55 protein-coding genes, 2 pseudogenes and 1 riboswitch (2 of these 58 only partly in view) are annotated in these 57,671 nt (G+C 43.6%); of the genes and pseudogenes, 49 read left to right on the forward strand and 8 right to left on the reverse strand.

Going from position 1 to position 57,671, the window contains the following annotated elements; all coding sequences use genetic code 11:
- From ACSYSN_RS03445 to yihA, 6 genes are all read left to right on the forward strand, one after another.
- On the forward strand, positions 1 to 44 hold the 3' portion of the coding sequence (locus tag ACSYSN_RS03445; protein WP_491712767.1) for a ribonuclease J. It extends 1,738 nt beyond the left edge of the window; 44 of the gene's 1,782 nt are visible here — the last part of the coding sequence; the start codon falls outside the window, past its left edge; the stop codon is at positions 42 to 44.
- Between the two features lie 4 nt (positions 45 to 48).
- Positions 49 to 882 (forward strand): tetratricopeptide repeat protein, encoded by an 834-nt coding sequence (locus ACSYSN_RS03450; RefSeq protein WP_491712768.1) that lies wholly within the window; start codon positions 49 to 51, stop codon positions 880 to 882.
- 184 nt (positions 883 to 1,066) lie between these two features.
- Positions 1,067 to 2,257: an elongation factor Tu gene (gene tuf / locus ACSYSN_RS03455; protein ID WP_491712769.1), complete on the forward strand. Its 1,191-nt coding sequence runs from the start codon at positions 1,067 to 1,069 to the stop codon at positions 2,255 to 2,257.
- Between the two features lie 144 nt (positions 2,258 to 2,401).
- Positions 2,402 to 3,739 carry a trigger factor gene (gene tig / locus ACSYSN_RS03460; RefSeq protein WP_491712770.1) on the forward strand — a complete coding sequence of 446 codons (1,338 nt, stop codon included), beginning with the start codon at positions 2,402 to 2,404 and terminating at the stop codon, positions 3,737 to 3,739.
- A 127-nt stretch (positions 3,740 to 3,866) separates the two neighbouring features.
- Positions 3,867 to 5,138: an ATP-dependent Clp protease ATP-binding subunit ClpX gene (gene clpX, locus ACSYSN_RS03465; protein ID WP_491712771.1), complete on the forward strand. Its 1,272-nt coding sequence runs from the start codon at positions 3,867 to 3,869 to the stop codon at positions 5,136 to 5,138.
- Positions 5,128 to 5,712, forward strand: coding sequence for a ribosome biogenesis GTP-binding protein YihA/YsxC (yihA, locus tag ACSYSN_RS03470; protein WP_491712772.1), 585 nt, complete (start codon positions 5,128 to 5,130; stop codon positions 5,710 to 5,712). Before clpX ends, yihA begins: the two co-directional genes overlap by 11 nt.
- A gap of 30 nt (positions 5,713 to 5,742) precedes the next feature.
- Here yihA and ACSYSN_RS03475 read toward each other — a convergent pair whose 3' ends face one another.
- Complete coding sequence (locus ACSYSN_RS03475; RefSeq protein WP_491712773.1) at positions 5,743 to 5,877, reverse strand: SPJ_0845 family protein; 135 nt, start codon at positions 5,875 to 5,877, stop codon at positions 5,743 to 5,745.
- A gap of 163 nt (positions 5,878 to 6,040) precedes the next feature.
- On the opposite strand from ACSYSN_RS03475, the gene uvrC reads away from it, so the two are divergent.
- The 8 genes from uvrC to ACSYSN_RS03515 all read left to right on the forward strand — a co-directional run bounded on the left by uvrC (position 6,041) and on the right by ACSYSN_RS03515 (position 15,048).
- A complete protein-coding gene (uvrC, locus tag ACSYSN_RS03480; RefSeq protein ID WP_491712774.1) occupies positions 6,041 to 7,843 on the forward strand; it encodes an excinuclease ABC subunit UvrC in 1,803 nt (600 codons plus the stop codon).
- 76 nt (positions 7,844 to 7,919) lie between these two features.
- Entirely contained in the window at positions 7,920 to 9,224 is a 1,305-nt protein-coding gene (obgE, locus tag ACSYSN_RS03485; RefSeq protein ID WP_491712775.1) for a GTPase ObgE, read from the forward strand.
- Between the two features lie 17 nt (positions 9,225 to 9,241).
- Complete coding sequence (locus tag ACSYSN_RS03490) at positions 9,242 to 11,161, forward strand: acyltransferase family protein (protein WP_491712776.1); 1,920 nt, start codon at positions 9,242 to 9,244, stop codon at positions 11,159 to 11,161.
- Between the two features lie 12 nt (positions 11,162 to 11,173).
- Positions 11,174 to 12,115, forward strand: coding sequence for a ribonuclease Z (gene rnz, locus ACSYSN_RS03495; protein ID WP_491712777.1), 942 nt, complete (start codon positions 11,174 to 11,176; stop codon positions 12,113 to 12,115).
- Positions 12,108 to 12,902 carry an SDR family NAD(P)-dependent oxidoreductase gene (locus tag ACSYSN_RS03500; protein WP_317638147.1) on the forward strand — a complete coding sequence of 265 codons (795 nt, stop codon included), beginning with the start codon at positions 12,108 to 12,110 and terminating at the stop codon, positions 12,900 to 12,902. The genes rnz and ACSYSN_RS03500 overlap by 8 nt, the downstream gene beginning before the upstream one ends.
- Before the next feature lie 6 nt (positions 12,903 to 12,908).
- Positions 12,909 to 13,130, forward strand: coding sequence for a lipopolysaccharide assembly protein LapA domain-containing protein (locus ACSYSN_RS03505; protein ID WP_491712893.1), 222 nt, complete (start codon positions 12,909 to 12,911; stop codon positions 13,128 to 13,130).
- 112 nt (positions 13,131 to 13,242) lie between these two features.
- Entirely contained in the window at positions 13,243 to 13,434 is a 192-nt protein-coding gene (gene rpmF, locus ACSYSN_RS03510; protein WP_317638149.1) for a 50S ribosomal protein L32, read from the forward strand.
- Between the two features lie 63 nt (positions 13,435 to 13,497).
- The gene (locus ACSYSN_RS03515; protein WP_491712778.1) at positions 13,498 to 15,048 is read left to right on the forward strand and encodes a bifunctional metallophosphatase/5'-nucleotidase; all 1,551 of its coding nucleotides are present in this window, start codon (positions 13,498 to 13,500) and stop codon (positions 15,046 to 15,048) included.
- 49 nt (positions 15,049 to 15,097) lie between these two features.
- Here ACSYSN_RS03515 and ACSYSN_RS03520 read toward each other — a convergent pair whose 3' ends face one another.
- Complete coding sequence (locus ACSYSN_RS03520; protein ID WP_317638151.1) at positions 15,098 to 15,304, reverse strand: YjzD family protein; 207 nt, start codon at positions 15,302 to 15,304, stop codon at positions 15,098 to 15,100.
- Positions 15,305 to 15,409: 105 nt separating this feature from the next.
- Here ACSYSN_RS03520 and ACSYSN_RS03525 point away from each other — a divergent pair, with 105 nt between their 5' ends.
- The 16 genes from ACSYSN_RS03525 to ACSYSN_RS03600 all read left to right on the forward strand — a co-directional run bounded on the left by ACSYSN_RS03525 (position 15,410) and on the right by ACSYSN_RS03600 (position 32,491).
- A complete protein-coding gene (locus ACSYSN_RS03525; protein WP_491712779.1) occupies positions 15,410 to 18,538 on the forward strand; it encodes a DNA polymerase III subunit alpha in 3,129 nt (1,042 codons plus the stop codon).
- A gap of 164 nt (positions 18,539 to 18,702) precedes the next feature.
- Positions 18,703 to 19,662, forward strand: coding sequence for a 6-phosphofructokinase (pfkA, locus tag ACSYSN_RS03530; protein WP_491712780.1), 960 nt, complete (start codon positions 18,703 to 18,705; stop codon positions 19,660 to 19,662).
- A 28-nt stretch (positions 19,663 to 19,690) separates the two neighbouring features.
- The gene (pyk, locus tag ACSYSN_RS03535) at positions 19,691 to 21,460 is read left to right on the forward strand and encodes a pyruvate kinase (RefSeq protein ID WP_491712781.1); all 1,770 of its coding nucleotides are present in this window, start codon (positions 19,691 to 19,693) and stop codon (positions 21,458 to 21,460) included.
- A 161-nt stretch (positions 21,461 to 21,621) separates the two neighbouring features.
- On the forward strand, positions 21,622 to 22,509 hold the full coding sequence (locus ACSYSN_RS03540) for a CvfB family protein (RefSeq protein ID WP_491712782.1): 888 nt from the start codon (positions 21,622 to 21,624) through the stop codon (positions 22,507 to 22,509).
- The gene (xerD, locus tag ACSYSN_RS03545; RefSeq protein WP_491712783.1) at positions 22,502 to 23,401 is read left to right on the forward strand and encodes a site-specific tyrosine recombinase XerD; all 900 of its coding nucleotides are present in this window, start codon (positions 22,502 to 22,504) and stop codon (positions 23,399 to 23,401) included. Before ACSYSN_RS03540 ends, xerD begins: the two co-directional genes overlap by 8 nt.
- 8 nt (positions 23,402 to 23,409) lie before the next feature.
- Complete coding sequence (locus ACSYSN_RS03550; RefSeq protein ID WP_491712784.1) at positions 23,410 to 23,772, forward strand: reductase; 363 nt, start codon at positions 23,410 to 23,412, stop codon at positions 23,770 to 23,772.
- Positions 23,765 to 24,502 (forward strand): segregation and condensation protein A, encoded by a 738-nt coding sequence (locus ACSYSN_RS03555; RefSeq protein ID WP_491712785.1) that lies wholly within the window; start codon positions 23,765 to 23,767, stop codon positions 24,500 to 24,502. The genes ACSYSN_RS03550 and ACSYSN_RS03555 overlap by 8 nt, the downstream gene beginning before the upstream one ends.
- Positions 24,492 to 25,100 carry an SMC-Scp complex subunit ScpB gene (gene scpB / locus ACSYSN_RS03560; RefSeq protein ID WP_491712894.1) on the forward strand — a complete coding sequence of 203 codons (609 nt, stop codon included), beginning with the start codon at positions 24,492 to 24,494 and terminating at the stop codon, positions 25,098 to 25,100. The genes ACSYSN_RS03555 and scpB overlap by 11 nt, the downstream gene beginning before the upstream one ends.
- On the forward strand, positions 25,100 to 25,819 hold the full coding sequence (locus ACSYSN_RS03565) for a pseudouridine synthase (protein ID WP_491712786.1): 720 nt from the start codon (positions 25,100 to 25,102) through the stop codon (positions 25,817 to 25,819). The genes scpB and ACSYSN_RS03565 overlap by 1 nt, the downstream gene beginning before the upstream one ends.
- Before the next feature lie 28 nt (positions 25,820 to 25,847).
- A riboswitch (FMN riboswitch) is annotated at positions 25,848 to 25,964 on the forward strand.
- Between the two features lie 85 nt (positions 25,965 to 26,049).
- Complete coding sequence (locus ACSYSN_RS03570) at positions 26,050 to 26,733, forward strand: ECF transporter S component (protein ID WP_491712787.1); 684 nt, start codon at positions 26,050 to 26,052, stop codon at positions 26,731 to 26,733.
- A 95-nt stretch (positions 26,734 to 26,828) separates the two neighbouring features.
- Positions 26,829 to 27,299 (forward strand): LysM peptidoglycan-binding domain-containing protein, encoded by a 471-nt coding sequence (locus ACSYSN_RS03575; RefSeq protein WP_491712788.1) that lies wholly within the window; start codon positions 26,829 to 26,831, stop codon positions 27,297 to 27,299.
- Between the two features lie 44 nt (positions 27,300 to 27,343).
- Entirely contained in the window at positions 27,344 to 28,030 is a 687-nt protein-coding gene (cmk, locus tag ACSYSN_RS03580) for a (d)CMP kinase (RefSeq protein WP_491712895.1), read from the forward strand.
- A gap of 60 nt (positions 28,031 to 28,090) precedes the next feature.
- Positions 28,091 to 29,296, forward strand: coding sequence for a 30S ribosomal protein S1 (rpsA, locus tag ACSYSN_RS03585; RefSeq protein WP_491712789.1), 1,206 nt, complete (start codon positions 28,091 to 28,093; stop codon positions 29,294 to 29,296).
- 60 nt (positions 29,297 to 29,356) lie between these two features.
- Positions 29,357 to 30,667: a ribosome biogenesis GTPase Der gene (der, locus tag ACSYSN_RS03590; RefSeq protein ID WP_491712790.1), complete on the forward strand. Its 1,311-nt coding sequence runs from the start codon at positions 29,357 to 29,359 to the stop codon at positions 30,665 to 30,667.
- A gap of 186 nt (positions 30,668 to 30,853) precedes the next feature.
- Complete coding sequence (locus tag ACSYSN_RS03595) at positions 30,854 to 31,129, forward strand: HU family DNA-binding protein (protein WP_317638163.1); 276 nt, start codon at positions 30,854 to 30,856, stop codon at positions 31,127 to 31,129.
- A gap of 111 nt (positions 31,130 to 31,240) precedes the next feature.
- Positions 31,241 to 32,491: a tetratricopeptide repeat protein gene (locus ACSYSN_RS03600; protein WP_491712791.1), complete on the forward strand. Its 1,251-nt coding sequence runs from the start codon at positions 31,241 to 31,243 to the stop codon at positions 32,489 to 32,491.
- On the opposite strand, the pseudogene ACSYSN_RS03605 reads toward ACSYSN_RS03600, so the two are convergent.
- A pseudogene (locus ACSYSN_RS03605) lies at positions 32,474 to 33,400 on the reverse strand (YitT family protein). The gene ACSYSN_RS03600 and the pseudogene ACSYSN_RS03605 overlap by 18 nt on opposite strands.
- Positions 33,401 to 33,471: 71 nt before the next feature.
- Here ACSYSN_RS03605 and ACSYSN_RS03610 point away from each other — a divergent pair.
- Positions 33,472 to 34,668, forward strand: coding sequence for a CCA tRNA nucleotidyltransferase (locus tag ACSYSN_RS03610; RefSeq protein ID WP_491712792.1), 1,197 nt, complete (start codon positions 33,472 to 33,474; stop codon positions 34,666 to 34,668).
- Here the strand turns inward: ACSYSN_RS03610 and trhA are convergent.
- Positions 34,665 to 35,330 (reverse strand): PAQR family membrane homeostasis protein TrhA, encoded by a 666-nt coding sequence (gene trhA, locus ACSYSN_RS03615; RefSeq protein ID WP_317638168.1) that lies wholly within the window; start codon positions 35,328 to 35,330, stop codon positions 34,665 to 34,667. The genes ACSYSN_RS03610 and trhA overlap by 4 nt on opposite strands.
- A gap of 123 nt (positions 35,331 to 35,453) precedes the next feature.
- Between trhA and ACSYSN_RS03620 the strand changes: the two genes are divergently transcribed.
- The 11 genes from ACSYSN_RS03620 (at position 35,454) to ACSYSN_RS03670 (ending at position 46,449) form a co-directional block, all read left to right on the forward strand.
- Positions 35,454 to 36,314, forward strand: a complete 861-nt coding sequence (locus tag ACSYSN_RS03620; RefSeq protein WP_491712793.1) for a DegV family protein — start codon at positions 35,454 to 35,456, stop codon at positions 36,312 to 36,314.
- 4 nt (positions 36,315 to 36,318) lie between these two features.
- On the forward strand, positions 36,319 to 36,549 hold the full coding sequence (locus tag ACSYSN_RS03625; protein WP_317638170.1) for a YozE family protein: 231 nt from the start codon (positions 36,319 to 36,321) through the stop codon (positions 36,547 to 36,549).
- A gap of 44 nt (positions 36,550 to 36,593) precedes the next feature.
- Positions 36,594 to 37,433: a ribosome biogenesis GTPase YlqF gene (ylqF, locus tag ACSYSN_RS03630; RefSeq protein ID WP_491712794.1), complete on the forward strand. Its 840-nt coding sequence runs from the start codon at positions 36,594 to 36,596 to the stop codon at positions 37,431 to 37,433.
- Entirely contained in the window at positions 37,430 to 38,188 is a 759-nt protein-coding gene (rnhB, locus tag ACSYSN_RS03635) for a ribonuclease HII (protein ID WP_491712795.1), read from the forward strand. Before ylqF ends, rnhB begins: the two co-directional genes overlap by 4 nt.
- Positions 38,189 to 38,238: 50 nt before the next feature.
- Positions 38,239 to 39,090, forward strand: a complete 852-nt coding sequence (gene dprA / locus ACSYSN_RS03640) for a DNA-processing protein DprA (RefSeq protein WP_317638174.1) — start codon at positions 38,239 to 38,241, stop codon at positions 39,088 to 39,090.
- A 64-nt stretch (positions 39,091 to 39,154) separates the two neighbouring features.
- Positions 39,155 to 41,260 (forward strand): type I DNA topoisomerase, encoded by a 2,106-nt coding sequence (topA, locus tag ACSYSN_RS03645; RefSeq protein WP_491712796.1) that lies wholly within the window; start codon positions 39,155 to 39,157, stop codon positions 41,258 to 41,260.
- A gap of 89 nt (positions 41,261 to 41,349) precedes the next feature.
- Positions 41,350 to 42,666 carry a methylenetetrahydrofolate--tRNA-(uracil(54)-C(5))-methyltransferase (FADH(2)-oxidizing) TrmFO gene (gene trmFO, locus ACSYSN_RS03650; RefSeq protein WP_491712797.1) on the forward strand — a complete coding sequence of 439 codons (1,317 nt, stop codon included), beginning with the start codon at positions 41,350 to 41,352 and terminating at the stop codon, positions 42,664 to 42,666.
- A 1-nt stretch (position 42,667) separates the two neighbouring features.
- Positions 42,668 to 43,594: a tyrosine recombinase gene (locus ACSYSN_RS03655; RefSeq protein WP_491712798.1), complete on the forward strand. Its 927-nt coding sequence runs from the start codon at positions 42,668 to 42,670 to the stop codon at positions 43,592 to 43,594.
- Positions 43,594 to 44,118, forward strand: a complete 525-nt coding sequence (gene hslV, locus ACSYSN_RS03660) for an HslVU peptidase proteolytic subunit (RefSeq protein ID WP_317638178.1) — start codon at positions 43,594 to 43,596, stop codon at positions 44,116 to 44,118. The genes ACSYSN_RS03655 and hslV overlap by 1 nt, the downstream gene beginning before the upstream one ends.
- A gap of 15 nt (positions 44,119 to 44,133) precedes the next feature.
- A complete protein-coding gene (hslU, locus tag ACSYSN_RS03665; protein ID WP_491712799.1) occupies positions 44,134 to 45,543 on the forward strand; it encodes an ATP-dependent protease ATPase subunit HslU in 1,410 nt (469 codons plus the stop codon).
- A gap of 18 nt (positions 45,544 to 45,561) precedes the next feature.
- Entirely contained in the window at positions 45,562 to 46,449 is an 888-nt protein-coding gene (locus tag ACSYSN_RS03670; protein WP_491712800.1) for an aldose 1-epimerase family protein, read from the forward strand.
- A gap of 94 nt (positions 46,450 to 46,543) precedes the next feature.
- On the opposite strand, the gene plsY is transcribed toward ACSYSN_RS03670, so the two are convergent.
- A complete protein-coding gene (plsY, locus tag ACSYSN_RS03675) occupies positions 46,544 to 47,179 on the reverse strand; it encodes a glycerol-3-phosphate 1-O-acyltransferase PlsY (RefSeq protein ID WP_491712801.1) in 636 nt (211 codons plus the stop codon).
- A gap of 97 nt (positions 47,180 to 47,276) precedes the next feature.
- Between plsY and parE the strand changes: the two genes are divergently transcribed.
- The 4 genes from parE to ACSYSN_RS03695 all read left to right on the forward strand — a co-directional run bounded on the left by parE (position 47,277) and on the right by ACSYSN_RS03695 (position 53,746).
- Complete coding sequence (parE, locus tag ACSYSN_RS03680; protein WP_491712802.1) at positions 47,277 to 49,235, forward strand: DNA topoisomerase IV subunit B; 1,959 nt, start codon at positions 47,277 to 47,279, stop codon at positions 49,233 to 49,235.
- 15 nt (positions 49,236 to 49,250) lie between these two features.
- Positions 49,251 to 51,704: a DNA topoisomerase IV subunit A gene (gene parC, locus ACSYSN_RS03685; RefSeq protein WP_491712803.1), complete on the forward strand. Its 2,454-nt coding sequence runs from the start codon at positions 49,251 to 49,253 to the stop codon at positions 51,702 to 51,704.
- Positions 51,705 to 51,846: 142 nt separating this feature from the next.
- The gene (locus ACSYSN_RS03690) at positions 51,847 to 52,794 is read left to right on the forward strand and encodes a LysR family transcriptional regulator (RefSeq protein WP_491712804.1); all 948 of its coding nucleotides are present in this window, start codon (positions 51,847 to 51,849) and stop codon (positions 52,792 to 52,794) included.
- 22 nt (positions 52,795 to 52,816) lie between these two features.
- Positions 52,817 to 53,746, forward strand: coding sequence for a manganese-dependent inorganic pyrophosphatase (locus ACSYSN_RS03695; RefSeq protein ID WP_491712805.1), 930 nt, complete (start codon positions 52,817 to 52,819; stop codon positions 53,744 to 53,746).
- A 56-nt stretch (positions 53,747 to 53,802) separates the two neighbouring features.
- Here the strand turns inward: ACSYSN_RS03695 and ACSYSN_RS03700 are convergent, their stop codons facing one another.
- The gene (locus ACSYSN_RS03700; RefSeq protein ID WP_317638187.1) at positions 53,803 to 54,162 is read right to left on the reverse strand and encodes a helix-turn-helix domain-containing protein; all 360 of its coding nucleotides are present in this window, start codon (positions 54,160 to 54,162) and stop codon (positions 53,803 to 53,805) included.
- Positions 54,163 to 54,882: 720 nt separating this feature from the next.
- On the opposite strand from ACSYSN_RS03700, the gene ACSYSN_RS03705 reads away from it, so the two are divergent.
- From ACSYSN_RS03705 to ACSYSN_RS03715, 3 genes are read left to right on the forward strand one after another with little or no spacing between them, the layout of a single operon-like run.
- Positions 54,883 to 55,416 carry a helix-turn-helix domain-containing protein gene (locus tag ACSYSN_RS03705; RefSeq protein WP_491711752.1) on the forward strand — a complete coding sequence of 178 codons (534 nt, stop codon included), beginning with the start codon at positions 54,883 to 54,885 and terminating at the stop codon, positions 55,414 to 55,416.
- A gap of 32 nt (positions 55,417 to 55,448) precedes the next feature.
- Positions 55,449 to 56,051 carry a DDE-type integrase/transposase/recombinase gene (locus ACSYSN_RS03710; protein ID WP_491711753.1) on the forward strand — a complete coding sequence of 201 codons (603 nt, stop codon included), beginning with the start codon at positions 55,449 to 55,451 and terminating at the stop codon, positions 56,049 to 56,051.
- Positions 56,052 to 56,054: 3 nt separating this feature from the next.
- Positions 56,055 to 56,279 carry an IS3 family transposase gene (locus ACSYSN_RS03715; protein ID WP_491711754.1) on the forward strand — a complete coding sequence of 75 codons (225 nt, stop codon included), beginning with the start codon at positions 56,055 to 56,057 and terminating at the stop codon, positions 56,277 to 56,279.
- A 73-nt stretch (positions 56,280 to 56,352) separates the two neighbouring features.
- Here the strand turns inward: ACSYSN_RS03715 and ACSYSN_RS03720 are convergent.
- Positions 56,353 to 56,978, reverse strand: a pseudogene (locus ACSYSN_RS03720) (NUDIX hydrolase).
- A 23-nt stretch (positions 56,979 to 57,001) separates the two neighbouring features.
- Positions 57,002 to 57,671: the 3' portion of a DegV family protein gene (locus ACSYSN_RS03725; RefSeq protein ID WP_491712806.1), read on the reverse strand. It continues 206 nt past the right edge of the window; the window shows 670 of its 876 coding nt (coding positions 207-876); the start codon falls outside the window, past its right edge; its stop codon occupies positions 57,002 to 57,004.

The raw sequence follows: 57,671 nt of genomic DNA on the forward strand, positions 1-57,671 counted from the left end.
TAGACGTCAACAAGGCCGGTCAACGGATTGTTAAGAAAGACTAGCTAAATGACCTCATTAAGTCAGCAAAACCTGCTTAACTTAGCGCAAAAAAACGAACGCCAAGGTGATCTTTTGACCGCGATTCAAAACGTCGAGGAAGCGCAGCAGGGAGAATATAGTCAGGAAGTCACTTTGCGGCTCTGCGACTTGTATCTCAAAAACAAGCAGGCAGATGCCGCCTACAGTCTGATTAAAGAAGAAAAGGATTTGTTTTCGGACCAGGCGATTCTGGCTACTTATAGCAAAATATTGCAAGCCAACCATTTTTTAATTGAAGCACGTCAACTGGAGAACCTAAGTCAAGGTGCAGTTGTAATTGCGGTGTCTGCTGCTACTCCTAGCGTCCAGCAGGAAATCATGCGGACTTTCAAACAAAAAACGCAGCCCACCCAGTATGACTACCAGCAATTATTAAAATTAGACGAAGCTAATTTTAAAAGTTTTGCACAAAGCTTGTTAATTGATCCAAGTTTGAGTTTTGCGGTGCGGCTTGCTCTTTGTGAAGATTTAATCCGCTTGGGAGTTGCGGACCAAGTCAAAGTACTGGTGCTAGGGGATGTAGCGACCTTTATTCCTAAGCAGACCAGTCTCCTAGAAAAGAATCCAATCTATCGGGAAGTGATTTACGGTATTGGGTCACGCTACTATCACCGGCCCAGCCAGATCCCGGCCGTCTTAGGTGAAGTTAACCTGATTTTAGGTAGTCTCTATCCTAAGCTTGACCAGTATGTGGATGAGCCTGATAGTTTCGCTAGAGATATTGCTTCATATCTTGAAAAACACGATGGGCAAGGCAATCAAGAGCTGTTTAAAAAAATTGACCAATATTTACCGAAATAATTTGGTCAAAGGGGCTTTACTTTTTGAGGCTATTTAGTATAATATCAAAGGACGTTTTCATTAGGCATGGCGCTACGCATGAAAATACTAGGCATTTGCCAATGAAAGTAGTACAATATTCAACAGAGAACTATCCGTTACTTACTCAACGGACTTCTTGCAAATTTACAGGAGGGTCATTTTAATGGCAGAAAAAGAACATTACGTTAGAACAAAGCCACACGTAAACATTGGTACTATCGGTCACGTTGACCATGGTAAGACCACTTTAACCGCGGCGATTACTAAAGTTTTATCAGAAAAAGGTTTGGCTAAGGCTGAAGATTACTCAGAAATCGATGCTGCGCCAGAAGAGAAGGAACGTGGTATTACTATCAATACCGCCCACGTGGAATATGAGACTGAAAAGCGTCACTACGCCCACATGGACGCTCCAGGTCACGCCGACTACATCAAGAACATGATTACCGGTGCTGCCCAAATGGATGGTGCGATCTTAGTTGTTGCTGCAACTGATGGTCCAATGCCACAAACCCGTGAACACATCTTACTTGCTCGTCAAGTTGGTGTTGACTACATCGTTGTCTTTTTAAACAAGACTGACTTAGTTGATGACCCAGAGTTGATTGACTTAGTTGAAATGGAAGTTCGTGACTTGTTAAGTGAATACGATTATCCAGGTGATGATGTTCCAGTTATCCGCGGTTCAGCTTTGAAAGCATTGCAAGGTGATAAGGAACAGCAAGATGTCATCATGAAGTTGATGGATACAGTTGATGAATACATCCCAACTCCAGAACGTCAAACTGACAAGCCATTCTTAATGCCAGTTGAAGATGTCTTCACTATTACTGGTCGTGGTACTGTTGCTTCTGGTCGTATCGACCGTGGTACAGTGAAGGTTGGCGACGAAGTTGAAGTTGTTGGTTTAATGGAAAAGGTGCTCAAGTCAGTTGTTACTGGTTTGGAAATGTTCCACAAGACCTTAGACTCAGGTGAGGCCGGCGATAACGTTGGTGTCTTGCTTCGTGGTATCGACCGTGACCAAGTTTTCCGTGGACAAGTTTTGGCTGAACCTGGCTCAATTCAAACTCACAACAAGTTTAAGGGTCAAGTTTATGTCTTGAAGAAGGAAGAAGGCGGACGTCACACTCCATTCTTCTCCGATTACCGTCCACAATTCTATTTCCACACTACTGATATTACTGGTGAAATTGAATTACCAGAAGGTACTGAAATGGTTATGCCTGGCGATAATACAGAATTTACTGTTGACTTGATTAAACCAGCTGCCATTGAAAAGGGTACTAAGTTCACTATCCGTGAAGGTGGTCGTACTGTTGGTGCTGGTCAGGTTACTGAAATCCTTGACTAGTTCGTAAAGAAACAGTTTAAAAAGATGTACTTCTTCATAGAAGTACATCTTTTTTTGCCTAAATTTGTTTTTTGCGAGCGTTTAATGTAAGATTATTTAGTATGCAATGATGCAGTTAAACTTGACATTGGAGGTATTTAATTAATGTCTGTAAAATGGAATAAAACCGCTGAGACTACCGGTGAACTTACTTTTGATATTTCACAAGCCGAAGTTAAGCGGGGCTTGGACCAAGCGTTTAAAAGAGTAAAGAGTAATTTGCGTGTCCCGGGATTTAGAAAGGGTCATGTTTCCCGAGTAATCTTTGACCAATATTACGGAGAAGAATCACTGTACGAAGATGCCTTGAACATCGTCTTACCTAGTGCTTATTCCGCTGCTATTAAAGAAGCAGGAATTGCAGCAGTGGGTCAACCCCAAGTCTTGCCAGTAACGATGGAAAAAGGTAAGGATTGGACCATGAAGGCTACCGTCAGCATTGAGCCAGAAGTTAAACTGGGCGACTATAAGGGCATTGAAGTGCCAAAGCAAAACACCCGCGTTTACGCCAAAGATGTTGACGCAGAACTTGAGCAGGACCGTGAAAAGAACGCTGAGCTAGTATTGAAAAAAGCGGCAGCAGTAAAGGGCGACACCGTAACGATTGACTACAAGGGAACAGTTGATGGTAAAGCTTTTGATGGTGGTTCGGCTGAGGACTATGCTTTAGAACTGGGCTCTAATACCTTCATTCCAGGTTTTGAAGATCAGTTAATTGGTCACAAGGCAGGCGATGACATTGATGTACTTGTAACTTTCCCGGCTGATTATGGTGCAAAAGACTTAGCGGGCAAGGAAGCTCACTTTGCAACCAAGCTGCACGAGGTTAAGTCCAAGCAGCTACCAAAGCTTGATGATGAATTTGCTAAAGACATCGACGATTCAGTTGAAACGCTTGATGAATTGAAGGAAAAGATCAAGAAGGACTTAAAGGCTAAAAAGGAAGAAGCTGCTAAGGATGCACTAGAACAAGCTGCAATTGAAGGCGCAGTAGCTAATGCTGAAATTAACGAAATTCCTGATGTAATGATTCAAGAAGATGTTAACACCCAAATGAATCAATACCTGGGTAACATGCAACGCCAAGGAATCAGTCCAGAGACTTACTATAAGTTAACGAATACGACTGAAGACCAATTGCGGGCTCAATTCAGCCAAGATGCGGCAGAGCGAGTTAAGACTAATTTAGTTCTTGAAGCAATTGTCAAGCAGGAAAAGATCAAGGCTTCGAAGGAAGAAATCGACAGTGAGATCAAGAATCTGGCAAGTGAATACAACATGGATGAAAAGACTGTTCGTAGTACTTTGTCTGATGACATGCTTGAGCATGATATCAACGTGCGTAAGGCCGTTGAACTAGTTGCGGACAATGCTAAGCAAGTTGCTAAGTCAAAGCCTAAGACTAAGTCCAAGGAAGAGGCTGAAAAGGCTGACCAAAAATAGGGCTTAAAGAATAAAAATCAAACTTAAAAAGGTGGTTTTGCCCACCTTTTTATTTTTATAAGCAAATAATTCAAAGACTGGCGCTAATTATGATAACCTTAAATCTGAAGATATGAGGAGGAATAGAATGGCATCACAGTTTACTGATCAAGAAGAAATAAAATGCTCCTTTTGTGATAAAACACAAGATCAAGTTAAGAAGATGATCGCAGGCAATGGGGTTTATATTTGCAATGAATGTGTTGCTTTATCCAAAAAAATAATTGATGATGAGTTGAAGTCTGACTCACTCAAAAAGGCCAAGGACTTGCCTAAACCAATGGAAATCAAGCAAGAGCTCGACCAATATGTGATTGGTCAGGAACGGGCTAAAAAGGTCCTGTCAGTTGCGGTATACAATCATTACAAACGAATCAGCCAGATGGATATTGATTCAACAACGGAGTTGCAGAAGTCAAACATCGCCTTGATTGGGCCGACTGGTTCTGGTAAGACTTACCTAGCTCAGACGCTAGCCCGTATCCTCGACGTGCCCTTTGCAATTGCCGACGCCACAACTTTAACTGAGGCTGGCTATGTCGGTGAAGATGTTGAAAATATCTTGCTTAAACTGCTGCAAAATGCCGATTATGACATTGAGCGGGCTGAGCGGGGAATTGTCTATATCGATGAAATTGATAAGATTTCCAAAAAAGCAGAAAATGTTTCAATCACTCGTGATGTTTCGGGTGAAGGTGTCCAGCAGTCACTGTTGAAAATCCTGGAGGGAACTACTGCTTCAGTTCCACCACAGGGCGGACGTAAGCACCCCCAACAGGAGCTAATTCAGCTTGATACGACCAATATTTTATTTATTGTTGGTGGTGCGTTTGACGGGATTGAGCAGATTGTTAAAACGCGCTTAGGTAAAAAAGTAATCGGCTTCGGTGCCACTAATAAAAACCAAGTGCAAGATGATGACTGGATTGAGCACCTAACGACCGGTGATCTGGTTAAGTTTGGGCTGATTCCGGAATTTATTGGCCGGATTCCAATTATTGCTACGCTTAATAAACTTGAAAGCGCGGATTTAGTCAGAATTTTGACAGAACCCAAGAACGCTCTAGTTAAGCAATATCAAAAGTTGCTGGCGCTTGATCAAGTTGAACTAGACTTTGCGCCCGCAGCGCTAACGGCCATTGCGGATCTAGCAATTGAGCGCAATATGGGAGCTAGAGGACTGCGGTCTATTATTGAGAACGCCATGATGGGAATTATGTATAAGACCCCAAGTGAACCCAATATTGAAAAGGTTGAGGTTACTAAAGCGGTAATTGACGAGCAGGCTGATCCAGAGCTAACATATCAGGCATCTGCGGAAGAAGCTGATGAAGAGGTTAGGGCTGCAAATGATCATTAAGAGTAGCGATTATGCCATTAGTGCCGTCACTGCCAAGCAATATCCGGAGGATAATCTCCCTGAAATTGCCCTTGCTGGTCGCTCCAACGTTGGCAAGTCTAGCTTGATTAACTCACTGCTTAAGCGAAAGAACTTGGCGCGCACCTCGTCACAACCAGGGAAGACGCAAACGTTAAACTTTTATATCGTTAATGAGGACTTTTACTTAGTTGATGTGCCTGGATATGGCTATGCAAAAGTTTCACGGACGCAACGACAAAAATTTGGTGAGATGATTCAAGACTACCTTGAAACTAGGGCAAACTTGCGGGGTCTGATCTTATTAGTTGATGCCCGTCACGAACCGACCAAGGATGATGTCACGATGTACAATTATGCCATGACCTTGGACTTACCAATTTTGGTTGTCTGCACTAAAATTGATAAGGTCAAGAAGAGCCAAGAGAATAAGGTTTTGGCGACTTTGAAGCAGAAACTTAACTTGTCATACGATAACGTTGAAGTTCTGACCTACAGCTCGGTTAAAAAGACCCATGTGGATGAAGCTTGGTCGTGGATTGAGCAAAGATTGTAAATAAAAATGACTCTTACATCAGAGTCATTTTTATTTATCTTTATTTTCTGCCTTGTTCTGATCGGGATTTTTGCTAGTCCGCTTTTTCTTTTTATCATCTGGAACTGTGGCAAATTTGTCAAATAATTTTTCTAAGTCATCTTGTTTTTTGAAAGTTAAACCCATTTTTCTGCTTCCTTTCGTTTTTATTCATTATAAGCAAAAATGTTCCGCTAGGCCAGGGAAACTTTACTCGCCCCCGATGATAGAGTGTTTAGTAAGCTCAGAGTGAATTATTTGCCGGTATTTTATGTTAGAATTGATAAAGCAAATTTGGGGAGGTGATTTTTTGGCAAGTGCGTTAATTGAAAATAAGTTGAAGTTGCTACCGGCTAAACCTGGTTGTTACTTAATGAAGGATATTAACGGTAAGGTAATTTACGTTGGCAAGTCAAAAAATCTACGGAGTCGGGTTCGTTCCTACTTTAAAAGTAAGCAAGTTGGACGCCGGGCCGAATTGGTACGGGAAATTCATGATTATGACATCATTACTGTTTCTACTGATAAGGAATCTTTTTTATTAGAAGTTACTTTAATCAAAAAGTACCAGCCTTACTATAATGTCCAGCTTAAGCAGGGCACTGGCTATCCCTATATTGAGATAACGAATGAGCGTGATCCACAGTCTAAGTTAACTAGTATTGTGCGCAAAGACGGAGGTTATTACTTTGGTCCTTACCCTAATGTTTATGCCGCCCAAGCGACACTGAAGTTTATCCAAAAAGTTTTTCCCTTGCGGCGGTGTAATGGCAAACAGGGCCGCCCATGTCTATACTATCATATGGGTCAGTGCCTGGGGGCCTGTTTTAAGAGCGTGCCCAAGGCGGAATATGAGGCTCAAATCAAAAAAATCAAGAGTTTTTTGAATGGTGATATTGCTTGGGTTAAGCAGGACTTGAAGCAAAAAATGGTGCTTGCGGCCCAAAAACTGGAATTTGAGCGGGCAGCAGAGCTGCGTGACCAGCTCAACTACATTGAGGAAACGGTCGAAAAGCAAAAAATTATCTCTAATGACAGTACCCAGCGTGACATTTTCAACTTTTATGTCGATAAATCCTGGATTTCTGTGCAAATCTTCTTTTTGCGGCAGGCTAAGCTGCTTAGACGTGAAACCAAGATATACCCGCTGACTGACACTAATGATCTCGAAAATAGTTTTGCCGCTTTTATTGCGCAATTTTACGGGCAGAAAAATCGGGTCCTGCCTAAGGAAGTCTTAGTACCGACTGGACTTGATAATGAGGCCTTAAGTGAAGTATTAAAGGTACCGGTGAGGACACCCAAGCGGGGCCAGAAGCGGTCCCTACTAGAGATGGCCAAGGAAAATGCCAAGCTCAAGCTCGATGACAAGTTCCGGCTCCTTGAATTGGGGAACCGCAAGACTAAAGGTGCGCAGCAAGAAATTTTTGCAGCCTTGGGCTTGCCCTATGGTCAGGTAATTGAAAGTTTTGACCATTCACATATTCAGGGGACTGATCCGGTTTCTGCCCTGGTTGTTTTTAGGGATGGCGAACCGGATAAGAATTCTTATCGTAAGTATAAACTGAAAGGTGAGGTCGAGCACCAAAACGGGGGCGATGAAGTAAAAAACACCCGTGAAGTTGTACGGCGGCGTTACAGTCGGCTCTTACGTGAGCACCAAGAATTGCCTGACCTGATTTTGATGGATGGGGGTCAGATACAAATGGATGCCTGCGAGGATGTTTTGCGTAATGAGTTAAATCTTAATATTCCCGTAGCTGGCATGGTTAAAGATGATAAGCACCGGACCAACCATTTGCTCTTTGGTGATCCGCTTAACGGCCTGCCCATGAAATTGATCCCGCTTGATCCCAAGTCCCAGGGTTTTTATCTGATGACCCGGATTCAGGACGAGGTTCACCGCTTTGCAATCACTTTTCACCGGCGTACGCATGCCAAAAATGCCTTGTCGAGCAAATTAGATCTGGTTAAGGGAATTGGTCCCAAGAGTCGGAATAAGTTGTTGCGCCAGTTTGGTTCACTAAAAAAAATTAAGGAAGCCTCAATTGCTGAGTTACGTGCAGCAGGGCTGACGCTCACGCAGGCGCAGACGGTTAAATTAACACTGTAAGGAACTAATTTTACCGGTGATTAACTGCCTTTTATGGTATAGTATTAAGGTTAGAGAAGACGGAAGGAGAATCTACATGCCGACATTTGTCGATCAAACTAAGATTGAAGTCCAAGCCGGTAAGGGTGGGGACGGCATTGTTGCTTTCCGCCATGAAAAATATGTTCCTAATGGTGGTCCGGCTGGTGGTGACGGTGGTCGCGGTGGTAGCATTATTTTTGTTGCTGACAGCGGTTTAAGAACCTTAATGGACTTTCGTTACCGACGCAAGTTTAAAGCTGATAGCGGAGAGAATGGCCGCATTAAGTCCCAGTACGGGCGCGGTGCCAAGGATCTATACCTGCGCGTGCCGGTAGGAACAACCGTCTATGATTTTGATACCAATGAAGAAATTGGCGATTTAACTAAAAATAAGCAGGAATTGCTAGTCGCACGTGGCGGTCGCGGCGGTCGTGGAAATATTCATTTTACGACTAGCGTCAATACGGCCCCTGAAATTGCTGAAAATGGCGAACCCGGTGAAGATCGGGTTTTGCGTCTGGAGCTGAAAGTCTTGGCTGATGTCGGTTTAGTTGGCTTTCCTTCTGTGGGTAAGTCAACCTTGCTGTCGGTAGTTACCAAGGCCAAACCCAAGATAGCAGCCTATTCCTTCACTACCCTGACCCCCAACTTGGGAATGGTTATTTTGCCTGACGGGCGGGATTTTTCGCTAGCGGATTTACCTGGTCTGATTGAAGGTGCAAGTCAGGGAGTTGGTCTGGGCATTCAGTTTCTGCGGCACATTGAAAGAACCAAGGTGATTCTGCACCTGGTGTCAATGGATCCCAATAATGGGCGCCAGGCATTGACTGACTATCAAGCTATTCGCAAGGAGTTGCTGACTTATGATGCAGATCTGGAAAAGCGCCGCGAGTTGATTGTTGCCACCCAGCTTGACTTGCCGGGTTCGGCGGAAAAACTAGCTGAGTTTAAGCAGGAACTTGAACAAGCCGGGATAAACAAGCCGGTATATGCAATTTCTAGTGTTACGCACCAAGGTGTTGATCACTTGATGCAGGATACGGCTACTCTAGTTGATCAGGTTGAACAAGAACAGGTACCGGCTGCGCCAAGTCCAAAGCAAACGGTCAAGGAATACAAGTACCAGGCACCAAAGAAGCATGAGTTTACCATTAACCAGCTTGCTGACCACGTCTTTGAGGTTAAGAGTGCCAGTCTGGAGAGACTGGTTGAGCGGACAAACTTGGATTACCAAGATGGGGTTATCCGGCTTGCTCGCAAGTTGAAAAACTTAGGTGTCGATAACGAGTTGCGAAAAAAAGGAGCCGTTGATGGCGACGATGTAATCATCGGCACTTTCAATTTTGAATTTGTGCAATAAAGAGAAAAGTTAGAAAAATGAAAAAAAATCGGTTTATTACGGGATATTCTGGACTTAGAGCATTGGCAGTTGTTGGGGTGATTTTGTATCATCTTGAGCCCGATACTTTTGTTGGTGGGTATCTTGGTGTACCGATTTTTTTCGTTTTGTCGGGTTATTTGGTTACGTGTCAGATGTTAAAGGCCTTTGACAAAACTGATTTTTTTGATTATCAAAAATTTTATTGGGCTAGACTAAAAAAGCTCTATCCGGCAATGATTTCGGTCTTATGGTTGTCTGCGGCATATATTTTGCTGTTTCAGCGTAATCTGCTGGCAAAATTAGGTCAAATTGTCGGGGCCAATCTGCTCAATGTATATAACTTTTGGCAAATTTTAAATGAGCAGAGTTACTTTGCCCGGTTTGCCGCTAACGAGTCCCCGTTCACACATTTGTGGACAATGTCAATTAACGGACAATTTTATCTTCTATGGCCGCTGGTTATCTTTCTCTTGTTCAAGTATGGTCAAAAGAAAAGAAATATTTTTGGGGCCCTGCTAATTTTGTCGCTGGCTTCTGCGCTTGAAATGGCCGTTTTGTACCGGAGCGGAACAGACATTAACCGGATATATTACGGCACGGATACCCGCTTTTTTGCTCTAGGTTTAGGTGCTAGTATGGCTGCGGTTTGGCCTCTAGATAAACTGAAAACTAAAATCCAACCAAGAGATGTCTATCTCTTGGATATTGTGGGTCTGATTGCCTTAAGCGGAATGATTATTTTATTCTTTAGTCCAAGCATGAATGCTGAAACAGCTTTTCCATATACCGGTGGGATGTTGCTGTTTACGGTTTTGACTACGTGTTTGGTAGGAGTTACTGCGCACCCTGGTAGCCACTGGAATAAGTGGTTGACCAATCCGGTTTTTACTTGGTTGGGTTCGAGAAGCTATGAAATTTACCTCTATCAGTTTCCGGTGATGATCTTTTTTGAAAACAAGGTAACTGATATGGCGGATCATGTGTTCTTATACCATCTTATTGAAGTTGTCATCATTCTAATTCTAAGTGAACTAGCTTATCGCTTCATTGAGCGGCCACTTGGTAAAGTAACGTGGTCAAAAACCAAGCAGTACTTTGCTAGGGTGGTCAACTACCGGAGTAAAAACTACTTGCTTAAGCTCCAGACTTTGCTGGCCGTAGTTGTTTTGCTAGTGGGTAGTGTTGCAATTGTAGTTTCACCAACGGTCAAGGCCGAAGATTACGAAAAGACGCCATTGGCGCAACGAATTCGGGTCAACCGGCGTCAACAGGCCAAGACCAACCGGGCATTGATTTTAAAGTTGAAAAAAGCCAAGAAAAAAGCCCAAAAAAAGCATAAACTAGTTAATGAGGCACAACGAGCCGCCAAAAAACATCCAGTAAACAAACAGTTTGTGAAATATGGCATCGCGCAAGTCGATCTGCAATTAAGTCAGAGAATTTCTTTGACCGCGGTAGGGGATTCGGTTATGGCCGGATCAAGCAACGATTTGTCAATGATGATGCCTAAAGCAGTAATCGATGCGGCTGTCTCACGGCAGCTAAATATGGCCTCTCAATTGTTCAGCAGTTACCAGGCACAGCATATCCTAGCTGATAATATCCTCATTGGACTTGGTACCAACGGTAGCTTTTCCATGGCGGATATTGATCATTTAATGAAGTTGTTGGGACCCCAGCGGCAGGTTTTTTGGGTCAATCTGCATGTGCCCAATCGGTCGTGGCAAAATCAAGTTAACAACCTGTTAGAGCGAGCAGCCCGGCGGTATCAAAACTTGACGATCATTGACTGGCACCAGTACTCAGCCCAACATCCGCAGTGGTTCTATGAGGACAATACTCATCCCACGCCGACTGGATCAAAGTATTACAGCGCCTTGATCGTGAAAACGATTGTTGAACATGCAAAATTTTAGAATAGGAAACATATGGAGTTACAATTTTTAGGTACAGGAGCAGGCCAACCATCAAAAAAGCGAAATGTCTCGAGCATTGCTTTAAAAATGCTGGATGAAATTAATGAAGTCTGGCTCTTTGATGTGGGTGAGGCAACGCAGCACCAGATTCTGCGGACCAACATTAGATTACGTAAAGTAAGTAAAATTTTTATTTCACATAATCATGGCGACCATATTTTTGGGTTGCCAGGCTTGTTGGCAACCCGGTCATTTCAAGGTGATGTGGGACCTCTGACGATTTATGGTCCGGCGGGGTTAGAACAATTTGTTAGAACTGCTTTAAAGGTTTCGCGGACTAAGATTTCTTATCCCATCAAGTTCGTGAATCTGGAAGAGGGAGGTCTCATCTTCCAGGGCCAAGGCTTTAAGGTTTGGACGGAAAAACTCGTCCACCGCGTTCCTAGCTTCGGCTACCGGGTAGTTGAGGAAGCTCGTCCAGGTGAGCTTTTAATGGACCAGTTGGCGCAGTATAATGTACCTAACGGGCCATTACTAGGTAAACTGAAGAATGGCGAGCAGGTCACACTAGGCGACGGCACAGTATTGGATGGTAAGGACTTTTTAGGACCCAGCAAGGCGGGACGGATTGTCACAATTATCTACGATACTAGGTCGACGCCGGCAATTGCCGAGTTGGCCCGTGATGCGGATGTGTTGGTTCATGAATCGACCTTTGCCGGTGATGAGGCTGATCTAGCTCGTTCGTATTATCATTCGACTGCCGTCCAAGCAGCTAAGGTGGCACGTGATAATGGGGTTAAGCGTTTGTATTTGGACCATATTTCGGCTAGATACTTGGGCGTTAAGGCCAGAAAGTTAGAAAGTCAAGCAGAGAAAGTTTTTCCCAATACGAAATTAGCCAATGATTTTGATCGGGTAGTGATTCCAATGAAAGGTGAACAAAATGAGTGATTCTTTAAGAAACAAGGTTGTAATTGTGACAGGGGCTTCCAGCGGAATTGGTCGGTCAGTTGCCCTAGAGAGTGCAGGCCGCGGAGCCACAGTTATTTTGCTGGCTCGGCGTAAGGACAAGTTAGAGCGGATTGCTGCTGAAGCGCACGAGTTATCAGGCGCGCCAGCTTATGCCTTTGTGACCGATATGAGCGAGAGCGAAGAGATTGATGCGACTTTTACCGAGATTGTCAAAGTAACCAAGCACGTTGACTACCTCGTTAATTGCGCTGGCTTTGGTCAATTTGGTAACTTTATTGAAATGAACCGGAGGGTCATTACGTCAATGTTTCAGGTCAATGTTTTGGGGTTAATGTATTTCACACGGCTGATTGGTCGGCTCATGATGGACCAAAAGAGCGGTCAAATCGTTAACTTTGGTTCGATTGCGGGTAAGGTGCCAACGGTTAAGTCGGCGGCATACAGTGCTTCCAAGGCAGCAGTAATCCAATTTTCTAATGTGTTACGGCTAGAGTTAAAACCATTTGGCGTGAAGGTAATGACGGTCAACCCGGGCCCAGTTTATACCAACTTCTTTAATATTGCTGATAAGAGCGGACACTATGTCGAAAACGTGCAAAAGTTTATGCTCGATCCAGATGATGTTGCCTGGCAAGTTGTTCATTACTTTGGTAGTAGTAAGCGTGAACTTAATTTGCCACTTAGTCTGGCTCTGGCTGCGAAGTTATATAACCTCTTTCCCACGATTGGTGATGAGTTGTCAATTAAGTTTGCATCAAGGAAGTAGTAAGTGATGAAGAAAGAAACGCAACAAATAAAATTAGTGTTGGCCTTAGTCCTCAGTTTATTGGCAGTTATCTTTGTTGTTCTTAATACGGATACTGTTGCCATCAACTTTGGTCTCTTCAAGTTTAAGTTACCCTTGATTATTATTCTCGTGCTGATGGTAATTATTGGTGTTTTGATTGGTTGGTTTTGGGGGTCAAATGGACACCATCAGGACAAGAATAACTAATATAGCTTGATTTATTCGCAGACGAATAGTATCATTAACAAACGTGAAGTGTTTGAGGCACTTTTTAATAGTGACCTGAAAACGTAATTCTACAATAAAGGAGATCAAGTAAATGGCAGTTCCTAAGAGACATACTTCCAAGCAAAAGAAACGTTCACGTCGTGGTCATATCAAATTGACTGTGCCAGCAATGCACTATGATGCAACTACTGGTGAATATCGTTTGAGCCACCGTGTTTCACCTAAAGGTTATTACAAGGGTCGTCAAGTTGTTAGCGAAGCTAGTAACAATGACAACAACTAATTAAAAGACACCAAAGTTGGTGTCTTTTTTTGTTTCAGAGGATCGACATAGTGAGAATAAGAAATGACAAAAATAGTATTTTTAAGTAGCAGTGATATTCATGGCTATATTATGCCAACGGATTATCAAAAAAAGGCTGAGTATCATGCAGCCGTGGGCTTAAGTAGGGTTAGCAGCGTGATTAAGGCGGAACGGGCTAAATTTGGCGCTGAGAATGTTGTAGTAACTGATGCTGGGGATTGTTTGCAGGGATCACCGCTGGCTGCCTACGTCTATTCAACTGGAGATCTGGCGGTTTTAGACAAGTATACCGATCTTTATAATCTGGTTGGCTATGATGCACGCTGCCTTGGTAACCATGATTTTGATTATGGTCTCAACTTTTTAAAGCATTACCTTAACCGCAACCAAGTCCCTTTTTTAAATGATAATATCTTAGATGCTCAATCCATGCTCCCGGCCCTGGGGCAGAGTTATCATATACTGGTCAAAAACGGTATTCGGATTGGCTTGCTAGGGGTAACCACTGAGAAAGTCCCTGATTGGGAACCAGCGGCCAATGTTGCGGGGCTAAAATTCACCAGCGCTTATGCACAAGTGAAGCACTATGCGAAAATTTTGCGTAAGCAAGTGGATGTCTTGGCGGTTATTTACCATGGCGGCTTTGAGGCAGATCCGTTAAGCGGAACTAAAACTGAGCCGGCTAACGGTGAGAATGAGGGTTACCGGATTTTGACCGAGTTGCCTGAGGTTGATGTGCTTTTGACTGGTCACCAGCACCGCAAGCTGGCCTTAGTGACAAAGAACACGGCAATTGTCCAGCCGGGGTACCGCGGTGAAGCAGTTGGTGAAGTGATTTTGGAAATTGATGATAAGAGTAAAGAAATCCGCTCAAAGACAGCTCGTCTGCTTGATGTGCACGCTTATCTACCAGACCAAGCCTTGCTTGACCATTGTTCTGAACTTGAGCAAGCTACCCAGTCCTGGCTTGACCAGCCCTTGGCCCACTTACCTGAGCCGGCTCCCTTGGGGGATGCCAATCATGCTCGACTGGTAGGAGCCCCATTTATCAACCTCTTACAAGAAATGCAGCTATTTTTTACCCAAGCAGATGTCTCAGCAACTGCGGTCATGAGCGATACTGCTCCGGGTTTTGATCGGGAAGTGACGATGCGGGACATCTTACTTAATTACCCTTATGCTAACCAACTCTGTCTAGTCCGGCTGACTGGTCGTCAACTGCGGGAAATCATTGAATATAGCCTGGCTTTTTTAGAAAAAAATGACCAGGGTGAAGTCACTTTTGCCCCTCCGTGGCGCAACTTGCTTTTTAACTTTGATGTGTTTTATCCGGTGAACTACCAGGCTGATATTAGTCAGCCGCCTGGTCACCGCCTTACTCAGTTGGACTTAAAGGGGAAGCCACTTGCAGATGAAAAAAACTATCATTTGGCGGTTAATAGCTACCGTGCCCATGGCGGTGGCTTTTATCCTGGATATAGTGCGGACAAGATTGAAAAAACGATGGACAAGGATTATGTTCAGATGTTTCAGGAGTTTTTGACGCAGACCAAGGTGGAGGTTGATAGACGTCAGAATTATCGGTTTAACTAAAAAACCATTAGCCAGAAGGCTAATGGTTTTTAATTTGACGTACTTTAAGCTATTTGAGTTTAGAATACTTACTGTTGTCCTTAACAGAACGCGCAGTAATGGTTGGAACAATTGCTGCAAACAATACCCCAAAGATCACACCGACAATGGCGGCTTCGCCTAGGTTAAAAACATGCTGGGTTAATGGTGCAGCGATAAAGCCCACGATTAACATGTAAACAACACTCCAAAAGACAGTCACAATATAACGACTCATAGCACTTCCCTCTTTCATAGATGAATTTTAGCAAAGTTTATGCACGTTTTCAAACTAAAAGAGTTGTTTTTGTTATACTAAATTTAGTGGAAAGGTGGCCTAAAAATGAAAATTGCTGCGCTACAAAATATTAGTTCGTTTACCTTACTAGAAAGCCCAATTAGAATTAAAGACTTGTTATTGACTGCCAAAAAGCAGGGTTATGAAGCTGTGGGGCTGACTGATGTAAATGTCACTTATGGCTTAGTTAACTTTTATGAATTAGCCCAAGAGGTTGGTATAAAGCCACTCTTAGGGATGCAGGTTCGGTTAAATGGACTGATTGACAGTGCGCATCGATATGATCTGATTATGCTGGCCAAAACGGATGAGGGTTATCGTAACCTGCTCCGCTTATCCAGTCGCATTAACTTGTTGACCGAAAATGGCACCAACCAGAAGTTACTGACCATTGAGCAGTTAAGCAAGTACCTAGAATATTTGACAGTAATCACGCCGGCAAACACACACAGTGAATTAGTCAGTTTGCAGGAGCAAAATGGTAGTCAAGGAAATGACTTCGTCCGCCAGCTGGTTAAGTTAATTCCGCAGTCATCTGCACTCTATCTTGGTGTCTACGGGTCCAGCCAGCCAGCCAGTTACCTTACTTATGTTCAGGAATTGGCCAAACAGTTCAACCTCCCGCTAGTAAGTGTGGAAGATACCTGCTATTTAAAGCCGCAGGAGCAATTTTTGCAGAAGACGCTGCGCGCTGTTAAAAGTGGTACAGTCATGGAAAATGTTGCTGAATTAGCCAAGCAGAAGGGGTCGCACTATTTGCCTGGGGCGCTAGAAGTGAGCAGTCGATACCATGATTTAGGCTTAGCTGAAGCAGTTGAAAATACCTGGAAAATTGCCCAGGAATGTAATGCGCAGGTCAATTTTCAAAACCCGGTTTTACCTAAGTACAAGCAAACTAAATATGCAACTTCTAAGGAGTATCTCACTTTTTTGGCCCAGCGCGGTCTAGCAGAACGGTTCAGTCCGGGCAATGTTCCAGCGCAGTACCAGCGGCGGCTCGACTACGAGTTAGACGTTATTGATCAAATGGGCTTTAATGATTACTTCTTAATTGTTTGGGATGTCATTAATTATTGCCACCGTGTTCAGATTGCAACTGGACCAGGAAGGGGATCAGCATGTGGATCATTGGTTTCTTATGCTTTGCAGATTACAGAGGTTGATCCACTGGAATATAACCTTTTGTTTGAACGGTTTTTGAATCCAGCGAGACACGAAATGCCTGATATTGATCTGGATATACCTGACAACCAACGTGATGAAGTGATTAAGTATATGTTTACCAAGTATGGCTTGGACCATGCGGCCCAAATTCTCACTTTTGGAACGCTTGCCGCCAAGCAGGTTTTGCGTGACACCGGGCGGGTTTTTGGTTTGACCGAGGTGGGGCTGAGTAAGTGGTCCAAGAGTGTGCCTTTTGCCAAAGGCAAGATTACGCTTGACGAAGCTTATGAGCGTTCCCGCACCATGAAGCTGTTGGTTGGTTCAGATGACAAGAGTGAGTTGCTGTTTCAGACCGCCAAGAGCTTAGAGGGCCTGCCGCGACATTACTCGATTCATGCGGCAGGTCTGGTGCTTAGTGACAACTCGATTGCTGCTATTTCGGGTCTCCAAACAGGACAATTGGGCATTCCTGTCACCCAGCAAACTAAAAAATATGTTGAAGCGTTGGGGCTACTTAAGATTGACTTCTTGGGTCTGCGTAACTTGACCATCTTGGGCGACACGGAAGAATTGATCCGCAGTCAGGATAAAAAAATTGCGGTTAATCAAATTCCGCTTAATGATCCTGAAACGATGAAATTGTTTCAAAAAGGTGAGACTGATTTAGTCTTTCAGTTTGAATCAGGTGGAATCAGGGGGGTTTTGCGTGATTTGCACCCAGATAATTTTGAAGACCTGGTTGCGGTCAATGCTTTATATCGTCCTGGTCCGATGCAAAATATTCAATCGTTCATTGCCCGCAAACATGGCAAAGAAAAAGTCACATATCCCGATCCGAGCCTAAAAGAGATTTTGGTGCCAACCTATGGAATATTGGTATATCAGGAGCAGGTCATGAAGACCGCCCAAATTTTAGCTGGATTTTCTCTTGGGGAAGCCGATATTTTACGGCGGGCCATGTCGAAGAAAGACCAGCAGGTCATTGCCCAAGAGCGGGCTAAGTTCATTTCTGGGGCAGTTGAAAAGGGTCGGCCACGTGAAGTAGCCGAGCGGGTTTATAACTATATTGAACAGTTTGCCAATTATGGGTTTAACCGGTCTCATGCTGTGGCCTATACCAAAATCGCCTTTTGGTTAGCTTATTTACAGGTACATTATCCAGCTGAATTTTATGCGGCAATGCTAAATTCCAATACTGGTAACCGCCTTAAGATTAATGATTATATCATTCGGGCCCAGGGAACGGGGGTCAAGATTTTACCACCGGACATTAACCGCAGTAGTCTCGACTATCAGGTGGGTAATGGACATATTCTGGTTAGCTTGCGAGCAATTAAGGGGGTAAGGCTCGACTTTCTAGATCAGATTGTCAAGGTTCGTAAGCAAAAGGCCTTTAGTTCCTTTAGTGACTTTTTGCGGCGGGTTGATCCCAAGTTCATTCAACCCAAGGTGATCCAAGCGATGATTAAGGCAGGCTGTTTTGACCGAATTGCCAATAACCGCAACGAGTTGCTGGAAAATAGTCAGGAAATTATTGAGAATGTTGAACTAACTGGACAAAATCGTACTCTTTCAAAAAGTCTGGGCGGTGTGCCGATCAAGCCGGCAAAGCAGCCTAGCAAGCAAGCGAAAGCGACAATGGAAGAGGAGGCGCTAGGCTTTTCAACAATGACCTCCCCGCTGGTAGCGGTCCAAAAGTATGCCGAGCAGTTTAATGCTCGGCCGCTTAAGCAGTTTGAAGTTACCGATAGCGGTGTGGCAGTTGGTAAGCTCATGACCCTTAAATTAGTCAAAACCAAAAAGGGTACAACTATGGCTTTTGGCAGCTTTGTGGACGCGACTGGCAGGGAAGACATCACGATTTTTCCTAGTGTTTACGAAAAAAATCAAGAAAATTTACAGGCGGGCAACATCTATTTACTGGGAATTAAGGTGCAGAGTGATCGTTTTAATTCCAGTAAGAAACAATTTATTTTGACCAATTTAAAGCTGGTTAAGTTTAAGGATTAGGCAGTTTTTGCGCAAAGGTGAACAAATCACAGCTGTTAGCGCTAACATCGAAAAAGACCGGTAAATCGGCAAAATATCTAGTTTTTCAAGAGATTTTTTGCAGAAAAAATGGTAGAATTTAAGGGATGTGAGAAATTACACAATAAATCTTGATGAGGTGAATCATGAAACGAATTGGTATTTTAACGAGCGGCGGTGATGCCCCGGGTATGAATGCAGCCGTTCGGGCGGTCACTAAGACCGCTATTCATAACGGACTCGGCGTCGTTGGTATTCGTTATGGTTATGCGGGCTTAGTTGCAGGCGACTTTGTCACCTTAACTGCAGAGAACGTTGACCATCTGATAAGTTCGGGCGGTACTTTTCTTTACAGTGCGCGTTACCCTGAATTTGCACAAAAAGAGGTGCAAGAAAAAGGGGTTGAGCAGTTAAAAAAGCATGACATTGATACCGTAATTGTGATTGGTGGCGATGGTTCCTACCACGGTGCCTTGGCTTTAACCCGTTTGGGTATCAACTCAATTGGCTTGCCAGGTACCATTGATAACGACATTCCTTGCACAGATTATACGATTGGCCTTGATACTGCATGTACTACTGCGATGCAGGCAATTGACAAGATTCGGGATACGGCAAGTAGCCACCACCGGGTCTTCATCGTTAACGTCATGGGACGCAACTGCGGCGATATTGCTATGCGGGTTGGTCTTGCCAGCGGTGCAGATGCTATTGTGGTGCCGGAACGGTCTTACGATGTTAAAGAAATTGCCAAGACGCTGCAAAGCGGCTTTGCAGATGGTAAAGACCATGGTATTATCGTATTGGCAGAGGGTGTCATGGACGCTGCCGATTTCAAGACAGAACTGCTACAGTACGGTGACTTTGATGCGCGCGCAAGTGTTATCGGCCATATGCAACGCGGCGGTTCGCCAACTGTGACTGACCGGATTAATGCCACCAAAATGGGCAATTATGCGGTTAAGCTACTCCTTGATGGCAAGGGTGGTCTAGCTGTCGGTATGAAAGGTGGTCAGCTTGAAACCCATGATATTCTTGACTTGTTTGAGGAAACTCATGATAGCGAAGAAGCGTTAATCGATATAAATGAGGAAATGACTAAGTAATAGTCGAATTTGAGGAGATTTTTACATAATGAAAAAAACTAAAATTGTTAGTACGTTAGGGCCAGCTTCAAATGATGTTAAAACCATTACTGCTTTAGCTAAGGCTGGTGCGAACGTTTTCCGCTTTAACTTTTCACATGGTGACCATGCAGAACACTTGTCAAGAATGAAGATGGTTCGTCAAGTTGAACAGGAAACTGGTTTAGTGCTGGGTATCTGCTTGGACACCAAGGGCGCAGAAATTAGAACGACTGACCAAGAAGGCGGCAAGTTTACTATCAATACTGGTGATGAAATTCGTGTTTCAATGGACGATACTAAGCCGGGTAACAAAGAGATGATCCATGTTACTTACGCTGGTCTGTTTGATGATACTCGTGTTGGCGGCCACGTTTTAATTGATGATGGCTTAGTTGATTTACTGATTAAGTCAAAAGATGAAGCAAAGCGCGAGTTGGTTTGTGAAGCTCAAAATACTGGTGTTGTTGGTTCCAAGAAGGGAATTAATGCTCCGGGAGTTGAAATTCGCTTACCTGGAATTACCGACAAGGATGCTGCTGACATTAAATTTGGTCTTGAGCAAGGAATTAACTTCATCGCTGCTTCATTTGCGCGTAAGGCCCAAGATATTCTCGACATCCGTAAGCTTTGTGAAGACGCTAATTGTGATTACGTAAAGATTTACCCTAAAATTGAATCCCAAGAAGGAATTGACAACGCCGACGAAATTTTGCAAGTTTCTGACGGTTTAATGGTTGCCCGCGGTGACATGGGCGTGGAGATTCCATTTATTGATGTTCCGTTTGTTCAGAAGGACTTAATCAAGAAGGCCAATGCACTTGGCAAGCCAGTTATCACTGCAACTCAGATGCTGGACTCCATGCAGGAAAACCCACGTCCAACGCGTGCGGAAGTTTCTGACGTGGCTAACGCCGTTCTGGATGGTACAGATGCCACCATGCTTTCTGGTGAGTCTGCCAATGGTCTTTACCCAGTTAAAGCTGTTAAAGCTATGGCAGAAATTGACCAAAGAACTGAGCAAGATTTGCTTAAACGCAACACGCTGGCCCTGCAACGCTTCGAAGAGTACAAGGGTTCAAACGTAACTGAAGCAATTGGTGAATCAGTTGTGCGGACTGCACAAGAATTAGGTGTGAAGACGATTATCACCGCTACTAATTCAGGCTATACCGCCAGAATGATTTCGAAATACCGTCCTAATGCTGATATCTTAGCCTTGACCTTTGATGAAAAGATTCAACATTCACTTGGTATCACTTGGGGTGTTCAACCTCTGCTAACGGAAAAGCCAGCTTCAACTGACGATATGTTTGAAATGGCTGCTAAAGTTGCCAAGGAACAAGGCTATGTGAAAGATGGCGACTTGGTTATTATTGTTGCTGGTGTACCAGTAGGTGACTCAGGTACAACTAACCTGATGAAGCTGCAAATTATTGGTAGCAAGTTAGCTCAAGGCTTGGGCGTTGGTAATGGCTCAGTTGTCGGTAAGACAGTTGTAGTCAACAGCGCTGAAGAAGCAATTAGTAAGGCTAAGGAAGGCGATGTGTTAGTTGCTAAGACGACTGATCCTGATTACATGTCAGCTATCAAGAAGGCTTCTGGTTTAGTTGTTGAAGCATCAGGTTTGACCTCCCATGCCGCTGTTGTTGGCCTATCTTTAGGTATTCCAGTTGTAGTCGGCGTAACCGATGCTACTGAAAAGATTGCTGGTGGGTCGACAGTCACAGTTGATGCCCGTCGCGGTGCTATTTATCAAGGTGAGGTTACCAACCTCTAATCATTACTGGTAAAACCAAAATAGTCAGTAGCTACTGGCTATTTTTTTAGTTTTAGCGTTGCAGTCTGTTATATACCAATGTAATCAATTGACCTGTATCAATTTATTCGGGTAAAATGTTATACTTGATGATGAAACGATTTGTAATAGGAGAATGGAATATGCTGGGCCAGATTTCAACGGGTAAAATAATTGATCAAAATCAGGATGCCTTTTATGTTCAAGTAGATGGCATTACTTATGAGTTAAAGCGTAAGGAGATTACGCAGGAAGAAGAATTGCACTTGGGTGACCAAGTAGAGGGCTTCTTGTATGATGACAAGCAGCATAACCGTGAGATGACCCAGTTTTTGCCTTTTGCGCAGGCGGATCAGTATGGCTGGAGTAAGGTGACCGAAGTCAAGTCTGACCTCGGAGTCTTTGTTGATATTGGTTTGCCTGATAAGGATGTTGTTGTCTCGGTTGATGACCTGCCCTTCGATAAGAGTCACTGGCCACGCAAGGGCGATCAACTCTTGGTTCACCTTGAAACTGACCAAAAGGACCGGATATGGGCAAAATTAGCTGATGAAAATATTTTTGAGCAATTGTCAGCCCACTTCCCAAATGATCTAAAAAATCAGGATGTGTTTGCCACTGTCTATTCCAGCCGTGAGGTGGGGGCTTTTGTCATTACTAGTGACTACTATCTAGGTTTTGTTCATAGTTCGCAAATGGTTGCTCCACTACGGGTCGGCGAGCAATTCAAGGGTCGCGTAATTGGCGTCAGTCAGTATGGCCGGTTGAATCTGAGCAGCCTGCCCCGAGCTTTTGAAGAAATTGACGATGATGCGCAGATGATTTTGATGAGTTTGCGGCGGAAAAGCAACAAGTCGCTACCTTTTTATGACAAGTCTGATGTAGCGGAAATCAAATCTTACTTTGGCATTTCTAAATCGGCCTTTAAGCGCGCTTTGGGACACTTACTCAAAGCAAGGTATATTACCGAGGATAAGGAAGGTGGGACTATCTCATTAGTCAATGATCCTGAAGCTGGTAAAAATGAATGATTTGGTCGAAACCGTTGAAGATTATTTGCGTTATAGTCAACTTGAGCGTGGCTTGAGCAATAATACGATCGCGGCTTATCGGCAAGACTTAAATACGTTTTTGGCTTTTTTGAAAAGAGAGCGGTTGACGACTTGGCCAACTAAAGCGGTTGATATCGATGCTTTTCTGGCCGGCCTGAGTGATCAAAATAAGGCTACTAGTTCGATTAGTCGCATGATTTCAAGCTTGCGGAAGTTTTATCAGTGGCTGGTTAGGCAGAACATGCAGAAGCTAAATCCCATGCTCGAAATTGATTCACCCAAGAAGGATTACCGCTTACCGGTGGCTTTGAGCGAGGAAGAAGTAACTAGGCTGCTAGATCAACCGGAGATTTCGCAGAAGCTGGAGCTACGTGATCGAGCGCTGCTTGAAACCCTTTATGCAACTGGTATTCGGGTGAGCGAACTAATTAACCTTGAGTTTAACGATCTGCATGAGGACTTACGCCTAGTCAAGGTTTTCGGTAAAGGTTCAAAGGAGCGCTTAATCCCGATTAGTGATGTGGCGCTTTCTTGGATTAAACAGTACCAAGTTCAAGTTCGTGACCCTTTACTACTGAAAGTGGGTCAAAACAATGATCATATTTTTCTTAATAACCGGGGTGGGTCCTTAACTAGGCAAGCGGTCTGGCAGATTATCAAACGTTATTGCGTCCAGGCTGACATTAACAAAAACGTGACGCCCCATACTTTGCGCCATACCTTTGCAACCCACTTGCTTGAAAATGGGGCAGATCTGCGGGTGGTTCAAGAAATTTTGGGACACTCCGATATTAGTACTACGCAAATTTATACTAACTTGTCGCAAAAGCATATTTTAGAAGTATATGCTAAGACACATCCGCGAACTTAGGTGATGAAATGCTGATTGAATGTAAAAATGATCAGGAGAAAGTAGCGATGAGTTTGCTATCTTACCTTCCTGATTTCAAAAACCTAGATAACTTAAAGGATGAAATTCAGCTTAATAAAAATAGCCCTGAATTTCGCCTTTATCTCTATCGGGCTGAAAATCCGAACTTTATTGGAGTAATCGGGACACAGAATGATGAACACTTTGTGGTCATTCGCTACCTATCACTTGCACCCGACTACCGGCAGCCTAAGTATGAGGCTAAAGCAGTGTGTGAATTGGCGGGCAGCAATCCCCAGAAAAAGGTTACCGCTGTGCCTGAATATGTTTACTTGACTAAATATTTACCTAAAACCAAGAATCATGATTAGTAACTTAACTTTAGAATTACCAAATTTCGAGGGACCACTTGACCTGCTCTTGCACCTAATCAAGTCGCAAAAAATCGATATCTATGACATTCCCATTGCGCAGATCACCAGTCAGTATTTGGCCTACTTGCACGAGATGCAGCGGCTTAATTTGACCATCGCAGGTGAATATTTTGTTATGTCGTCAATGCTGCTTCGCATTAAGTCGCAGTCCCTCTTGCCTCAAAATGATTTTGTCGATGAGGATGAACCCGAGGTCGACCCCCGGGAAGAATTGGTGCAACAACTGATTCAATATTCAGTTTTTAAAAAGGTGTCAACCTACTTAAAAAAGCGTAATGGCGAGGTTCCAATCACTGCTGCTAAAGAGGAAAGTGTGCCACTAACCAAGCAGGTAAATCCACTTCCGCCCGGTCAAATCACTTCAGCTGAACTTGCTCGCACTCTGGTAGTGGTACTGCAAAGACTAAAAATTCGGCAACCTGATGCGGTATCAGTCGGGATCAGCGAGGCCTCAATTACTGAGATGATTGAGTTTTTGCATGAACAACTGGCCCGGCAGCAAAAAGTCAGCTTTTTTGCTTGTACTAGCCAGGTAAAAAGCCTGTCCGATATAATAGGATTGTTTTTAGCATTGCTTGAACTTTGCAAAAAACAGGAGATTAGAGTTGAACAGTCACGTACTTTTGGTGATCTGGAATTAGAAAGAATTGATAGTGATGGTAAGTAAAATGGCGCAACTAGAGGCACTCTTGTACGTGGCAGGGGACTCTGGAATTGCCAGTGCGGATTTAGGTGAATTGCTGCAAGTTGAGCATGCAGCCTTGCGGGAATTAGCTAAGCAGTTGACGGCTAAATTAGCGCAAAATCAGGACTCCGGCTTGCAGCTGCAGCACATTAACCACAGTTATAAGTTGACAACTCGTCCGGAAGTGGGCGAAGTGGTGGGTAGTTTTTTCCAAAAAGATATGACTAAGACTTTAAGTCAGTCAGCTTTGGAAATTCTGGCCATCATTGCCTATAAGCAGCCAATTACGCGTGTTGAGATTGATGCCATTCGCGGGGTAAATTCAGCCGGTGCACTGCAGACGCTGGTCTGGCGTGGTCTGGTTAAGGCTGAAGGCAAAAAGGATGCCCCTGGTCATCCTAATTTATATGTAACCAGTGACTACTTTTTACAGTATTTTGGTTATCAAAGTCTAGCAGATTTGCCGTTAATTGAGGATTTTGAAGAGGGTAATATCAGTGCTGAAGGTGAGCTTGACCTATTTGCTGCCAGGGGCCAGGCTGATAAAAATTTGGCAGAAGCGCAAAAGGGAGAACAGTAATGGTTTTACAAAGGTTGCAAAAGGTAATTGCTGAAGCTGGTGTGGCTTCGCGGCGAAAGGCAGAAAAGTTAATTGTAGAAGGGCGTGTCATGGTTGATGGCAAGCCTGTTACCAAGTTAGGAAGCAAGGTTGAAACTGTCAGCAACATTACCGTTGACGGCGAACCAATTGAGCGAGAAAGTCACCATACCTATATCTTTTACAAGCCGCGGGGGGTGGTATCAACTGCTAGTGATGACAAGGGCCGGAAAACGGTAGTTGACTACTTTGAGGATTTACCTTACCGCTTGTATCCAATTGGCCGCCTCGACTACGATACCTCAGGCCTCTTACTAATGACTAATGATGGTGAACTGGCGAACTTGTTAATGCATCCGCGCAATAAGGTGGCCAAGGTATATGTGGCGAAGATCAGTGGACAATTAACACCAGAAGAAATAAATCGCTTGATGCGTGGGATTGAGCTTGATCACCGCAAAACTGCACCTGCGAAGGTCAAAGTTTTGCGCACCGACCACAAGAAAAAAAGTCAGATCGTGCAGTTGACGATTCATGAAGGGCACTATCACCAGGTGAAAAAGATGTTTAAGGCAGTAAAGCACCCGGTTGAAAAATTAGCCCGTGAAAAGTATTCTTTTTTAACCCTTGATTCGCTTGTTTCTGGCAAGTACCGAGAACTATCTCATGCTGAGGTTGACAGATTAAAGCATGTGGACTAGTATGGGTTTATAATTAAATATTTAAGTTTGTTGTCTTCATGGCAGGGTGCAAATCCCGACCGGTGGTGTAAGTCCACGACCCACGCAAGTGGTGGAATCTATTTTGAGATACCGATAGTTAGAGTCTAGATGAAAGAAGACAGGCTAAACTAAGATAAGCTTATTAAAGCTTACTTTGTAATAGGTCTGTTGCTGGAAGCAACAGACCTATTAACTTTAGGAGGTAAGTTTTGAAGAAAAAAAATGCCAGTAATTTGGCTAATATTATTGCTTATGCGTTGATTGGAACGATTTCTTTTATCCTGATGGAAATTGCTTTTCCGCTGCCCGTGGCTAGTTTTTTAAAGTTTGACTTTTCAGATGTATTAGTCACCATTGGGACATTTTTATTTGGGACTGGACCTGGCATCTTTATTGCGCTCATTAGGATGCTGATTCACCTAATTTACAAGGGTTTTGCTTTGCCGAGTATTGTGGGTCAATTAGCTGCACTTCTGGCATCCTTATCCTTTGCGCTACCGTTTTATTATAGTACCAAGGGGATCGATGCTGACGAAAAGAGTGCAGTTAAACGTCATTTAAGACCAATTTTGGGTGTTTTACTAGGAATCATTGCCATGACAGCAGTTCTTGCAACTTTCAACGCCTTTATTTTGACACCAATCTATGCGGTGACAACGGTAGCCAATCTACCAGCGATCAACGGTTATGCTGGCTTACTCTCCTTTACCGAAAAGGTGTATTTGGGGCAACTCCTTCATATCCCTTCAATGAGTGCCTACATATTCGGTATCATTGTGCCATTCAACCTGCTCAAGGGGGCAATTAACGGGATAGTTGTTTACCTGCTCTTTGAGACTGTCTTACGCAATCTTAAGCCCTTTGTTCGTAAGTATTTTAAGTTAAAAAACTAAGCTTAAGAATCGGTCAGTAATTTGACCGATTTTTTTATCCAATTTAAAAGGTAAATATGCTAAAATTAAGCAAGTCGAGTGAAGGAGGTTTTTAGATGAAGCAAAAACGAACAGGTCCTTATAAACATTACCAACGTCCCGTTGAGCCTAGAACAGTGATTCATCGAACGGTGTCGAGGACTTGGTTTATCCTGCTGACACTGATTACAGTTGTCCTGGTCGCGTTAGTGTTTGTGGTGCACCAGTTAGCTTCAAGCGGACGGGTAAACAATCAGGCAGGTGAATTTCGCTCTAGTCGTCAAAGTAGCCAGCCTAAGAAGACGCAGCGCACGAAGACCCACAACCAACCCAAGCATAAAGTACAGCCTGAGTTAAAGGCTAAAAAGTCCAATAAAGCAAAAGATAAACAGGCCACGTCTGAACCTAAGGAATATTTGGTTAAAAGTGGTGATTCTTTAACTAGTATTGCAAGTAGATTCAACGTCACTGTCGACGACTTAGCCCAACTCAACCAGCTTGGTCCAGATAGACAGATTAGAGCCGGGCAAACACTTAAAGTAAGATAATTGTATAGAAAGGGGAGGGACTTTGACGTCCCTTTTTGATTGGAATGCAGGTAGCAATTGATGGTCCAGCCTCAGCTGGAAAAAGTACGGTCGCAAAATTAATTGCGCAAAAATTAGGTTTTACTTATATTGATACTGGCGCAATGTACCGGGCCTGTACGTTTCTGGCGCGTAGCCACGGACTCGATTATGGAGATGAAGCGGGAATTTTAGCCCTAGTAGAACAGACGGGGATCGAGCTTAGAAATATTGCCGGTCAACAGCATGTCTTGGTTGGTACAAGGGATATTTCTCATGAAATTCGTAAACCCGAAATTTCTGCCAAGGTCTCACAAGTTGCCGCTCTTAGTGGTGTGCGTCAAAAGATGGTAAGTTTGCAAAGGCAGATGGCCGGAAAAGTAGATGTAGTAATGGATGGTCGGGATATTGGCACAACGGTATTACCGGATGCGCAAGTGAAAATATTTTTGGTGGCTTCGGCTCGTTCGCGTGCCCAGAGACGGATGTTGGACTTAGAAGAGCAAGGCATTAAGACGACTAAAACCGTAGCTGAAATTGAAGCGGATATTGCCGCTCGTGATTATAAGGATTCGCACCGGGCAATTTCACCTCTAAAAAAGGCAGTAGATGCGGTCGAAATTGACACAACTTCCATGACAATTGCCGAAGTAGTTAACAAAATTTTGCGCCAAATCGAAAAAAGTCAAAAAAAACTACAAAAAAGGGGATAAAACAGTAGAAAAATATCTAACTTTCATTTAAAATTAGGTTATGATATTGGGAGGTAAATAATGTCAGAAAACAGTAATCAATTTTTAGATGCACTAAAGCAAATGCAAGGAGTTGAGGTCGGCGATATTGTAGATGTTGAAGTCCTAGACGTTGAAGAAGGTCAAATCGATGTTGGTGTAACCAATGCTGGTATCGAAGGTGTTATTCCACGTCGCGAATTTACATCAGATCGCAACCTTGACCTTCGTAGTGCAGTTAAGCCAGAAGACAAGTTTAAGGCTTTAGTCTTAAGAAAAGCTGGTGGCGATAAGGAGAATGGTGAATTCTTCTTCTCCGTTACCCGTCTGAAGGAAAGAGAAGCTTACGACAAATTACAAAAAGACTTTGAAGCAGGCAATACTATCGAAGGTACTGTTACTTCATCAGTACGTGGTGGTTTGTTAGTTGATGTTGGGACAAGAGGATTCTTGCCAGCTTCACTTATTTCCAACCGTTACGTCTCAGATCTTAAGCCATACATTGGTCAAACCATGAAACTTAAGATTACCGAGATTGATCCAAGTAAGAATCGGTTAATTCTTTCTCATAAGGACTTAATTGAAAAAGAGCGTGAAGAAGCCTTTGATAAAGTAGCATCACAATTAGTTGTTGGTGATGTTGTCGAAGGTACAATTTCTCGTTTAACTAACTTCGGTGCATTTGTTGATGTTGGTGGTGTGGACGGTTTGGTTCACATTTCCGAAATTTCATACAAGCATGTTGACAAGCCTAGCGATGTCTTAAAGACTGGTCAAGACGTTAAAGTTAAGGTAATCGGTATTGATGATGATAGACATCGCATCTCCCTTTCAATTAAGCAAACTGAACCTTCTCCATTCGAACAAGCAACAGCAGAATTGCACGAAGGCGACATCTTTGAAGGTGAAGTTAAGTCATTGACTAACTTTGGAGCCTTCGTTGAAGTTGCTGATGGTATTCAAGGCTTAGTCCACGTTTCAGAGATATCATACAAGCACGTAGATAAGCCCAGCGATGTTTTAGAAGTAGGTCAGACAGTTAAAGTCAAGGTTTTGAACATCGATCCAAATGAGCGTAGAATCTCCCTTTCAATGAAGGCTGCTGATTCTAAGGGTTCAGACCACGAAGGATCTCATTCAAACGGTTCATATAACCACAATGCAGCTAACAACAAGTATATGAATAATGATGATGGTGGCTTTGCATTGGGCGACATTATCGGTGACCAATTAAAAGATCGTCAATAGTTGTAATAAAAGAGCTGACTTGGTCAAGTCGGCTTTTTTTATTTTAAGGAGGCTGAAAATATGGTTTTACCCGTAGTTGCTATTGTAGGACAACCCAATGTAGGTAAATCAACGCTTTTCAACCGGATTATCAATGAGCGCCTGGCCATTGTTGAAGACAAACCGGGTGTTACCCGCGACCGTAATTATGCGCAGGCAGAGTGGTTGGGGCACAAGTTTGATCTAATTGATACAGGTGGGATTACCTGGGAAAATGGTCATATCGAGGAGGAAATCCGTGCTCAAGCAGAAATTGCAATCGAGGAAGCGGATGTAATCGTCATTTTAACAAGTGTAGCCAACCATTTAACTGATCTCGATGAACGGATTGCGCAGTTGCTCTATCGAACTAAAAAGCCGGTCATTTTGGCGGTCAATAAGGCCGACAACCCCGAGCAACGAGCAGAAATCTATGATTTCTATAGTTTAGGCTTAGGAGAACCAATTCCCATCTCCAGTGTTCATGGCACCGGCATTGGCGACTTACTTGACCGAATTGTCAGTGAATTGCCAAGAGATTTAGCCAAACAAGACGAGGAACGAATTTCATTCTGCGTCATTGGACGGCCCAATGTTGGCAAGTCATCAATCGTTAACCGACTGGTGGGTGAGCAGCGCGTAATTGTCAACAATGAAGAGGGCACGACCCGTGATGCTGTTGATACGCCCTTTGTTGATGACAGTGGGACTAAGTTTCAAATTGTTGATACAGCTGGTATCAGACGGCGGGGCAAAGTTTATGAAAAGACCGAAAAGTATGCTGTAATGCGGGCTATACGAGCTATTGAACGCTCAGATGTGGTTTGCTTGGTGCTTGATGCAAGTACCGGTATCCGGGAACAAGACAAGCACGTAGCCGGCTATGCCCATGAAGCGGGGCGCGGAATTATTATTGTAGTTAATAAGTGGGATCTGCCCCAGAAAACCAGTAGCAGTGGTAAAGAATTTGAGCAGACCATTCGTGAGGAATTGCAGTATCTAGATTATGCGCCAATTGTCTTTGTTTCAGCTAAGACCGGGCAGAGAATCGCCCAACTACCTGAATTGGTTAAGATGGTTCACCATAATCAGACCCAGCGAATTAAGTCGAGTGTGCTGAATGATTTGCTACTTGAAGCCAGTAAGCTGGTACCTACGCCGATGATCAAGGGTAAGCGGCTCCGGGTTTACTATATGACCCAAGTTTCAACTAAGCCACCTACTTTCGTAGTTTTTGTTAACGATGCTGAATTAATGCATTTTTCTTACCAACGTTTCCTGATTAATCAGTTGCGCGATAATTTTGATTTTACGGGAACCCCAATTAAGATCATTGCGCGCAAGAGAAAATAGTTTGTATCTTGCAAGTAGATAAAAAGCACATTTTTTGAAGAAAATGCTTGTTGTAGTAAGGGTTTTGTGCTATTTTGAAAACAAGGGAAATAATGGTTAGTCATGATCATTTATTCCTTGTTCCTCTTTTGAGGGATAAGTTACGAATCTCCACTTGGAGATTTAATCAGGGGAGGTGAATTCCAGATGGCAAATAAAGCAGAATTAGTTACTGAAGTTGCATCAAAAACTAACTTGACTAAAAAAGATGCGGCAACAGCTGTTGATGCAATTTTTAGTTCAATCCAAGAGAATCTTTCTAGTGGTAAAAAAGTTCAATTGATTGGTTTCGGTACTTTTGAAGTACGTCAACGTGCAGCCCGTAAAGGACGCAACCCACAAACTGGTGATGAAATTGAAATCCCAGCTAGTGTTGTGCCAGCTTTTAGACCTGGTAAGGCGCTGAAAGAGGCTGTTAAATAGTTAACAGTTGAACTGAGAAGATGGTGGCATACTCGCCATCATCTTTTTTGTTTGGTATGATTTTTTAAAAAAGGCTTCACCTAAAGTTCAGGAAAGCAGCGGAGGTAAATTATGAGTTATTCAGAACTGTTGCTCGACTCAATCGAGCAACAGGATTTTTCGCAAGAAAATATTTTATTGCAGCAGGCATTGGACAATGACGAGCCAGAGATTTTGGCATCATTAGCGGAAAACCTTACTGGTCTTGGCTTTACCAATTTGGCCAAGGAGGTTTATCGCAGTCTAATTGCTCGGTTTCCTCAAGAAGACCTGTTTAAAATCTACCTGGCTGAAATTCTCTTAAATGACGGCAAGGAAGACGATGCTTTGTCCTTATTGTATGATATTCCTGAAGACTCTGCGGCTTACCTTGACGCCCTCTTAGTGCAGGCGGACTATTATCAAACTAATGGCTTGCTTGAAACTGCCTATAGTAAGTTGCGGGAAGCGGTCAAAATTGCTCCGGATGAGGATGTAGTTAAGTTTGGGCTAGCTGAACTAGACTACCTTACTGGCCATTACGAGCGGGCCCTTGACCGCTACCAAGACTTATTGACGCGCCAAGAGATGTTTGGTGAGGTTAAGTTGAGTGACCGTCTTTTTCAGACGCTGGCCAAGCTGGGGCGTTATGAAGAAGCAAGTCAAATAATTGACCAAAATAGTGGCAACTTGCTAGATATTGACGTCAAGTATCAGGCTGCCCTAGTCATGTTAGCCGTTAAAAAGAGTGACCAGGCAATCAAGTACCTTAATGAGGTGATTGATCAGAGTCCCGATTACGCCAATGCTTATCGTCTGTTAGTTGCTGCTTATGAACAGCAAGGTGATCAAGCGCAAATACTACGTTCGGCTCAGGCAGGACTTGCTTATAACGAGCTTGATCCCGTCTTATATGAAAAAGGCGCTCGTGCAGCAGTGCGGTTGGGGAATTTTGTTACCGCCGAAGACTTGCTTAAAAAAGGTTTAAAATTCATGCCAGATAATCATGAATTACGGCTACAATTGTCAAATTTATATGTGCGAGAAAATAAAAATCAGGAGAATATTGCCCTATTTAGCAAACTGGGCGATGATGAGCTTGAACCGCCGGTGCATTGGAATTTGGCCTTGTCATATCAAGCTTTAGGCCAACGTAAACAGGCTAAGAGCGAATTTTTACTGGCTTACCCGGAATTTCAGCAAAATGCTGATTTTCTAAAGAAAATGATTCGCTTCTTTATTAATGAAGCCAATTCTACTGATGTTGTGCGGCAACTATTAGCGCAATATTTGAAATTAGCACCAACAGATACAGAAATGCAGGATCTAGCTAACAATCTCTAAAACAACAAGGTAAACAAAAAAGTGGTGGTGCTTTTGCTGATAAGTGAAACCTTCGCCCAAGACCTCATGCACAGCAATTACCGTGACGAAGGCTTGCGGATCTTCTGCAGTAATCAATTCTTTGACAAGAGGAACTTCTCGTGGAGCAACCACCAGGTAGATCATGGGGCGGTCAGTCTGGGTAGATCATGGGGCGGTCAGTCTGGCGATATCCACCCTGAGCTTGGAGGTAGGTGAAGCCGCGTTCCAGGTCAATCATCTTAGCGATTTGTTCATAACGATCTGAAATAATTAAAAGTCCTTTGGCTGAAGCAGCTCTTTCTTGAACCGCATCCATTACCCGAGAAAGAATAAAGGCGGCCACTAAGGTGTACATAATATGTTTGATGTCCAAATAACTGAGAGAGAACAGCAAGACTAATGTATCTAGAATTAGTAGAGCCTTGCCAGAAGGAAAGCCGTACTTCATTTGGATGATGCGGGCAATGATATCGGTTCCGCCCGAAGTACCGTTATAACGAAAAACCAGGCCCAGTCCGATGCCAGAAAGGGTCCCAGCTAGACAGGCAGACAAGAAGAGGTCGTGTTCTAGATTTAATTGAGCTATAATAGGGAATGAGCGCCAGAACCATAAGAAAAATGACAGCCAGAGTGTACCCCAAATGGTGTAGGCTAAGAGTCGTTTACCCATAAAGCGGTAGCCTAGCACAATTAACGGGATATTTAACAATAGGGAGGACAGTCCCATATTGACCTCCAGAAATGCTTTAGTAGCAGGGTAATTCCACTGATTCCACCATCAGTTAATTTGTTGGGGGCTGAAATTAGATCGAGGCTGAAGCCGTAAATAGCGCAGCCTAGCATAATCATCAAAAGCTCTAGCATGTTTCTCTTGGTAATTTTTGGCATAAGTAATTTTCTTTCTTTGGCAGGAGATAAACTTAAGTAAACGATAAAAATAAAAAATGAGTTGATAACTAATGATGAAAATAGATAAACTACCAGCGCTTTTTGTAACGGCAATTCCTGTTTTAAAGAAGTTAGAACAAGCCGGATTTGAGGCCTACTTTGTGGGTGGTTCAATCCGCGACTTGTTACTGCAGCGCGACATTCATGATATTGATATTGCTACAAGTGCCTATCCTGAAGAGGTCAAGCAACTCTTTAGCAAAACCATTGATACGGGCATCAAGCATGGGACAGTAACCGTGTTGTACGATCACGGTAGTTATGAGATTACCACCTTTAGAACGGAAACGGGCTACCAAGACTTTCGTCGTCCGGACCAGGTAACTTTTGTGCGTAACTTAAGTGAGGATCTCAAGCGGCGTGACTTTACCATTAATGCATTAGCGATGAATACGGAGGGCCTGATTGTCGATTTGTTTGATGGCCTTGGTGACCTTGAACGGCATTTAATTAAGGCGGTCGGCGATCCAATGCAGCGCTTTCATGAAGATGCACTCCGGATGATGCGGGCGGTTCGCTTGATGAGCCAGCTAAAGTTTACTCTTGAAGATAAAACACAGGCAGCGATTAAGGATATGCACCAACTGCTACCGAAAATTTCGGTTGAACGGATTCGCGATGAATTTGTCAAAATGGGCCTGGGTGCCAATTCTAGGGGAGCCTTTCAAGTGTTTTTAGATACGCAACTAAGTGAAGGGGTTCCTAACTTTACTGGTAAGGGTGAGCTACTGTCCGTTTATCCCAGTCTAGAGTTTAATCCTGCTGAGGAATCTAGTTTGTGGGCAGTAATTATTATTTTGCTCAAGCTGCAAAATAAGGAAATTGCACACTTCATGCATGATTGGAAAAATTCAAATGCCATGACCGCTAAAGTAGAAAAGATTGTTGCCTTATTTGATCTTATTTCGGAACGCTCGCCCTCAAATTATGACTTATTTGAGGCGGGTAAGGAGACACTGCTGAAAACCATTGATGTTGCTCACATTCTGGGGCAGCCAGTTAATGCAGAAGCGCTAGTTGATCGGTATCTGGCCTTGCCAATCAAGTCTTCAGCTGAATTAGCGGTAGACGGTCAATTTTTAATTGCAGCAGGCGTAGCTCCCGGCCCGCAATTAGGCCAGTTGTTAACTACGTTGAAGCAAAAAATACTCGCCGGTGAGCTTGAAAACACGCAAGAAGCAATCAGTACTTATCTGGAGCAAGGTTAGACATAAAGGAGAATTGAAAAATACATTAACCCCGAGCCTAAAATAACGAAGAGGTGCCAAATAACGTGGATGTAAGGAATCCGTTTCATGGTATAAAAGAGTGCCCCGACCGTGTAGGCTACTCCACCGCCTACCAGTAACCAAAAGCCGGTAGTGTTTAAGCGGGCGTATAATGCCTTACCGACCAGCATTACTAACCAACCCATTCCCACGTAAAGGACAGTATCTAGAATAACGTGTTTACCACGATTAAAGATATAGTAAAGAATACCAAAAAGTGCTAAGAGCCAGATTGAAGTTAGTAGTATCCAGCCCGATTTACCACCGAGTGTTACTAGGGAATAGGGCGTGTATGTACCGGCAATCAACAGAAAAATTGAAGAGTGGTCGAAAATCTGAAAAACATTGCGTGCTTTAGTAAAAATCAGGCTATGAAAAAGCGTCGAAAACAGGTATAACAATAGTAAACAGGTACCATAGATAGTAAAAGTAGTAATGCGTAAGGCACTGTGGGTTGATACGGCCTTGATAATCAGTAAAATCAGGCCAATGAGCGCTAAAAGGGAACCGATGCCGTGGACCACGGCGCTAAAAATATTGTCTAAAAGGTAGTAATTTTTTGGTCGTTTTTGGGGCTCAAGCCAAATTTTTTTCAAATTCATGGTGAAAGAATTCAATCCCTTTCTTTTTTCACTAGTTTTTTTGCTATAATAATTTATAATTAATCCAGTTCACATTCTATCATAAAATAGGTGAGCAGCAATTCAGAATTGAGGGCGAGTACTTTGTCAGAAATAAAAGTTTTGACCGATTCTTCAGCGCAGTTAACGCCAGAAGAAATAGAAAAATATCATATTACGGTGGTGCCACTATCGATTACGATTGATGGAGCAACTTATGTCGATGGCGTTGACATTACCAGAGCAGAATTTGTGCAGCAGATGAATGAAGCGGCGGAGTTGCCTAAGACCAGCCAGCCACCAATTGGTCGCTTTGTTGAAACCATCAATGAGTTAACTAAGGATGGTAGTGAGGTAATCGGTATTTTCTTAGCTAAGGCGCTGAGTGGTACGGTTGATGCGGCAAGGCAGGCAGCAACCATATCTGGTAAAGCTGAAATGGTCCATATTATCGATTCGGAGTTAACTGATCGGGCCGAGGGTTTTCAAGTTTTGGCGGCGGCTCGCGATGCAGCAGCTGACAAGTCAGTTGGCGAAATTTTGACTCACATTGAAAAAATTAAAAAGTCGCAACAACTCCACATGATGATTGTCAACCTCGAAAACGTCATCAAAGGTGGGCGTTTGGGGCAACTCTCAGGTAAAATCGCCAACTTGCTCAATATTCGGATTGAACTTCAAATGCCAGACGGTCAACTAAAGGTAGCTAAAAAGGGGCGGGGTAAAAAATTTACCCTTGCCTTTGATGAGCGCGTTTTAGATGACATTAGAGCCAATTCAGACCAGATCAAGGAAGTTGGTATTTCTTATGTCTCGCTAGGTGAAGAGCCAGAGAATTTACGTGACCTAGCTAGTAAGATTAAAGCAATTAACCCCCAAATTGATGTACTAGTAAGAGAGACTAGTCCGATTATTGCGACACACGCTGGTATGGGGGCATATGCAATTTTATATTATAGGGAGTAAGTAAGTGGCCTATCGAGAAAGTTTTTACCGCTACCTAATGACGCAGCGAAATGCCAATTCAAGTGATGAGATCGCCCAGTTTGCCAATAACGCCCAAAACGATCAAACTTTTCCCAAGCAGGAACAGAGCTATGAAAAGTTATCGGATTACCTTGAATTAAATGCGGGTTACTTATCAAGTATGAGCATCTTTGACGAGGCTTATCAGAGCTACCGTGAAAAGATGTCCTATTAGGATTCGATTTTTAGTTGAATCATAGTTATAAAGAAGGCTAAAAAATGGCTAGAATACAATGGTATCCAGGTCATATGAACAAGGCTCGGAACCAGCTGGAAGATAAGATGGGATTAATTGATGTTTTCGTAGAAGTTTTAGATGCACGCATCCCGGCGTCCTCCCGTAATCCAATGATTGGGGACTTAGTCGGAGACAAACCCCATCTAATTATCTTAAATAAGGCTGATTTGGCTGATCCCGTAATGACCAAAAGATGGCAAAAACAGTTGGCGGGCAAGGGTAAGTTAGTGATGGCAATGGATGCCCTTCATGCTAATAACATGCAAATTTTAGTTAGCATGGTCAAAAAGGCCGCGGCTGAAAAGGTTAAGAAATTAGAGGCCAAAGGTGCTTCCGACCCGGTGGTCCGGATTGCTTTAGCGGGGATACCCAATTGCGGTAAATCTACCATTATCAACCGCCTAGTCGGCCGCAATGTAGCTGCTGTGGGCAATAAGCCGGGGATAACTAAGGGGCAGACCTGGTTAAAGGCACAAGCAAATATTCAGATTTTAGATACTCCAGGCATTTTGTGGCCTAAGTTTGAGGATCAAGCTGTGGGCTACAAGCTAGCCGCTTTTGGTGCTATCAAGGACAGTATTTTTAGCGGTGATGATGTGGCCCTCCTTTTACTGGAGTATTTACGTAAGTACTATCTGGGCGACTTGGTCAAGTTTGCACGCGCAACTAAAGAGGAAATAGGAAAGATTAATAATCCGGACTTGTTACTGGCGTTGACAACAGAATACGGGATGCGGGATGACTATGACCGCTTTTCGCTTTATTTATTGCAACGCTTACGCAAGGGCAAGGTAGGAAGGATTACGTTGGATCGCATATGACAATTAATGAGATTAAGCAGTTATTGGCTGCTGGCAAGGTTAGTAAGGCAGAATTAGCCGCCTTGGCAGACGACTCGCGTAGTGGTGTCCAGAAATTACTGGCCAGCTACCGCAAACGTCAGAGCAAACTAGCCGTGCAAAAGGCAGAATTCAGAGAGCGCTTTGCCTATGAGAAAGAATTTTGGGCTAAGGGACAAACAGTAGCTGGGGTCGATGAAGTCGGTCGTGGCCCACTTGCAGGTCCAGTGGTTACAGCTGCAGTCGTGCTTGATGACCATTTTGACCTAGTTGAGGTTAACGACTCCAAAAAGTTGACTGGCGCAAAGCGCTTGGAACTATATCCCCGCATCTTGGAAGAGGCCGTTAGTGTTGCTGTCGGCGTTAAGAGTGCCGAGGTGATTGATCGGATTAACATCTATGAGGCGGACTGTTTGGCCATGGTTGAGGCAGTGGCTGCCCTTGATCAACAACCTGATGCCTTGTTAGTAGATGCAATGACTGTTCCACTTGATTTGCCGCAAGTAAGTTTAATTAAGGGGGATGCCAAGTCTAACTCGATTGCAGCAGCCTCAATTATTGCCAAAGTCTTTCGGGACCAATTAATGGCAGACTATGCCAAACTCTATCCCGAATATCATTTTGATAAGAATGTTGGGTATGGTACTAAGGACCACCTTGCAGCAATTCATGAGTACGGTCCGACCCCCATCCATCGCAAAACTTTTGCGCCGGTAAGTGACTTTTATCATGATTAATTAAAAAATCCCCCTCCTTTTTACGTAAATGTAAACAGGAGGCTTTTTTGATGAAAATAATTGATTTTTTGTTACGGATAAAATTACAAAAGGGCATTGGTTATGCTAAAATGCTTCAAGTTGCAAGTTGTCTTGAGGGCGACCAGGTCGATGAACTGCTAATTCAGGAGATGGCAGTTTCCGCTTCCCTAAAGCAAGCTTGCCTGGCCGCATACTATGATGATCAGGCGGACAAGGTAATTAGTCACATTAAGCAGCAGTGCAAGGTGGTCAGTTTTTTTGACCCCGAATATCCAGAAAAATTGCGACAAATTTACCAGCCGCCACTAATCCTGTTTGCTCGGGGTGAGCTTGACCTACTGCAAAAAAAGACAATAACGATTGTTGGTGCTCGGCAGCCGACTGTTTATAGTCAACTGGTTTTGGACAGGTTGGTGCCCAACTTATTGCGGGCGGACTATGTCATCGCTAGTGGCCTGGCTAAGGGCGTTGATGGCATGGCTCACCAGGTAACCTTGCATAACGGGGGGAAGACGATTGCCGTTGTCGGTAATGGCCTTAATTGCTCATATCCAATGGTAAATTATCATGTTCAGGAGCAAATTGCGCAGCAAGGGCTACTGCTCAGCGAATACTTACCTGATACTCCGCCGCGTCCTTTCCGCTTTCCTGAGCGCAACCGGATTTTGGCGGGCCTGGCTGAGGGAGTAATCGTAACTGAGGCCAAAGAAAAGTCCGGGTCACTGATTACGGCTAACCTTGCACTACAGGAGAATCGGGATGTTTATGCGGTTCCAGGCCCAATCACGAGTGCCTTATCAGTTGGTCCCAATCAGCTGATCGAAGCCGGGGCCAGTCCGGTTACTAATTTTCAACTTCGACTTGAAAGATTTGACAATTAGCCCGTAAATATTTTATCCTCATTCTAGTGTTTTAAAAAAATAGAATTTAATGAGGAGGCTTTTGATGCCTACTAGGTCAAAGCCAAAAAAACGTAAAAAAACTTTAGTAATCGTGGAGTCACCGGCTAAGGCCAAGACTATTGAAAAATACCTGGGACGTAACTACCGGGTAATCGCGTCAAAGGGTCATATCCGTGACCTACCTAAGTCGCAGATGGGGATTGACTTTGATAATAACTATAAGCCAAAGTACATTTCAATTCGCGGTAAGGGGGAGACAATCAAGGAATTAAAGTCTGAAGCCAAAAAGGCTAAAGACGTTTATCTTGCATCTGACCCGGATCGGGAAGGTGAAGCAATTGCTTGGCATGTGGCTCATGCGTTGAATTTAGATGACACCGCCAAGAACCGGGTAACCTTTAATGAAGTTACCAAAGATGCTGTTAAAAATAGTTTTGCGCATCCGCGCGCTATTGATATGGATACCGTCAACGCCCAGCAGGCCCGACGGATACTGGATAGAATAGTTGGTTATTCGCTGTCACCTATTTTGTGGAATAAAGTCAAAAAAGGTTTGAGTGCAGGACGAGTTCAATCAGTTGCACTCAAGTTAGTGATTGACCGTGAAAAGGAAATTAAGCGCTTCAAGCCGCAGGAGTATTGGACGATTGATGCTCAATTCAAGCAAAAAGCCAAGACTTTTAAGGCGCAATTTTGGGGAAGTGACGGCAAAAAGCAGGAATTACCCAATAATGAAGCTGTCCAGGCTGTTTTAGCTAAAATTGATAAAAATCAGCCCTTCGAGATCGCCAATGTAGTCAAGCGTGAGCGCCGCCGGCAACCGGCCGCACCGTTTACCACGTCGACGATGCAGCAGGAAGCTAACAAGCGGCTTAATTATCGGACTAGAAGGACAATGAGCATTGCTCAGCAGTTGTATGAGGGGATCAGTCTGGGCAAGCAGGGGACTGTGGGTCTGATTACTTATATGAGAACAGATTCGAAGAGAACCTCGCCAATTGCCCAAGCAGAGGCGGCTAAATTTTTAAATGAAAAGTATGGCAAAGAATATGCCGCCAAGGGGGCAAGACACTTCAAAAACCAAGGCGCTGCCCAAGATGCCCACGAAGCAATCAGGCCAACCAGTGTTTACCGGACGCCGGAATCGTTGAAGGCAACTTTGACGCCAGAACAGTATCGCCTCTATAAGTTAATCTGGTCTCGTTTTGTAGCTAGTGAAATGACTCCAGCGGTTTACGATACAGTGAGAGCTGATATTGAACAGAACGGTGTGCTATTCAGAACGACTGGCTCAACGATGAAGTTCGCGGGATTTACTAAGGTATATGACAATCAACAGGAAAAAAACGTTGAATTACCTGAACTCAAGGCCGGTGATCAAGTTAAACTGGCGAAGTCTGACAACAAGCAGCACTTTACCTTGCCACCAGCCCGCTATACTGAGGCTAGCCTGGTTCATGCCCTAGAAGAAAATGGTGTAGGTCGCCCTTCAACCTATGCACCAACGATTGATACGATTCAGCGCCGCTATTACGTCAAGTTGGAAGGCAAGGCAATTGTTCCCACAGAATTAGGTGAAATTGTTGATGACCTAATTGAGCAGTTTTTCCCGGATATCGTTAATATTGACTTTACCGCCCAACTTGAAAGTGATTTGGACCGAGTTGAAGAAGGCAAAAAGAACTGGGTAAAAGTCATTGATGACTACTACCATCCCTTCAAAAAGGAATTAGACAAGGCTGATTCCGAAATCCAGAAGGTGCAGATTAAGGATGAGCCTGCAGGGTTTAACTGCGATATTTGCGGTGCGCCAATGGTAATCAAGATGGGGCGCTACGGTAAGTTCTATGCCTGTTCACGCTTTCCCGATTGTCGCAATACCAAGGCAATTGTCAAGAAGATCGGGGTTACTTGTCCAAAATGTGGCAAGGGTGATGTAGTTGAAAAGAAGTCCAAGCGCAATCGGAAGTTTTATGGTTGTTCAAGATATCCAGAATGTGACTTTGTTTCCTGGGATAAACCAGTCAATCGGACTTGTCCTAACGATGGTCATTACCTTGTTGAAAAGAAGAGCAAGCAGGGTCCAGTTATCCTTTGTCCTAACGGTGACTATAAGGAAGAACCGCGTGAAGAAGTAGTCGCAAAATAAAGTTAAAATTACCTAAATATCATCAAATCCAGAGTGATTTGATGATATTCTTTTATTAAGCAATTATTTTTAGTAAAGGAATTTATAATATGCCTAAAAGTGTAACTGTAATAGGTGGCGGTTTAGCCGGCAGTGAGGCGACCTGGCAACTGGCCAAGCGCGGTATTCCCGTTGACCTTTATGAAATGAGACCCCAAAAAATGACCCCTGCACACAAGACGGGTGAATTGGCAGAGCTAGTTTGTACCAATTCAATGCGGTCAAATCAGTTATCTAATGCGGTGGGCCTGTTAAAGGAAGAAATGCGGCAGCTCGATTCACTAGTCATGGCCGCGGCTGATCGGACACAGGTTCCAGCAGGCGGTGCTCTTGCGGTTGACCGGGATGAGTTTAGCGCCTATATCACCCAAAAATTGCATAGCCTAACTAATGTAATTTTTCATGACGCTGAAGTTAAGACCCTACCTCAAGCGGGGATAGCGATTGTGGCTACCGGGCCACTAACTAGCGATGCTCTGGCAGAGCAGATACAGCAATTTTCGGGAGCGCAAAGTCTACATTTTTTTGATGCCGCTGCTCCAATTGTGGCGGCTGATTCAATCGATCAGGAGATTGTTTATCGTAAGTCGCGGTATGACAAGGGCGAGGCGGCCTATCTTAATTGCCCAATGACCCAAGAAGAATATGAAAATTTTGCCCAGGAATTGGTTAAGGCGGAAACGGCTGCAGTCCATAGTTTTGAACAAGACAATGTTTTTGAGGGCTGTATGCCAATTGAGGTAATGGCTGCTCGTGGTGCTAAGACGATGCTTTTTGGACCACTTAAGCCAGTGGGACTAGAAGATCCGCGGACGGGTAAACTGCCTTATGCCGTTGTGCAGCTACGCCAGGACAATGCAGCTGCATCGATGTATAATTTAGTTGGCTTTCAGACCCACCTCAAATATGGTGAGCAAAAGCGGGTATTTTCGCTTATTCCAGGACTGGCTGAGGCACGCTTCATCCGCTATGGCAAGATGCACCGCAATACCTATATGGCTTCACCTGCAGTTTTGACTAAGAGTTATGAGGCTCAAAAGCAAGCTGGCTTATTCTTTGCCGGACAGGTAACCGGAGTTGAAGGTTATGTTGAAAGTGCAGGCAGCGGACTAGTTGCTGGCATTAATGCAGCTAGAGCAGTATTAGGTCAAGCAGTAGTATCCTTTCCCAAGACTACGGCACTCGGGTCAATGGCCAATTATGTGACGACTGCCAGTGTCAAGCACTTTCAGCCAATGAATGCTAGCTTTGCCCTGATTCCGGGCCTAGAAGGGAAAAAAGTGCGCAACAAGCGGGAACGTCACGAAAAGATTAGCGAACGTAGTTTGGCCCAGCTTGCCGAGTTTAAGCAGGAAGTACTTACTTAAAATGGCTTTTGACAAAGATGAGTTGGTACAGCTTTTTATTTCATACTTACGAAATGAGCGGCATTACAGTGCGCAAACCGTTAAGTCCTACCGCATTGACTTGCTTGAGGCGAGGTCGTTTTGGCAGGACAACGGTGGTTTTAGTGGTTGGGAAAAGGTTAGTAAACGTGATGTTGAGGTTTTTTTACAAAATCTTGCCGATCGGAAGCTAGCACGTACCACGCAGGCCCGTAAAATGTCGAGTATGCGTGCTTTTTACCGCTTTTTGACCAGGCGGAAGATCATCAAGGTAGATCCAACCCAGGCGATTGTTCTGCGAACCAGTGACCATAAACTACCGCAGTTCTTTTACGCACCTGAATTAAAGCAGGTATTTGCTTCATTGACCGGTAGTCAGCCACTGACCATGCGTAACCTGGCGATGTTTGAATTGTTTTATACGACTGGCATGCGAGTGAGTGAGGTCAGCGGTTTGACCATAAGTCAGGTTGAACTCGATTTGAAGGTTATTCTGGTACACGGTAAGGGTAATAAGGACCGCTATGTAGCTTTCGATGAGGCAACTAAAACAGCATTAAGCAACTATTTAACAACTGCTCGCCCGCAGCTGCTGGGGGAACAAACGGACCACGGCTTTGTTTTTTTGAATAATCGAGGTCGTCAATTAACTGCACGTGGTATTGAATATGTCATGCAAAAGGTCTTCAATAGTGCAGGTATTAATGGGAAAGTGCATCCGCATGAACTGCGTCATTCCTTTGCAACGGCAATGCTTAATAATGGTGCTGACTTGCGCAGTGTTCAGGAATTGCTGGGCCACCTCAACTTGTCGACTACCCAGCTCTATACTCACGTGACGATGCGCCACTTGCAAGAAAATTATGAGAAGTTTTTTACCCGTAATGATAAGAAAGATAAGGCAAAATAATGACAACAATCTGTTCAGTAAAATTTAATGGAAAAACAGCGATCGCCGGTGATGGTCAGGTTACTTTAGGTGAAAAAGTAATTGCGAAAGCAACTGCCAAAAAAATCCGACGAATTTATCATGACCGCGTCGTTATTGGCTTCGCCGGTGGCGTGGCTGATGCGGTTAGCTTGCAAGAAATGCTTGAAAGTAAGCTAGAAGAATTTGGTGGTGACTTGCGGCGAGCTGCAGTTGAAATGGCTCAATCTTGGCGTAAGGATGCTACTTTACAAAAGTTGGAAGCAATGTTAATTGCCTTTAATGACCATGATCTGCTGTTAATTTCGGGGAATGGTGAGGTACTTGAACCGGATGAAAATGTGGTGGCAATTGGCTCGGGGGGCAATTTTGCTCAGGCGGCAGCAATTGCCATGACGCGTCACGGGGTAGACTTATCAGCCAGTGAAATAGCCCGTGAAGCAGTTAAAATCGCAGCAGGAATTGATGTTTTCACTGACGATCAAATAAATGTTGATGAGCTATAGAGGTAGTGGATTTTTATGGAAACTAAAGCACCAAAACAAATCGTTGAATTACTGAACAAATACATCATTGGTCAAGATGAGGCGAAAAAAGCGGTTGCTGTTGCGTTATACAACAGATATCGACGGATGCAGCTGCCAACTAAAATGCAGGAGGATATCACGCCCAAGAACTTACTAATGGCTGGTCCCACTGGTGTTGGTAAGACAGAAATTGCCAGAAGACTGGCTTTGATCGTGCAAGCTCCCTTCGTAAAGGTTGAAGCAACTAAGTTTACCGAGGTGGGCTACGTTGGTCGCGACGTTGAATCAATGGTGCGCGACTTGGTTAACGAAGCTGTCCGAATGGAAGAAAAGAGTCAGTTTGACCGTATTCGGCCGCGGGCAACCAAAGAGGTAAATAAGACACTAGTACGTCTGCTAGTTCCTGGCATCAAGCACGAGCAACATAAAAATCAGTTGCAAGAGATGCAAGATATGATGTCGATGTTAATGGGAGGCGGTGCCAGCGCAGAGGCTTCACCTGACACTGGGCAAGAAGAAGTTACAGATGCTGTCCGTAATGAGCGCTTGAGCGTTTCTGAACAATTAAATAAGGGTCTGTTAGAAGATCGCGAAGTTACAATTGAGGTCGAACAGGCTCCTAAAGTCAATCCAATGGGTGATATGATGGGGCAAATGGGGATTGACATGAGCAGCCTAATGAATAATTTGGCTCCTAAGAAACGGATTAAGCGCACCTTGCCAGTAAGAGATGCGCGTGAAGTACTGATTCAAGAAGAATCTCGTAAGATGGTGGATTATGACTCCATCTACCAAAAGGCCATTGAGCGTACCAGTAATAATGGTATTATTTTTATTGATGAAATTGACAAGATTGCGGCTGGTAATCAAAAGACTTCTGGTGAAGTTTCACGGGAAGGAGTTCAACGGGACATTTTGCCGATCGTAGAAGGATCCACAGTTCAAACTAAGTACGGTCCCGTGTCGACCGAGCACATTCTCTTTATTGCCGCTGGTGCTTTCTCCGAGGCTAAACCAAGTGATCTAATTCCAGAGCTTCAGGGACGTTTTCCCATTCGAGTGGAACTCGCTCCCCTGACTAAGGATGACTTTGTTAAAATTTTGAAAGATCCGGCTGATTCATTGCTGGAGCAGTATGTGGCCTTACTGAAGTCCGATAGTATCAAGTTGATCTTTACCCAGGAAGCAATCGAGCGCATTGCGCAGATTGCTTATGACGTCAACCAGGGGACCGATAATATTGGTGCTAGGCGGCTGTCGACAATTCTGGAAAAATTGCTAGAAGATGTGCTCTATGAGGGGCCAGATATGGCAATGGGCGAAATAACAGTCACTGAAGCATACGTTAATGAAAAACTTAGTGATATAATAACTAATAGGGATTTGACTAAGTTTATTCTTTAATGAAGGCGGTGTGTAAGTATGGACTACACCATCAAAAATAGTATTTTGCAAGTAGTTATTTCGAGTAAGGGCGCGGAAATTCAAAGCGTCAAGAGCCAACATACGGATTATGAGTATATCTGGCAAGCTAATCCCAGTGTTTGGCAGCGGCATGCCCCGATTTTGTTTCCCTTTGTCGGCAGACTAAAAGATGATCAGTACACCTACCAGGGCAAGACCTATCACATGTCCCAGCATGGCTTTGCCCGGGACTTGGACTTTGCAGTTGAGCATCAGGATGGGGAGAGTATCACTTTTTTATTGACTGACTCAGAAGAAACTAAAAAAAGCTATCCCTTTGAGTTTGAGTTGCGGGTGAATTACAACTTGCTCAATAACCTGTTGGAGGAGAATTTCACGGTCACCAATAAGACTGACGGTGAGCTGATTTTTGCGATTGGTGGTCATCCCGGTTTTAACATCCCAACTTCTAAGGCAACGAGCAAAGAAGATTTTTATTTTTCGACTAAGCCGTCACTTGCGCGAGTTCAAATTCCGCTTAAAGGTGCTTTTTTGGACTGGCCCAACCGCTCGCTGGCTTCAACTAATAGTTTGATTACACTTAGCGACCATCTGTTCAAGCATGATGCGCTGATTTTTCAATTACGTGGACATGACAATCGGGTGTCGCTTAAGACCGATACAAGTAACTTTCACGTTAATGTCTGGCTAAGAGATGCACCTTTTGTGGGAGTCTGGTCCCAGTATCCGCAAACTGCTGATTTTGTCTGCATCGAGCCCTGGTGGGGAATTGCTGACCGCATTGATAGCAATGGCAAGTTGGAAGAAAAGTATGGTATGAACCACTTAGCTCCGGGTAATACTTTTTCAGCCGGCTTCAGCATGGCTTTTCACGATCAGGATTAATCAGCCAAAATAAAAGTTCCCAAGTCAGCTGACTTGGGAACTTTTATTTATTTGCTAGTGGGGCAACAAGGGCGATCGCTGCGCTTAAGCTAGCTTATAATAGGTCATGCCTTTTTTTGTACCAGTACCAGAGTCCAAAGGGGATGATATTTTCCTTGTGATGGATCAGGCGGTTAATATTAGACCGGTGGCGCACAAAAAGAACAACCATGATACAACCCAGAATTAGTTCCAGATAGACGTCATGGAAGAAAAAAGTGACGATAAAAATCAAGACCACGGAAATTAGACTAGCCAGACTGACGTATGAGGTAATAAAGACTAGGGGTAGGAAGATTAAGGCACAGACACCAAAAAACTTTAGGTTGTAGCCCAGGAAGAGTCCGGCACTAGTTGCTACTGCTTTACCGCCCTTAAATTTAAGAAAAATCGAACAGGTATGGCCTAAAATAGCCAAGCCGCCTGAAATTAGCAGCAGATATTGGGGTCCTGGTACATGCATGAGGCGCGGCAGGGTGGTGGCCAATGTGCCTTTGAGGACATCGATGACTAGCACTAGGCTACCTGCAAAAGGTCCAAACACCCGGAATGAATTAGTTGTGCCAATGTTGCCTGAACCATGGTTGCGAATGTCTTTGGCAAAAAATATTTTCCCAATTATCACACCGGTGGGGAAGGAACCAATTAAGTATGCTAGAATAAATACCAGTATTAATTTTAGATTTATCATTTATATCCTACTCTCTTGCTATCTAAGGCTATTTTATCAAAGATTGCGGGGAATGAGGATTAAAATAAATAAATGATGTAAAACTGGAGGAGTTTTTTTGACTAAGCCAAATACAAAAACAAGTTCTTATGATGACTCAGCGATCCAGATTCTTCATGGTCTAGAAGCCGTGCGTAAGCGTCCGGGAATGTACATCGGGTCGACTGACATTCACGGTTTAAACCAATTAGTGTATGAAATCGTTGATAACTCAGTCGATGAGGCAATGGCTGGATTTGGTCAAGAAATTGATGTGACGATTCACCCAGATAACAGTGTGACTGTGCGTGATTTTGGGCGGGGGATGCCGACAGGAATGCATAAGTCGGGAAAGCCGACCATCGAGGTTATCTTAACGGTCTTGCATGCGGGGGGAAAGTTTACCGAGCAGAATTACCGGACTTCGGGTGGTCTGCACGGTGTTGGTTCCTCTGTCGTTAATGCTTTGTCCAGTTACATGGATGTTAAGGTTGTTCGAGACGGCGTGGCTTACGAGGAAGAATTCCAGGATGGCGGTCACCCGGTTGGTAGTTTGAAGCGTCTAGGTAAGACTAAGGAACCAACAGGTACAACGATCACTTTTAAACCCGATGAAAAGGTCTTTTCAACGACTAAATACAAGTACGAGACAATTCAAGAAAGAATCCGTGAATCAGCCTTTTTGTTGAAGGGTGTGCGTTTTGTCCTGACTGATGAACGTGAACCGGAACATCATGATGACTTTAAGTATGATAATGGTATCCAGTCCTTTGTAGCTTACTTAAATGAGGGTAAGGATACGTTGAGTGACGTCTTTTACTTCACGGGCAAGCAGGACGAGATTGAGGTTGAATTCAGCGGGCAATATGGTGACGGCTATTCCGAAAGTCTCGTTTCCTTTGTTAACAATGTCCGCACCTCTGATGGTGGAACTCACGAAGCTGGGGCTAGGAGCGGCTTTACTAGGGCCTTTAACGATTATGCTAAGAAGCAAGGTCTACTCAGTAAAAAAGACAAGAATATCGATGGTTCGGACTATCGCGAAGGGCTCAGTGCGGTTTTGTCGGTTAAAATTCCGGAAGAATTACTTGAATTTGAGGGCCAGACCAAGGGCAAGTTAGGGACACCGCAGGCCAGGTCAATTGTCGATGCAATTGTTTATGAGCAAATGTCCTACTACTTAATGGAAAAAGGCGAATTGGCTCAGGAATTAGTCAAGAAGGCCCAACGTGCCCGGGATGCTCGTGAAGCAGCTAAGAAGGCGCGCAACGAGACCCGCAATGGTAAGAAGCGGCGTAAGAAAGAGGTCTTATCGGGTAAGCTAACGCCAGCCCAATCCCGTAACCCGAAGAAGAATGAACTATTCCTAGTCGAGGGTGACTCTGCCGGAGGCTCGGCCAAGCAAGGGCGGGACCGGAAGTTTCAAGCAATTTTACCCCTGCGCGGCAAGGTTTTGAACACGCAAAAAGCCAAATTGCAAGATATCTTTAAAAATGAAGAAATCAACACGATGATCTATACCATTGGTGCGGGTGTGGGAACAGAATTTAAGGTTGAAGATGCCAACTATGATAAGGTCATCATTATGACGGATGCCGACGATGATGGCTCCCACATTCAAATCTTGCTCTTAACCTTTTTTTACCGTTATATGCGGCCGATGATTGAAGAGGGAAAGATTTACATTGCCCTGCCGCCGCTTTATCGCTTGCAAAAGGGGCATGGTAAGCAGGTCCAGGTTAAGTATTCGTGGACAGATGAGGAATTATCCCTTGATGAAGAACAGATGGGCCGCGGCTATGCTTTGCAGCGCTTCAAAGGATTGGGGGAGATGAATGCTGAACAGCTGTGGCAGACTACCATGAACCCTGAATCACGAATGCTAATCCGGGTGAAGATTGATGATGCTGCTCTAGCTGAGCGCCGTGTGACCACCCTGATGGGCGACAAGGTAGCCGTCAGGAGAAAGTGGATTGAAGAGAATGTTAAGTTCAGACTAGGCGAAGATGCTTCAATCCTAGAAGAAGAAAATGAGTAAAGAGGTTTTTGATTAATGGCTACAAAAGAACGAATCCGTGAAATGCCGCTCGAGCAGGTCATGGGCGAACGTTTTGGGCGGTATTCGAAGTACATCATCCAGGAACGGGCCTTACCAGATATTCGCGATGGTCTAAAGCCGGTGCAAAGAAGAATTCTGTTTGCGATGTACCGCGATAATAATACTTATGATAAGCCCTTTAAAAAGGCAGCCAAAGCCGTTGGTAATATCATGGGTAACTTTCACCCCCACGGTGACAGCTCAATTTATGGTGCCCTGGTGCACCTTTCCCAGAATTGGAAAATGCGCGAAACTCTAGTTGAGATGCACGGCAATAATGGGTCAATGGATGGGGATGGACCTGCGGCCATGCGGTACACTGAATCACGGCTCAGCAAGATCTCTAATATGCTGCTAGCCGACATTGACAAAGACACCGTCAACATGGTGCTCAACTTCGATGATACTGAATATGAGCCGACGGTGCTGCCAGTCCGTTTTCCTAATTTACTGGTTAATGGGTCAACGGGAATTTCGGCTGGTTATGCCACCGAAATTCCGCCGCACAATCTCAGCGAAGTCATTGATGCAACGGTTTATTTATTAAAGAATCCAGCAGCTTCTTTGGCAGAGTTAATGAACTTTGTGAAAGGGCCTGACTTTCCCACTGGCGCGATTGTCATGGGCAAAGAGGGCTTAGAGGAAGCCTATCGAACTGGTCGGGGCCGGATCCAGGTGCGGGCCAAGACGACAATTCAAGAGCTGCGCGGTCATCGCGAAGAAATTGTGATTACGGAGATTCCCTTTGCGGTTAACAAGGCGCTCCTAGTCAAAAAAATGGACGAAATTCGGTTGAACAAGGAAATTGATGGAATAGCCGAAGTGCGTGATGAGACCGACCGGCATGGACTTTCCATGGTGGTCGAATTGAAGAAGGGTGCGGATGCCCAAAATATTCTAAATTACCTATTTAAGAATACGGAACTGCAAGTTTCCTATAACTTCAACATGGTCGCAATTGATGACATGACACCGATGCAAGTTGGACTTAAGCACATCCTGTCCTCTTATCTGGAACACGAAAAAGACGTAATTACTAAGCGAACTAAATATGATCTGAATAAGGCCGAGAACCGTTTGGAAATTATCCAAGGTCTGGTTCATGCAATGGATATTCTGGACCAGGTTATTAAGGTTATCAGGGCCTCTAAAAATAAGGCAGCAGCAAAGGATAACTTGACGGACAAGTTTGATTTTACGCCGCGGCAGGCAGAAGCAATTGGTTCCTTGCAATTATACCGGTTGACTAACACCGATGTGGATGCACTGGTAGCAGAACAAGCTGCTTTAAACGAAAAAATAGCCCAGTACCGTGAACTGCTGGCTGATCGCCAGGTTTTGGAAAAAGAAATTGTTAAGGAGTTACTGGCCGTCAAGCGCGAATTTGGCAATCCGCGCAGAACTGAAATCTCTGGTGCAACGGCCAAGATCCAAATCGATGAAAAAGCCTTAGTTGCAGATGAACAGGTGCGGGTTTTGATTAGTCGCGAGGGCTACTTGAAGCGCTCGTCACTGCGTTCATGGCAATCTAGTGATGATGAAGATAATGGGTTACCGGATGGAGATGAGGTTATTTATGCCAAGACCCTATCGACCCTGACCAATCTCTACCTCTTTACCAATCGGGGCAATGTTATTTTCCGTCCAGTGAATGAGCTCGTTGAGGCCAAGTGGAAAGAGACTGGTCAACACTTATCCCAAGAAATCGGTTTAGACAGCGCAGAACAGATTATTCGCGTCTTCGCCTTTGATCATTTGGAAGAAGAGGTTAACTTCCTGTTGGCCAGCGATGACGGCTACATTAAGCAGTTAAAATTGGCCAATCTGCAACCAACCAGAACTTATCGATCACGCGCCATTACGGCAATGAAGATGAAGCAAAAAGACAGCCAGCTGGTCCGGGTTGATGTGGTTAAGCCGGACACAGCGGCGGAAATTATTTTATTTACTAAAAATGCTTATGCTGTTCGCTATTGTGTAAGTGAAATTCCCGAGTTGGGAGCCAAAGCTGCTGGAGTTAAGTCGGTCAACCTTAAAGCTGATGACTTGATTGTGTCTTATCTTTTAATTAACCCGGAGTATCTGGATCAGATGCGGGTGGGTATAGTCACCCAGCGCGGTGCCTTTAAGCAGTTTAAAGCTAAGTTAATCAACCGGATCTCGCGGGCCAAACGGGGAGTCCTTGTGCTGCGCGAGCTTAAAGCAAAACCGCATCGAATTGCGGCATTGTCTGCCTATGTTCAAGACCACATTCTTATTATCACAACTAGCAGTAGACGACAAATAAAGCTCCAAAGTAATGAATTTCCGTTGGGTGACCGTTATTCGAATGGTTCATTTGTGGTTGATACCGTCAGCGATGGCCGCCCGGTTAGCTTAAAGATGGGGCGCCCGTTGAGTTCCGAATAATAATTAGTTTATTTAAATATCATTATTTGTTTATGAAATGATTTAATTGTATTCAAAGTATATTTTGACATAGAGATCTTTTTGTTTAATAATAAGCATATAACTGAGACCAATTTTGCTAAAAACAGAAGGAATAAATTATATGCCTAAGACAGATACAATACTCTCGACCAAGTCTTTACACTATTTTTTGCAGCTAATTGATACGATGAATTATACTCAAGCTGCGCAAATTTTAGGAATTACACAACCGGCTTTAACCCAGCAAATCAAAAAATTAGAACGGGCAATTGGCACACCGCTCTTTGGCCAGATGGGGAAGCAGCTTTATCTAACTGAAGCTGGCAAGGAATTGCAAACAGGTGCAATCAAATTGATTAGTACAATCAATGGTGTTGTGAGTGATATCCAAGAATTTACCCAAGCCGATAAGGGCAATATCACAATTGGCGTGCTGGAAGGCGTAGACGCTGAATTAGTGCGGCAATTTTTGATCAAGTTTAATCAAGCGACACCGGATATTATTACCGGTATTAATTATTTTAACCGCAAGGATTTATGGTATAACTTGGATAATAATCTGATTGATTTGGCAATTTTTTATGTTCCGCAGACGATGAAGAAGAGTCAAAGTAACTTGCAGAATCAATATGACTGGATGAAAATTTGTTCTGATCGGTTAACAATTTTGACTCATGATAGTAAACTAGAAGCTGGTAAATCGTATTCGCCGGCTCAGCTTAAAAATCGGCAATGGGTGGCTTATCCAGATCACTTTTATCTGACTAAAATTATGAAAGCAAATTTTGGTAGCAAAATTAACGCCAAGAATGGTCTAAAAGCGCCAATGCGCTTCTCATCAACCAGGCAGTTAGTAGCAACTGCTGAAGAGACCAGCTATGATACCTTTGTCAGTGGTGCATACTACCAACATCACCAAGAAGAAATTAGTTTAACACCAATTTATTTGAAAGATGAGCAGGAATATACGATTTCAGTTATTTACCGCAAGGGCAAGAATGATGTACCCCGCATTAAGAAATTTTTGACGGAGTTTAAAGATTTTTTGGCTAAGCAAGCTGATAAATAGGAAGAAGAGGAAGAGTTTTTAAATGGAAAAAGAGTTAGTTTTTGGTCACCAAAATCCAGATACGGATGCGATCGGTACCGCAATCGCTTATTCATATTTACAAAATAAACGGGGCTTTAATACAGAAGCTGTGGCTTTGGGTAAAGCCAATGACGAAACCGCCTTTGCCCTGGCTAAGTTTGGTTTTAAGGAGCCCAGAGTTATTAAGACCGCTGCCAATGAGGTGGACAAGGTCATGCTGGTAGATCATAATGAACCCCAGCAGAGCGTTGCTGATATTGATCAAGTGGAGGTCACTCACGTGGTTGACCATCACCGGATTATGAACTTTAATACAACCATGCCCTTGTTTTATCTGGCAGAACCTGTTGGTTGTACAAGTACGATCATGTGGAAGCTATACCAACAGTATGGGGTTGAGATACCGCAAAATATTGCGGGCATTATGTTGTCAGCTATTATTTCGGATACTTTGCTCTTAAAATCACCGACAACGACTGCCGATGATCATGAAGCGGTTAAGGCCTTGGCCAAGATTGCCGGAGTTGATTATGAGCAATACGGTTTGGAAGAACTAAAGGCGGGTACCAATATTGCCGGCAAGTCTGAGCATGAGCTGATCAATTTAGATGCTAAGAGTTTTGACTTAGCTGACAAGAAGGTGCGCGTTGCGCAGATTAACGTCGTTGATCTACCTGAAGCAATGGAACGGAAAGAAGCATTTTTACAGGCAATGCGGACGGTCTCCGATGCTGAGCATTACGACTTATTTATGTTATTGATTACTAATGTTTTAGACTCAGACTCAACTGCTTTGGTGATCGGATCAGGGGAAGCGCAGCAGGCTTTTGAACAAGCCTTTGGACCCGTAAAGGATGCTGAAATTAGCTTACCGGGCGTGGTGTCACGAAAAAAGCAGGTTGTACCACAGTTGACGGGAGCTTTTAAGTAAGCAAAAAATAAAAAAACACGAGATCGGTTTTAAACCGATCTCGTGTTTTTTTGAAATTAATCTTTATTAATTTCTTTGGCCAGGACAATAAAAGACTTACATACTCTTTCGGCCTTATCCGGAGCCATCTTTCTCAACTCGTTGAGAACTTTCTTGATGAACACCGGGGTGTTATCTTGGTGATTTTCAACCTTAACTTCCTTAAAACGATATGCGTTCATAATGATGTCAGGTGTAGTAGTATTTAAAGCTCGCGCAATTGAGTCGAGTTTTTGAATACTAATATTCTGATTCTTAGTACGCTCAAGCCGTGAGATAAAGTTTACCGATAAATCACTTAACTCAGCCAGATCTTCCTGAGTCAGCTTTTGTTCACGCCGACGGCGACATATCTCTTTTCCTAAATTAATGCTCATGGAATAAATTTCAACCCTTTCCAAAGTAATTCCATGTTCTATATGTGCCGATATAGAATAACAATAGAATTAACCAATACAACTAATACAATAAAAATAACTAGTAAAAATGCTCATTTCCGACTAAAACTAAGACTAAGAAGGTTATTGTCAGAAAAATCATTTTAAACTATACCCCCAGCTAGTATTGTAAGTCAAATCGCAAGAAAATGAAATAAAAATGCATTAAAAAAATACACTTAAAATAAAAAAAGGAAAAAAGATAGGTGAAATCCTAAAAAGTGTAACTACTTGCTATATGGGCAGATATAGCATTTTATTGTTTAAAAAAAGGTTATATTATTACCATTATATAAATTTTATATAAATTAATGTTATATAATTATAAATTTGTATTATATTAAAACGAAATGTTATAGAATGCAGACTTACGGACACTGCTTTTTTGCCCTAATAATCAGTAATCGGCGAAATAATTCAATAACGAGCGGTCGGCTGTCACTGAGAATAATGTAACAAAGTTGTGAAAATGTTTTAAAGAATCAGTGTTGGAAAGTTAATGGGCAATAACTTCGTATAATATATATTATGTAAAGTAAATGATGAAAATGCCTTTGATCTATCTTACTTCCAATGTAGCCGCCTAAAAAAGCGTTGGCTTTAAAAGTACCTGAAGTTAACCCTCTAGATTGGACCAAAATCCATCTGGAGGGTTTTACTATGGTTAAATTTACCGTTGAACAAAAATTACAAGCACTTAACTTGCTCAAAGATGGCTATAGCAGTTGCTCTGTGGCCCAAATAATTGGTGCTGGCTCACATCAAACAATTGATACTTGGGCAGGGCAATACCAGCACTTTGGCGTGCAGGGTTTAGAAATTCAGCGCACTTCGCAAAATTATCGTGGTCAATTCAAGCTCCAAGTCTTAAACTGGAGAAAAGAACATGACGAGACCTATCAAAATACCGCCATTCACTTCAAGATTTCCTCCCCTAGCTTAATTTATACTTGGGAAAAACGTTTTGACGAGGGCGGACTTGATGCACTCTTTACTAAACGAGGCCGACCACCGATGAATAAATCACCTAAAAAACCAGGTAAGTATACCAGCAGCGAGTTATCTGAATTAGAGCGGCTGCGCTTAGAAAATCGCCAGCTCCACATTGAGAACGACTACTTAAAAAAAGTCGAGGCCTTAGCTCGGCGCAAAGACGCTCAACGCAAGAAGAACGGACCATCATCCAAGAGCTAAGGCATGAGCATAACTATCAACTGCAAGAACTATTGCACTATAGCTTTTTAGCCAAGAGCACCTATGAGTATCACCCGAGCAGCAGGCGAAAAAGGTACAGCGATCTGGCTTTACTGTCGCTAATTAAAGTGGTTAAAAGGCATAATCCCAGCTTTGGCTACCTGCCCATGACCGATACGCTAAAAATCAAGTATGGTCTCAAGGTAAACCATAAACGGGTTTACCGGTTGATGAAAGAACAAGGTCTGCTGGCGTGCAAATACAACCTGCGTGCAGGCAAGTATGATTCATCCAAGGGTCCTCAAGGCAAGAAGGCCAAGAATCGCTTCCACCAAAAGTTTAAGACGAATCGGCCCTATCAAAAGATAGTCACCGATATTAGTGAATTTCGCTATGGCAATAAGAGCATGAGTGAACGGATATATTTCTCACCTTTTAAAGACCTTTACAGTGGTGAAATCATCAGCTACACCATTAGTCAGCGGCCACAGACCAAGTATGTGCTGGATGGACTCAAACAGGTTTTGGTCAGCCGGCCTAAACTGCCTTACCGCATGACGATTCACAGCGACCAAGGCATTCAATACCAGTCCAAAGCATATTGCCAGACCCTAAAGCAGCATCACATTTTTTAAAGCATGTCGCGGCGAGCCACCTGCCACGACAATGCGGCCTGCGAGAGTCTCTTTCACATCATGAAGGTTGAGCTAGACTACTACACCTATACCTATCCTACTAAGAAGGTGCTGCAGGAGGCCATGGAAAAGTGGATCAAATACTACAATCAAACTAGAATCAGGCACACGCTAAAAGGCCGCACCCCGATTGAATATCGGAACACGGCCTTAGCAAATATGAAATAATGTTAATGTCCAATTCTAGGGGTTAACTTCAACCAACGCTTTTTTGAGATATATAATGTTTGCCTTTTAGTAATCAGTCAAATCTGACTTGCCAATTGGCATCCTTAAGAGCAGCAAAACACATTTTGATTTCGGCTTGGCTGTTCCGTTGAACCGAGAGTGGCGGTAAATGATCGTAATCAAAGTATTGACAAGCATCAGTTTCGGTATTTGGGCTAAAGTCACCGCCCGCTTTATGGGCCAAAAAGAAGACGTTACAGACATTGATGGCCCGTTCAACCCGTTCATGGTTATGAACGTTAGCTTGGTGGTTGCGGATGGCAATCACCCGGTCAAGCACAATATCCCGACCGGACTCTTCTTTAGCTTCTTTAATGCAATTGTCCGCAACGTTGGTATTAGGTTCGCACCAACCACCAGGAAGTGACCAGTGGTTGGTGCGAACCAGGAGAATTTTTGACCCATTAAAAATTGCCGCACGCGTACCTAATTTGGGTGTTTGATAGCCATCTTCACTACTAAAGAGAGCCTTGATTTGCTTGACCGGTAAACCGTTTTGGCCACCATCATCTCCGTCGCAATGTCCCTAATTTCTTGGTAACGCTCTAAATCAAAGCGATCATGGCCATATTCCAAACCATTCTGGGCTAAGCTCTGCAGTTTAATTGCCCAGCGAGTAAACTGATCTTGCCTTTCCATGTACTGTTTTACCTCTTGGTCATTTATGACAAGTCAATTTTCTCGATATCAATCATCCAACCGATTGCCAGTGACTTTTCACCTAAATGAGTTGCTACTACTGGTGTAAACTTAGTAAGCGAAATATTTTGATTCGGAAAATTCTCTTCCAAAAAGAGCTTCGCCTCTGCAGCCTGGCTGCTATCGTTAGAATCAATAATGAACAGCTTAATCTGGTCTTGATATGGTAAATCGGCAATTTTTTGGAGCATCAGCTCTTTGATTTTGGCAAAAGCACGCTTCATTGACCGAATTTTATCAAAAGCTACAATGTTGCCATCTTCAAAGGTTAACAAGGGCTTGATGTTTAACATTGAGCCAATAAAGGCACTGGAATTACTTAACCGACCGCCGCGGCTCAAATTATTTAAGTCGTTGACAACGAATATCTCGTCAATGGTAGCCCGAATTTCTTTTGTGCGTTCAATAATTTTATCCAGTTCGACCTGGTTCTTAATCATCCGTGCTGTTGCTAAAACTAAGTTTCCTTGCAGCCGCACGGTCATCTTCGAATCGATAACGTGCAGATTGTATTGCGGATTCGTCTGGGCAACGTTGCATAACGTCTGATAAAAGCCAGAAATTCCGCTGGATAAGGTAATAGCAATAATTGCGTCATAACCTTCATCAAGCAACTGGTCAAAAAGCTGAATC

This window comes from Lactobacillus sp. ESL1191, from assembly GCF_058504435.1.

Coding starts and splice junctions, on each gene's coding strand:
- ACSYSN_RS03450 (WP_491712768.1), top strand. CDS start 49: ATGACCTCATTAAGTCAGCAAAACCTGCTTAACTTAGCGCAAAAAAAC.
- tuf (WP_491712769.1), top strand. CDS start 1,067: ATGGCAGAAAAAGAACATTACGTTAGAACAAAGCCACACGTAAACATT.
- tig (WP_491712770.1), top strand. CDS start 2,402: ATGTCTGTAAAATGGAATAAAACCGCTGAGACTACCGGTGAACTTACT.
- clpX (WP_491712771.1), top strand. CDS start 3,867: ATGGCATCACAGTTTACTGATCAAGAAGAAATAAAATGCTCCTTTTGT.
- yihA (WP_491712772.1), top strand. CDS start 5,128: ATGATCATTAAGAGTAGCGATTATGCCATTAGTGCCGTCACTGCCAAG.
- ACSYSN_RS03475 (WP_491712773.1), bottom strand. CDS start 5,877: ATGGGTTTAACTTTCAAAAAACAAGATGACTTAGAAAAATTATTTGAC.
- obgE (WP_491712775.1), top strand. CDS start 7,920: ATGCCGACATTTGTCGATCAAACTAAGATTGAAGTCCAAGCCGGTAAG.
- ACSYSN_RS03490 (WP_491712776.1), top strand. CDS start 9,242: ATGAAAAAAAATCGGTTTATTACGGGATATTCTGGACTTAGAGCATTG.
- rnz (WP_491712777.1), top strand. CDS start 11,174: ATGGAGTTACAATTTTTAGGTACAGGAGCAGGCCAACCATCAAAAAAG.
- ACSYSN_RS03500 (WP_317638147.1), top strand. CDS start 12,108: ATGAGTGATTCTTTAAGAAACAAGGTTGTAATTGTGACAGGGGCTTCC.
- ACSYSN_RS03505 (WP_491712893.1), top strand. CDS start 12,909: ATGAAGAAAGAAACGCAACAAATAAAATTAGTGTTGGCCTTAGTCCTC.
- rpmF (WP_317638149.1), top strand. CDS start 13,243: ATGGCAGTTCCTAAGAGACATACTTCCAAGCAAAAGAAACGTTCACGT.
- ACSYSN_RS03515 (WP_491712778.1), top strand. CDS start 13,498: ATGACAAAAATAGTATTTTTAAGTAGCAGTGATATTCATGGCTATATT.
- ACSYSN_RS03520 (WP_317638151.1), bottom strand. CDS start 15,304: ATGAGTCGTTATATTGTGACTGTCTTTTGGAGTGTTGTTTACATGTTA.
- ACSYSN_RS03525 (WP_491712779.1), top strand. CDS start 15,410: ATGAAAATTGCTGCGCTACAAAATATTAGTTCGTTTACCTTACTAGAA.
- pfkA (WP_491712780.1), top strand. CDS start 18,703: ATGAAACGAATTGGTATTTTAACGAGCGGCGGTGATGCCCCGGGTATG.
- pyk (WP_491712781.1), top strand. CDS start 19,691: ATGAAAAAAACTAAAATTGTTAGTACGTTAGGGCCAGCTTCAAATGAT.
- ACSYSN_RS03540 (WP_491712782.1), top strand. CDS start 21,622: ATGCTGGGCCAGATTTCAACGGGTAAAATAATTGATCAAAATCAGGAT.
- xerD (WP_491712783.1), top strand. CDS start 22,502: ATGAATGATTTGGTCGAAACCGTTGAAGATTATTTGCGTTATAGTCAA.
- ACSYSN_RS03550 (WP_491712784.1), top strand. CDS start 23,410: ATGCTGATTGAATGTAAAAATGATCAGGAGAAAGTAGCGATGAGTTTG.
- ACSYSN_RS03555 (WP_491712785.1), top strand. CDS start 23,765: ATGATTAGTAACTTAACTTTAGAATTACCAAATTTCGAGGGACCACTT.
- scpB (WP_491712894.1), top strand. CDS start 24,492: ATGGTAAGTAAAATGGCGCAACTAGAGGCACTCTTGTACGTGGCAGGG.
- ACSYSN_RS03565 (WP_491712786.1), top strand. CDS start 25,100: ATGGTTTTACAAAGGTTGCAAAAGGTAATTGCTGAAGCTGGTGTGGCT.
- ACSYSN_RS03575 (WP_491712788.1), top strand. CDS start 26,829: ATGAAGCAAAAACGAACAGGTCCTTATAAACATTACCAACGTCCCGTT.
- cmk (WP_491712895.1), top strand. CDS start 27,344: ATGCAGGTAGCAATTGATGGTCCAGCCTCAGCTGGAAAAAGTACGGTC.
- rpsA (WP_491712789.1), top strand. CDS start 28,091: ATGTCAGAAAACAGTAATCAATTTTTAGATGCACTAAAGCAAATGCAA.
- der (WP_491712790.1), top strand. CDS start 29,357: ATGGTTTTACCCGTAGTTGCTATTGTAGGACAACCCAATGTAGGTAAA.
- ACSYSN_RS03595 (WP_317638163.1), top strand. CDS start 30,854: ATGGCAAATAAAGCAGAATTAGTTACTGAAGTTGCATCAAAAACTAAC.
- ACSYSN_RS03600 (WP_491712791.1), top strand. CDS start 31,241: ATGAGTTATTCAGAACTGTTGCTCGACTCAATCGAGCAACAGGATTTT.
- ACSYSN_RS03610 (WP_491712792.1), top strand. CDS start 33,472: ATGATGAAAATAGATAAACTACCAGCGCTTTTTGTAACGGCAATTCCT.
- trhA (WP_317638168.1), bottom strand. CDS start 35,330: ATGAATTTGAAAAAAATTTGGCTTGAGCCCCAAAAACGACCAAAAAAT.
- ylqF (WP_491712794.1), top strand. CDS start 36,594: ATGGCTAGAATACAATGGTATCCAGGTCATATGAACAAGGCTCGGAAC.
- rnhB (WP_491712795.1), top strand. CDS start 37,430: ATGACAATTAATGAGATTAAGCAGTTATTGGCTGCTGGCAAGGTTAGT.
- dprA (WP_317638174.1), top strand. CDS start 38,239: ATGAAAATAATTGATTTTTTGTTACGGATAAAATTACAAAAGGGCATT.
- topA (WP_491712796.1), top strand. CDS start 39,155: ATGCCTACTAGGTCAAAGCCAAAAAAACGTAAAAAAACTTTAGTAATC.
- trmFO (WP_491712797.1), top strand. CDS start 41,350: ATGCCTAAAAGTGTAACTGTAATAGGTGGCGGTTTAGCCGGCAGTGAG.
- ACSYSN_RS03655 (WP_491712798.1), top strand. CDS start 42,668: ATGGCTTTTGACAAAGATGAGTTGGTACAGCTTTTTATTTCATACTTA.
- hslV (WP_317638178.1), top strand. CDS start 43,594: ATGACAACAATCTGTTCAGTAAAATTTAATGGAAAAACAGCGATCGCC.
- hslU (WP_491712799.1), top strand. CDS start 44,134: ATGGAAACTAAAGCACCAAAACAAATCGTTGAATTACTGAACAAATAC.
- ACSYSN_RS03670 (WP_491712800.1), top strand. CDS start 45,562: ATGGACTACACCATCAAAAATAGTATTTTGCAAGTAGTTATTTCGAGT.
- plsY (WP_491712801.1), bottom strand. CDS start 47,179: ATGATAAATCTAAAATTAATACTGGTATTTATTCTAGCATACTTAATT.
- parC (WP_491712803.1), top strand. CDS start 49,251: ATGGCTACAAAAGAACGAATCCGTGAAATGCCGCTCGAGCAGGTCATG.
- ACSYSN_RS03690 (WP_491712804.1), top strand. CDS start 51,847: ATGCCTAAGACAGATACAATACTCTCGACCAAGTCTTTACACTATTTT.
- ACSYSN_RS03695 (WP_491712805.1), top strand. CDS start 52,817: ATGGAAAAAGAGTTAGTTTTTGGTCACCAAAATCCAGATACGGATGCG.
- ACSYSN_RS03700 (WP_317638187.1), bottom strand. CDS start 54,162: ATGAGCATTAATTTAGGAAAAGAGATATGTCGCCGTCGGCGTGAACAA.
- ACSYSN_RS03705 (WP_491711752.1), top strand. CDS start 54,883: ATGGTTAAATTTACCGTTGAACAAAAATTACAAGCACTTAACTTGCTC.
- ACSYSN_RS03715 (WP_491711754.1), top strand. CDS start 56,055: ATGTCGCGGCGAGCCACCTGCCACGACAATGCGGCCTGCGAGAGTCTC.